The sequence below is a fragment of the Pseudomonas sp. PAMC 26793 genome, assembly GCF_000313235.1.
Taxonomy (GTDB): Bacteria; Pseudomonadota; Gammaproteobacteria; order Pseudomonadales; family Pseudomonadaceae; genus Aquipseudomonas; species Aquipseudomonas yamanorum.
The window spans coordinates 282,932-339,281 of sequence record NZ_AMXG01000054.1; the positions used below are offsets into that span (position 1 = coordinate 282,932).

General features: G+C 60.9%; 55 protein-coding genes and 1 pseudogene (2 of these 56 cut by a window edge). 33 read left to right on the top strand and 23 right to left on the bottom strand.

Annotated features, from left to right (window positions below; genetic code table 11):
• The 3 genes in view from moaC to moaE are tightly spaced (at most 2 nt apart) and all read left to right on the top strand, a layout consistent with a single transcriptional unit that may run on beyond the window.
• On the top strand, window positions 1–348 hold the 3' portion of the coding sequence (moaC, locus tag D109_RS0129130; RefSeq protein WP_017480021.1) for a cyclic pyranopterin monophosphate synthase MoaC. It extends 126 nt beyond the left edge of the window; 348 of the gene's 474 nt are visible here — the last part of the coding sequence; its start codon lies beyond the left edge, outside the window; it ends in the stop codon at window positions 346–348.
• Window positions 345–587, top strand: coding sequence for a molybdopterin converting factor subunit 1 (moaD, locus tag D109_RS0129135; RefSeq protein WP_017480022.1), 243 nt, complete (start codon window positions 345–347; stop codon window positions 585–587). The genes moaC and moaD overlap by 4 nt, the downstream gene beginning before the upstream one ends.
• A gap of 2 nt (window positions 588–589) precedes the next feature.
• Window positions 590–1,039, top strand: a complete 450-nt coding sequence (gene moaE / locus D109_RS0129140; RefSeq protein WP_017480023.1) for a molybdopterin synthase catalytic subunit MoaE — start codon at window positions 590–592, stop codon at window positions 1,037–1,039.
• Between the two features lie 123 nt (window positions 1,040–1,162).
• On the opposite strand, the gene D109_RS0129145 is transcribed toward moaE, so the two are convergent.
• From D109_RS0129145 to D109_RS0129155, 3 genes are all read right to left on the bottom strand, one after another.
• Entirely contained in the window at window positions 1,163–2,299 is a 1,137-nt protein-coding gene (locus D109_RS0129145; RefSeq protein ID WP_017480024.1) for an FAD-binding oxidoreductase, read from the bottom strand.
• 175 nt (window positions 2,300–2,474) lie between these two features.
• The gene (rhlB, locus tag D109_RS0129150) at window positions 2,475–3,962 is read right to left on the bottom strand and encodes an ATP-dependent RNA helicase RhlB (RefSeq protein WP_017480025.1); all 1,488 of its coding nucleotides are present in this window, start codon (window positions 3,960–3,962) and stop codon (window positions 2,475–2,477) included.
• Window positions 3,963–4,058: 96 nt separating this feature from the next.
• The gene (locus tag D109_RS0129155) at window positions 4,059–4,715 is read right to left on the bottom strand and encodes an alpha/beta hydrolase (RefSeq protein WP_017480026.1); all 657 of its coding nucleotides are present in this window, start codon (window positions 4,713–4,715) and stop codon (window positions 4,059–4,061) included.
• Window positions 4,716–5,062: 347 nt separating this feature from the next.
• Here D109_RS0129155 and D109_RS0129160 point away from each other — a divergent pair, with 347 nt between their 5' ends.
• From D109_RS0129160 to D109_RS0129175, 4 genes are all read left to right on the top strand, one after another.
• Entirely contained in the window at window positions 5,063–6,094 is a 1,032-nt protein-coding gene (locus D109_RS0129160) for an amino acid ABC transporter substrate-binding protein (protein ID WP_010170392.1), read from the top strand.
• A gap of 72 nt (window positions 6,095–6,166) precedes the next feature.
• Window positions 6,167–7,348 (top strand): amino acid ABC transporter permease, encoded by a 1,182-nt coding sequence (locus D109_RS0129165; protein ID WP_017480027.1) that lies wholly within the window; start codon window positions 6,167–6,169, stop codon window positions 7,346–7,348.
• Between the two features lie 10 nt (window positions 7,349–7,358).
• The gene (locus tag D109_RS0129170) at window positions 7,359–8,456 is read left to right on the top strand and encodes an amino acid ABC transporter permease (protein WP_017480028.1); all 1,098 of its coding nucleotides are present in this window, start codon (window positions 7,359–7,361) and stop codon (window positions 8,454–8,456) included.
• A gap of 10 nt (window positions 8,457–8,466) precedes the next feature.
• The gene (locus tag D109_RS0129175) at window positions 8,467–9,231 is read left to right on the top strand and encodes an amino acid ABC transporter ATP-binding protein (protein ID WP_003171943.1); all 765 of its coding nucleotides are present in this window, start codon (window positions 8,467–8,469) and stop codon (window positions 9,229–9,231) included.
• A gap of 54 nt (window positions 9,232–9,285) precedes the next feature.
• Here the strand turns inward: D109_RS0129175 and D109_RS0129180 are convergent, their stop codons facing one another.
• Together D109_RS0129180 and D109_RS0129185 are read right to left on the bottom strand one after the other, a co-directional pair.
• Window positions 9,286–9,768 carry a type II toxin-antitoxin system MqsA family antitoxin gene (locus tag D109_RS0129180; RefSeq protein ID WP_026078294.1) on the bottom strand — a complete coding sequence of 161 codons (483 nt, stop codon included), beginning with the start codon at window positions 9,766–9,768 and terminating at the stop codon, window positions 9,286–9,288.
• Window positions 9,765–10,076: a type II toxin-antitoxin system MqsR family toxin gene (locus tag D109_RS0129185; protein WP_017480030.1), complete on the bottom strand. Its 312-nt coding sequence runs from the start codon at window positions 10,074–10,076 to the stop codon at window positions 9,765–9,767. The genes D109_RS0129180 and D109_RS0129185 overlap by 4 nt, the downstream gene beginning before the upstream one ends.
• Before the next feature lie 159 nt (window positions 10,077–10,235).
• Here D109_RS0129185 and D109_RS0129190 point away from each other — a divergent pair, with 159 nt between their 5' ends.
• Together D109_RS0129190 and D109_RS0129195 are read left to right on the top strand one after the other, a co-directional pair.
• A complete protein-coding gene (locus tag D109_RS0129190) occupies window positions 10,236–10,895 on the top strand; it encodes a FadR/GntR family transcriptional regulator (RefSeq protein ID WP_017480031.1) in 660 nt (219 codons plus the stop codon).
• Complete coding sequence (locus D109_RS0129195; RefSeq protein WP_017480032.1) at window positions 10,885–12,165, top strand: CynX/NimT family MFS transporter; 1,281 nt, start codon at window positions 10,885–10,887, stop codon at window positions 12,163–12,165. The genes D109_RS0129190 and D109_RS0129195 overlap by 11 nt, the downstream gene beginning before the upstream one ends.
• Here the strand turns inward: D109_RS0129195 and D109_RS0129200 are convergent.
• The 8 genes from D109_RS0129200 to D109_RS0129235 all read right to left on the bottom strand — a co-directional run bounded on the left by D109_RS0129200 (window position 12,162) and on the right by D109_RS0129235 (window position 19,855).
• Window positions 12,162–12,812, bottom strand: a complete 651-nt coding sequence (locus D109_RS0129200; RefSeq protein ID WP_017480033.1) for a DUF1120 domain-containing protein — start codon at window positions 12,810–12,812, stop codon at window positions 12,162–12,164. The genes D109_RS0129195 and D109_RS0129200 overlap by 4 nt on opposite strands.
• Window positions 12,813–12,827: 15 nt before the next feature.
• Window positions 12,828–13,955, bottom strand: coding sequence for a DUF1120 domain-containing protein (locus D109_RS0129205; RefSeq protein WP_017480034.1), 1,128 nt, complete (start codon window positions 13,953–13,955; stop codon window positions 12,828–12,830).
• Between the two features lie 11 nt (window positions 13,956–13,966).
• Window positions 13,967–16,336, bottom strand: a complete 2,370-nt coding sequence (locus D109_RS0129210) for a fimbria/pilus outer membrane usher protein (protein ID WP_050555092.1) — start codon at window positions 16,334–16,336, stop codon at window positions 13,967–13,969.
• Between the two features lie 141 nt (window positions 16,337–16,477).
• Complete coding sequence (locus D109_RS0129215) at window positions 16,478–17,176, bottom strand: fimbria/pilus chaperone family protein (protein ID WP_017480036.1); 699 nt, start codon at window positions 17,174–17,176, stop codon at window positions 16,478–16,480.
• 28 nt (window positions 17,177–17,204) lie between these two features.
• Window positions 17,205–17,831, bottom strand: coding sequence for a DUF1120 domain-containing protein (locus tag D109_RS0129220; protein WP_256219624.1), 627 nt, complete (start codon window positions 17,829–17,831; stop codon window positions 17,205–17,207).
• A gap of 63 nt (window positions 17,832–17,894) precedes the next feature.
• Window positions 17,895–18,524 carry a DUF1120 domain-containing protein gene (locus D109_RS0129225; protein WP_017480038.1) on the bottom strand — a complete coding sequence of 210 codons (630 nt, stop codon included), beginning with the start codon at window positions 18,522–18,524 and terminating at the stop codon, window positions 17,895–17,897.
• A 43-nt stretch (window positions 18,525–18,567) separates the two neighbouring features.
• Complete coding sequence (locus tag D109_RS0129230; protein ID WP_017480039.1) at window positions 18,568–19,182, bottom strand: DUF1120 domain-containing protein; 615 nt, start codon at window positions 19,180–19,182, stop codon at window positions 18,568–18,570.
• A 43-nt stretch (window positions 19,183–19,225) separates the two neighbouring features.
• Window positions 19,226–19,855: a DUF1120 domain-containing protein gene (locus D109_RS0129235; RefSeq protein ID WP_017480040.1), complete on the bottom strand. Its 630-nt coding sequence runs from the start codon at window positions 19,853–19,855 to the stop codon at window positions 19,226–19,228.
• Window positions 19,856–20,358: 503 nt separating this feature from the next.
• Between D109_RS0129235 and D109_RS0129240 the strand changes: the two genes are divergently transcribed.
• From D109_RS0129240 to dacB, 7 genes are all read left to right on the top strand, one after another.
• The gene (locus D109_RS0129240) at window positions 20,359–21,093 is read left to right on the top strand and encodes a response regulator (RefSeq protein WP_026078296.1); all 735 of its coding nucleotides are present in this window, start codon (window positions 20,359–20,361) and stop codon (window positions 21,091–21,093) included.
• Between the two features lie 201 nt (window positions 21,094–21,294).
• Window positions 21,295–21,930 carry a response regulator transcription factor gene (locus D109_RS0129245; RefSeq protein WP_017480042.1) on the top strand — a complete coding sequence of 212 codons (636 nt, stop codon included), beginning with the start codon at window positions 21,295–21,297 and terminating at the stop codon, window positions 21,928–21,930.
• Between the two features lie 100 nt (window positions 21,931–22,030).
• Window positions 22,031–22,501: a nuclear transport factor 2 family protein gene (locus D109_RS0129250; protein ID WP_010170354.1), complete on the top strand. Its 471-nt coding sequence runs from the start codon at window positions 22,031–22,033 to the stop codon at window positions 22,499–22,501.
• A gap of 36 nt (window positions 22,502–22,537) precedes the next feature.
• On the top strand, window positions 22,538–22,813 hold the full coding sequence (locus D109_RS0129255) for a GIY-YIG nuclease family protein (protein ID WP_017480043.1): 276 nt from the start codon (window positions 22,538–22,540) through the stop codon (window positions 22,811–22,813).
• A 77-nt stretch (window positions 22,814–22,890) separates the two neighbouring features.
• Window positions 22,891–23,826 (top strand): glutathione S-transferase family protein, encoded by a 936-nt coding sequence (locus D109_RS0129260; RefSeq protein ID WP_017480044.1) that lies wholly within the window; start codon window positions 22,891–22,893, stop codon window positions 23,824–23,826.
• A 109-nt stretch (window positions 23,827–23,935) separates the two neighbouring features.
• Window positions 23,936–26,362 (top strand): TonB-dependent receptor, encoded by a 2,427-nt coding sequence (locus D109_RS0129265; protein ID WP_050555090.1) that lies wholly within the window; start codon window positions 23,936–23,938, stop codon window positions 26,360–26,362.
• A 101-nt stretch (window positions 26,363–26,463) separates the two neighbouring features.
• On the top strand, window positions 26,464–27,924 hold the full coding sequence (gene dacB / locus D109_RS0129270; protein WP_017480046.1) for a D-alanyl-D-alanine carboxypeptidase/D-alanyl-D-alanine-endopeptidase: 1,461 nt from the start codon (window positions 26,464–26,466) through the stop codon (window positions 27,922–27,924).
• 135 nt (window positions 27,925–28,059) lie between these two features.
• Here dacB and D109_RS0129275 read toward each other — a convergent pair whose 3' ends face one another.
• Window positions 28,060–28,935 (bottom strand): helix-turn-helix domain-containing protein, encoded by an 876-nt coding sequence (locus tag D109_RS0129275; RefSeq protein ID WP_017480047.1) that lies wholly within the window; start codon window positions 28,933–28,935, stop codon window positions 28,060–28,062.
• Between the two features lie 137 nt (window positions 28,936–29,072).
• Here D109_RS0129275 and D109_RS0129280 point away from each other — a divergent pair, with 137 nt between their 5' ends.
• Window positions 29,073–29,984 (top strand): DMT family transporter, encoded by a 912-nt coding sequence (locus D109_RS0129280; protein WP_017480048.1) that lies wholly within the window; start codon window positions 29,073–29,075, stop codon window positions 29,982–29,984.
• A gap of 139 nt (window positions 29,985–30,123) precedes the next feature.
• Here D109_RS0129280 and norR read toward each other — a convergent pair whose 3' ends face one another.
• Window positions 30,124–31,665: a nitric oxide reductase transcriptional regulator NorR gene (gene norR, locus D109_RS0129285; protein ID WP_017480049.1), complete on the bottom strand. Its 1,542-nt coding sequence runs from the start codon at window positions 31,663–31,665 to the stop codon at window positions 30,124–30,126.
• A gap of 147 nt (window positions 31,666–31,812) precedes the next feature.
• Here norR and hmpA point away from each other — a divergent pair, with 147 nt between their 5' ends.
• Entirely contained in the window at window positions 31,813–32,994 is a 1,182-nt protein-coding gene (gene hmpA / locus D109_RS0129290) for an NO-inducible flavohemoprotein (RefSeq protein WP_017480050.1), read from the top strand.
• 245 nt (window positions 32,995–33,239) lie between these two features.
• On the top strand, window positions 33,240–33,746 hold the full coding sequence (locus D109_RS0129295; RefSeq protein ID WP_017480051.1) for a disulfide bond formation protein B: 507 nt from the start codon (window positions 33,240–33,242) through the stop codon (window positions 33,744–33,746).
• 528 nt (window positions 33,747–34,274) lie between these two features.
• Here the strand turns inward: D109_RS0129295 and D109_RS1000000135395 are convergent.
• Window positions 34,275–34,519, bottom strand: a pseudogene (locus tag D109_RS1000000135395) (hypothetical protein).
• A gap of 27 nt (window positions 34,520–34,546) precedes the next feature.
• Between D109_RS1000000135395 and cyoA the strand changes: the two are divergent.
• From cyoA to queC, 6 genes are all read left to right on the top strand, one after another.
• The gene (cyoA, locus tag D109_RS0129300) at window positions 34,547–35,488 is read left to right on the top strand and encodes a ubiquinol oxidase subunit II (RefSeq protein ID WP_008435619.1); all 942 of its coding nucleotides are present in this window, start codon (window positions 34,547–34,549) and stop codon (window positions 35,486–35,488) included.
• A gap of 3 nt (window positions 35,489–35,491) precedes the next feature.
• The gene (gene cyoB, locus D109_RS0129305; protein ID WP_010170338.1) at window positions 35,492–37,510 is read left to right on the top strand and encodes a cytochrome o ubiquinol oxidase subunit I; all 2,019 of its coding nucleotides are present in this window, start codon (window positions 35,492–35,494) and stop codon (window positions 37,508–37,510) included.
• A 3-nt stretch (window positions 37,511–37,513) separates the two neighbouring features.
• Entirely contained in the window at window positions 37,514–38,140 is a 627-nt protein-coding gene (locus D109_RS0129310; protein ID WP_008435616.1) for a cytochrome o ubiquinol oxidase subunit III, read from the top strand.
• Window positions 38,140–38,475: a cytochrome o ubiquinol oxidase subunit IV gene (gene cyoD / locus D109_RS0129315; RefSeq protein WP_003216374.1), complete on the top strand. Its 336-nt coding sequence runs from the start codon at window positions 38,140–38,142 to the stop codon at window positions 38,473–38,475. The genes D109_RS0129310 and cyoD overlap by 1 nt, the downstream gene beginning before the upstream one ends.
• Window positions 38,476–38,486: 11 nt before the next feature.
• Window positions 38,487–39,374 carry a heme o synthase gene (gene cyoE, locus D109_RS0129320; protein WP_017480052.1) on the top strand — a complete coding sequence of 296 codons (888 nt, stop codon included), beginning with the start codon at window positions 38,487–38,489 and terminating at the stop codon, window positions 39,372–39,374.
• 102 nt (window positions 39,375–39,476) lie between these two features.
• A complete protein-coding gene (gene queC, locus D109_RS0129325) occupies window positions 39,477–40,169 on the top strand; it encodes a 7-cyano-7-deazaguanine synthase QueC (protein WP_017480053.1) in 693 nt (230 codons plus the stop codon).
• Between the two features lie 310 nt (window positions 40,170–40,479).
• Here queC and D109_RS0129330 read toward each other — a convergent pair whose 3' ends face one another.
• Both D109_RS0129330 and D109_RS0129335 read right to left on the bottom strand, forming a co-directional pair.
• Window positions 40,480–41,376: a queuosine precursor transporter gene (locus D109_RS0129330; RefSeq protein WP_017480054.1), complete on the bottom strand. Its 897-nt coding sequence runs from the start codon at window positions 41,374–41,376 to the stop codon at window positions 40,480–40,482.
• Complete coding sequence (locus D109_RS0129335) at window positions 41,363–41,968, bottom strand: helix-turn-helix transcriptional regulator (protein WP_017480055.1); 606 nt, start codon at window positions 41,966–41,968, stop codon at window positions 41,363–41,365. The genes D109_RS0129330 and D109_RS0129335 overlap by 14 nt, the downstream gene beginning before the upstream one ends.
• Window positions 41,969–42,245: 277 nt before the next feature.
• Here D109_RS0129335 and glyA point away from each other — a divergent pair, with 277 nt between their 5' ends.
• From glyA to D109_RS0129365, 6 genes are all read left to right on the top strand, one after another.
• Window positions 42,246–43,601 carry a serine hydroxymethyltransferase gene (glyA, locus tag D109_RS0129340; protein WP_017480056.1) on the top strand — a complete coding sequence of 452 codons (1,356 nt, stop codon included), beginning with the start codon at window positions 42,246–42,248 and terminating at the stop codon, window positions 43,599–43,601.
• Between the two features lie 256 nt (window positions 43,602–43,857).
• On the top strand, window positions 43,858–44,394 hold the full coding sequence (locus D109_RS0129345; RefSeq protein ID WP_177325547.1) for a sugar dehydrogenase complex small subunit: 537 nt from the start codon (window positions 43,858–43,860) through the stop codon (window positions 44,392–44,394).
• Between the two features lie 14 nt (window positions 44,395–44,408).
• Window positions 44,409–45,998 (top strand): GMC family oxidoreductase, encoded by a 1,590-nt coding sequence (locus D109_RS0129350; protein ID WP_017480058.1) that lies wholly within the window; start codon window positions 44,409–44,411, stop codon window positions 45,996–45,998.
• A 3-nt stretch (window positions 45,999–46,001) separates the two neighbouring features.
• The gene (locus D109_RS0129355; protein WP_017480059.1) at window positions 46,002–47,444 is read left to right on the top strand and encodes a cytochrome c; all 1,443 of its coding nucleotides are present in this window, start codon (window positions 46,002–46,004) and stop codon (window positions 47,442–47,444) included.
• A 141-nt stretch (window positions 47,445–47,585) separates the two neighbouring features.
• Window positions 47,586–47,930: a hypothetical protein gene (locus D109_RS1000000135100; protein ID WP_032869145.1), complete on the top strand. Its 345-nt coding sequence runs from the start codon at window positions 47,586–47,588 to the stop codon at window positions 47,928–47,930.
• Complete coding sequence (locus D109_RS0129365; protein WP_017480061.1) at window positions 47,927–48,241, top strand: DNA-binding transcriptional regulator; 315 nt, start codon at window positions 47,927–47,929, stop codon at window positions 48,239–48,241. Before D109_RS1000000135100 ends, D109_RS0129365 begins: the two co-directional genes overlap by 4 nt.
• A 172-nt stretch (window positions 48,242–48,413) precedes the next feature.
• On the opposite strand, the gene D109_RS0129370 is transcribed toward D109_RS0129365, so the two are convergent.
• From D109_RS0129370 to D109_RS0129385, 4 genes are all read right to left on the bottom strand, one after another.
• A complete protein-coding gene (locus D109_RS0129370; RefSeq protein ID WP_017480062.1) occupies window positions 48,414–49,112 on the bottom strand; it encodes a hypothetical protein in 699 nt (232 codons plus the stop codon).
• A 73-nt stretch (window positions 49,113–49,185) separates the two neighbouring features.
• Window positions 49,186–49,683, bottom strand: a complete 498-nt coding sequence (locus D109_RS0129375) for a hypothetical protein (RefSeq protein ID WP_017480063.1) — start codon at window positions 49,681–49,683, stop codon at window positions 49,186–49,188.
• Window positions 49,684–49,752: 69 nt separating this feature from the next.
• A complete protein-coding gene (locus tag D109_RS0129380) occupies window positions 49,753–50,238 on the bottom strand; it encodes an N-acetyltransferase (RefSeq protein ID WP_017480064.1) in 486 nt (161 codons plus the stop codon).
• A gap of 39 nt (window positions 50,239–50,277) precedes the next feature.
• Window positions 50,278–51,480, bottom strand: coding sequence for a pyridoxal phosphate-dependent aminotransferase (locus D109_RS0129385; protein ID WP_017480065.1), 1,203 nt, complete (start codon window positions 51,478–51,480; stop codon window positions 50,278–50,280).
• A gap of 223 nt (window positions 51,481–51,703) precedes the next feature.
• On the opposite strand from D109_RS0129385, the gene D109_RS0129390 reads away from it, so the two are divergent.
• The gene (locus tag D109_RS0129390) at window positions 51,704–53,728 is read left to right on the top strand and encodes a c-type cytochrome (protein ID WP_017480066.1); all 2,025 of its coding nucleotides are present in this window, start codon (window positions 51,704–51,706) and stop codon (window positions 53,726–53,728) included.
• 142 nt (window positions 53,729–53,870) lie between these two features.
• Here D109_RS0129390 and D109_RS0129395 read toward each other — a convergent pair whose 3' ends face one another.
• Window positions 53,871–55,889 (bottom strand): TonB-dependent receptor, encoded by a 2,019-nt coding sequence (locus D109_RS0129395; protein WP_017480067.1) that lies wholly within the window; start codon window positions 55,887–55,889, stop codon window positions 53,871–53,873.
• Window positions 55,890–56,285: 396 nt separating this feature from the next.
• On the opposite strand from D109_RS0129395, the gene D109_RS0129400 reads away from it, so the two are divergent.
• On the top strand, window positions 56,286–56,350 hold the beginning of the coding sequence (locus D109_RS0129400; RefSeq protein ID WP_003216406.1) for a VF530 family DNA-binding protein. The gene runs 172 nt beyond the window's last position; only the first 65 of its 237 coding nucleotides appear in the window; it begins with the start codon at window positions 56,286–56,288; its stop codon lies beyond the right edge, outside the window.

Here is a 56,350-nt window from a genome sequence, read left to right on the forward strand (position 1 = left end):
GTCGACGGCGCCCACCCCAAGGGCGACGTGTTTGCCGTGGCCCGCATCGCCGGGATCCAGGCAGCAAAGAAGACCAGTGACCTGATTCCCCTGTGCCACCCGCTGATGCTCACCGGGGTCAAGGTTGAACTCAGCGCCGATGGCCTGGACGCGGTGCACATCATCGCCCGCTGCAAACTCTCCGGCCAGACCGGCGTGGAGATGGAAGCGTTGACCGCGGCCAGCGTCGCCGCCCTGACGATCTACGACATGTGCAAGGCCGTGGACCGTGGCATGACTATCGAAACCATTCGTCTGCTGGAAAAACTCGGTGGCAAGAGCGGGCATTTCAAGGCGGACCAGGCATGAGCATCAACGTACTGTTTTTTGCGCGCTACCGTGAAGCCGTGGACCTGGACTCGCTGGAGGTTGAAGGCGAATTCGCCACGATCGACGCCGTGCGCCAGGCCTTGGCCGGCGACCCCGGCTTTGAAGTGCTCAACGAAACCGGCTTGATGTGCGCCCGTAACGAAGAGCTGTGTTCGCTGGATGAGCCGCTCGTTGATGGCGACGAAGTGGCATTCTTCCCGCCAGTGACCGGAGGCTGACCATGGCGATTCGGGTGCAGGCCGAGGCGTTTGATCCCGGTGCCGAGGTTAATGCGATGCATGCGGCCAATGCGGGCGTGGGGGCGGTGGTGAGTTTTGTCGGCTATGTGCGTGACTTCAATGATGGCCTGGATGTGGCGGGGATGTTCCTCGAACACTACCCGGGCATGACTGAAAAAGCCCTCGGCAAAATCGCCGTGGAGGCCGAGCAACGCTGGCCGCTGCTCAAGCTGGAAGTGCTGCATCGCATCGGCGCCCTGGAGCCGGGTGAACCGATCGTGTTCGTGGCGGCGGCCAGCGCCCATCGTCAGGCGGCGTTCGATGCCTGCGCGTTCGTGATGGACTACCTGAAGACGCGGGCGCCGTTCTGGAAGAAGGAAAACACCAGCGAAGGGCCGCGCTGGGTGGAAGGGCGCGACAGCGATCACGCTGCTGCCGACCGCTGGAAATAACGGCGCGTGTGGTGAGGGAGCTTGCGGTGGCGAGGGAGCTTGCTCCCGCTGGGCTGCGTAGCGGCCCCAAAAAAGCGGGAGCGCTACGCACTCCAGTGGGAGCAAGCTCCCTCGCCACTGGGGTCAGGTCGAGGCTTGCAGCCGGTGGGGCGACAGCATCGCTTCGGTCAATCCGAACGCCGCCAATGCATCCGGCAACGGCTTCCCGCGCACCAGCGCCGCACTGGCCTGGCCCATGGCCGGTGAGGTCTGAATCCCATAGCCGCCCTGGGCCGCAATCCAGAACAATCCCTCCACCTGTGGATCGAACCCGCAGACCAGATCACCATCGCTGACGAAACTGCGCAACCCGGCCCAGGTCCGCGCAGGCCGGCGGATGGTCAGGGTGGTGGCTTCTTCGATGTGATAGATGCCCGTGGCAATGTCCAGCTCTTCCGGCTGCACATCGTGGGGCTCTACCGGGTCGGCATTGGCCGGTGAGCCGAGGAACATGCCGGCGTCGGGTTTCATATAGAACGAGCCGTCGAGGGCGGCCAGTTCTGGCCATGCGTGGGTGTTCAATTCGGCAGGCGGGGCGAAGACGAACGCGCTGCGGCGCTTGGGTTGCAGGCCGATTTTCTGTGCACCGGCCAACTCACCGATGTGATCGGCCCAGGCGCCTGCGGCGTTGATGATCACTGGCGCGCTGAAGTGCTGTTGCGCGGTGCGCACCTGCCACAGTCCTTGAGCGTCACGGATCAGTTTCTGCACATCGTTGTCGGTATGGATTTCACCGCCATTGCGCCGAATGCCACGCAAGTAGCCCTGATAGAGCGCATCGGTATCGATGTCGCAGACGGTCGGGTCGTAGATCCCGCCATGGACTTTTTCCCGGCGCAGGATCGGCATCATGGCCATCGACTCCTCGACGTCGAGCAGTCGCGTTTCCGGCACCAGGGCTTTGGCGCTCAGGTAGTGGCGCTGCAACTCATCGGGATCGCCGATCAAGTCCACCAGCAATTCACCGCGAGGGGTGAGCAGCGGGTGCTCGGTAAAACCCGCTGGCGGGTTATCGAAGAAGGTGCGGCTGCCGAGGGTCAGTGCGCGAACCTGGGGCGTGCCGTAGGCGGCGATGTACAGGGCGGCGGAGCGGCCGGTGGAGTGGTAGCCCGGCATCGACTCGCGTTCCAGCACGATGACGCGGGCATGGTGTGACAGCCAGTAGCCGGCGGATGCGCCAGCGATGCCACCGCCGATGATGAGGTAGTCGGCCTGGTTCATGTATTCCTCCTGGAATTTGAAAGCGCAGAAACCAAATGTGGGAGCGGGCTTATGTGGGAGCCGGGCTTGCCCGCGATGCAGGCACCTCGGTATGTGAGTTACACCGAGGTGATGCTATCGCAGGCAAGCCAGCTCCCACACAGGCCAGCTCCCACATTTTTTACCGCATTCCGGCTTAAGGGCGTTTGCGCTCTACAGGGCGCAACAAATGCGTCGGCGGCGTTTCGCAGCTGATCTTGCGGCCCAGCAAGGTTTCGATCGACGGCAACTGGTACGAATCGTCTTCACCGGCAAAGCTGATGGACACGCCCGCAGCACCGGCACGGCCGGTACGGCCAATCCGGTGCACGTAGTCGTCCGGCACTTCCGGCAGGGTGAAGTTGATCACGTGGCTGATGCCATCGATGTGAATCCCGCGCCCGGCCACGTCGGTGGCCACCAGCACGCGAATCTTGCCTTCGCGGAAACCTTCCAGGGTCTTGATGCGCTTGTGCTGCGGCACGTCGCCGGACAGTTGCGCGGCATTCACCCCATCACGCACCAGGCGTTCTTCGATGCGTCGCACTTCGTCCTTGCGGTTGGCAAACACCATGACCCGCTCCCAACCGTTGTCGTTGACCAGGTTGTAGAGCAGCTTGTATTTGTCGGCACCGGCCACGGCATAGATGTGCTGTTCGACGTTCTCGCTGGCAACGTTGAGTGCCTCGATCTCGACGATGGACGGGTCGGTGGTCCACTGCTTGGCGAGGTTCATCACGTCTTCGGTGAAGGTCGCGGAGAACAGCAGGGTCTGGCGTTCGTTTTTCGGCGGGGTCTGGCGAATGATCTGACGCACTTGTGGGATGAAACCCATGTCGAGCATGCGGTCGGCTTCGTCCAGCACCATCACTTCGACCATGTCCAGGTGCACGTCGCCCCGCTGGTTGAAGTCCAGCAAGCGGCCCGGTGTGGCCACCAGGATGTCGCAGTGGCGCGCTTCCAGGTGCTTGAGCTGCTTGTCGAAGTCCATGCCACCGACAAACGTCATGACGTTCAGGCCGGTGTATTTGGTCAGGTCGGCGGCGTCCTTGGCGATCTGTACCACCAGCTCCCGGGTCGGGGCGATGATCAGGGCCCGTGGCTCACCCATATAGCGCTCTTTCGGCGGCGGGGTTTGCAGCAACTGGGTGATGATCGAGATCAGGAAGGCGGCGGTCTTGCCGGTGCCGGTCTGGGCGCGACCGATGGCGTCTTTGCCGGCGAGGGTGAAGCCCAGCACTTGCGCCTGGATCGGCGTGCAGTACGGGAAAGCCAGGTCCTGGATGGCGTGCATCAGTTCCGGGGCGAGCTTGAAATCATGAAAGCGGGTTTTGCCTTCCTGGGGTTCGACGGCGAAGTCTTCCAGTTTCCAGGGAATCACCACAGGTTTGGGCGCGCGTTCACGGCGCGGCTTTTCCTGGCGTGGCTCCTGGCGTGGTTGGTCGGCGAGTGGTTCTTCAGCGACGTTAACCGTGGCGGGTGTGGTCACCGGCTCTTTTTTTGGCGAGGCTACAGGTGCGGTCCGGCCAGGCTGCTGGCCGTCATTGCGGCTGCCTTGAACGTGGGCGGGGGCACTGGAACCTGGCGCGAGCTGCTCAGCCTCGCTTTTACCGAACATCTTCTTGAGTGCTTTGAGCACGGTCATCTCATCAATTGGTTAAGGAATGTACGCCGGCCAGTGTAATGCAAGAATCGGGCGCGGCGTAGTGCGTTGGTCATGCGGCTACACAATGGGTGGTTTTCAGCCCAGACGGGCGGCTAACCAATCACCGATATCCTGTATCTCCTGAGGTAACACTTCGTGGCCCATTGGGTATTCCTGCCATGTGGCGGTGACACCGCGCGACTTCAAATGCTCATAGGCGCTGCGACCCATGGCGTTCTGCACCACGTCATCGTATTGGCCGTGCAGGCACAGCACCGGAATCCGTTGCTGGCTGGCCGACAATTCCAGTTCATCACCAAAGGTGGGAGCGTAGGTGGAGAGGGCAATTACGCCACCCAATGCACCCTGCCATTTCAGGAAAGCGGTGTGGAACACCACGGCGCCACCCTGGGAAAAACCGGCAAGGAAAATCCGTGAGGCGTCTATCCCGCTGCTTTTTTGTTCCTTGATCAGGTCAGTGACCATTTTTGCCGAGGCTTCCAGTTCCTCAATGCTGATCGAGCGCGCCGGGCTCATGGCCTTGATGTCGTACCAACTCGGCATCTCATAGCCGCCGTTAATGGTCACCGGGCGCGTCGGCGCCTGGGGCAGGACAAAGCGCGTCGACAGGAGTTTTTCCTGCAGGGCTTCAGCCACCGGCAGGAAGTCGTAGCGATCGGCACCCAGACCATGCAACCAGATTACGCAGGCGTCTGCGGGCTTGGCGGGCTGAAGAATCAAGGGTTCGGTCATGTCTGCTCCATATATGTGCGTGCGCTCCGATTGAGTGCGTCGGAACGGTGCGCGACGGGTTGATCTGTTAAGAGAATGTCGCAAGGTTGAATCTTTTGCTCTTGACCATGGGCTGAAACGACTCAGCCACCAGTCTGGTACGGGGCTTGCTATGTGAAACCCGATGTCAAGGCTCACCCCAGGCGGTAACACTATCAGTGACTGACGCCCGGGGGATAGCAACTGGACTTAAAGCAAAAACCTCATGCTGTTTGACCCCAAAAAAAGCCAACACGGGTCGATGTCGCCTCATAAGGGTGCGGTGGGGTTCTAGCTCCGACACAACAAGAGCAAAACTGGAGGTTTGAATGAAGGTATTGAAATCCACCCTGGCTATCGTGACCGCGGCTGCCGTATTGGGTGTCAGTGGTTTCGCCCAGGCTGGCGCCACGCTGGATGCCGTGCAGAAGAAAGGCTTTGTGCAGTGTGGCGTGAGCGACGGTCTGCCAGGCTTCTCGGTGCCGGACGCCAGTGGCAAGATCCTCGGGATCGACGCTGACGTATGCCGTGCCGTTGCCGCTGCCGTATTCGGCGACGCAACCAAGGTCAAATTCAGCCAGTTGAATGCCAAGGAGCGTTTCACCGCGCTTCAGTCTGGCGAAGTCGACATCCTGTCGCGTAACACCACCATGACCAGCTCCCGCGATGCCGGCATGGGCCTGAAATTCCCGGGCTTCATCACCTACTACGACGGTGTTGGCTTCCTGGTGAACAACAAGCTGGGCGTTAAAAGTGCCAAGGAACTGGACGGTGCAACCATCTGCATCCAGGCCGGTACCACCACTGAGCTGAACGTTTCCGACTACTTCCGCGCCAACAACCTGAAGTACACCCCGATCACGTTCGACACCTCCGATGAAAGCGCCAAGTCGCTGGAATCCGGTCGTTGCGACGTACTGACCTCCGACAAGTCCCAGCTCTACGCACAGCGTAGCAAGCTGGCTTCGCCGAAGGACTACGTGGTCCTGCCGGAAACCATTTCCAAAGAACCACTGGGCCCTGTCGTGCGTAACGGCGACGACGAGTGGCTGGCCATCGTGCGCTGGGTTGGCTACGCCATGCTCAACGCTGAAGAAGCCGGTATCACCTCCAAAAACGTCGAAGCTGAAGCCAAGTCCACCAAGAACCCGGACGTTGCCCGTCTGCTGGGTGCTGACGGCGAATACGGCAAAGACCTGAAAGTGAAGAAAGACTGGGTCGTACAGATCGTCAAGCAGGTTGGTAACTACGGCGAAGTGTTCGAGAAAAACCTCGGCAAGAGCACTCCCCTGGAAATCGATCGTGGCTTGAACGCACTGTGGACCAACGGTGGCATTCAATACGCACCACCTGTGCGCTGATCGCTGATGGTTCTATCACCCGGTGGGCCAACCGCCGGGTGATGTTCTGTTCCATTATTCCTGGGGCACTTAATGCAAAATCAAATCGGCGCACCAAAACAGAAGCTCAGCTTCAGTGATCCAAAAGTGCGTGCGTGGCTATTCCAGATCATCACGATTGTGGCGGTGGTCTCGTTGGGCTGGTACCTGTTCAACAACACGCAAACCAACCTTCAACACCGGGGCATTACCTCGGGTTTCGACTTTCTTGAGCGCAGTGCCGGCTTCGGCATCGCTCAGCACCTGATCGACTACACCGAATCGGACAGCTATGCCCGGGTCTTTGTGATCGGTTTGCTCAACACCTTGCTGGTGACCGTGATCGGCGTGGTCCTGGCGACCATCCTCGGGTTCATCATCGGTGTGGCGCGCTTGTCGCCCAACTGGATGATCAACAAGCTGGCGACCGTGTATGTGGAAGTGTTCCGCAACATTCCGCCGCTGCTGCAAATCCTGTTCTGGTATTTCGCGGTATTCCTGACGATGCCGGGGCCGCGTAACAGCCACAACTTCGGCGACACCTTCTTCGTCAGCAGCCGTGGCCTGAACATGCCCGCCGCCTTGATGACGGACGGTTTCTGGGCGTTTGTGATCAGCGTCGTGGTAGCAATCATCGCCGTTGTGTTGATGGCCCGTTGGGCCAACAAACGCTTTGAAGCCACCGGGGTTCCGTTCCACAAGTTCTGGGCCGGCCTGGCCCTGTTGGTGGTGATCCCTACGCTGTGCGCACTGGTTTTCGGCGCGCCGCTGCACTGGGAAATGCCCAAGCTGCAAGGCTTCAACTTCGTCGGTGGCTGGGTGTTGATTCCCGAGTTGCTGGCGTTGACCCTTGCCTTGACCGTCTACACCGCGGCGTTTATCGCCGAGATCGTGCGTTCAGGCATCAAGTCCGTCAGCCACGGCCAGACTGAAGCGGCGCGTTCCCTCGGGCTGCGCAACGGTCCGACCCTGCGCAAGGTGATCATCCCGCAAGCCCTGCGCGTGATCATCCCGCCGCTGACCAGCCAATACCTGAACCTGGCGAAAAACTCGTCACTGGCCGCCGGTATCGGTTACCCGGAAATGGTTTCGCTGTTTGCCGGCACGGTGCTCAACCAGACCGGCCAGGCCATCGAGGTCATTGCCATCACCATGAGCGTGTACCTGGCGATCAGCATCAGCATTTCCCTGCTGATGAACTGGTACAACAAGCGCATTGCGCTGATCGAGCGGTGAGGAAACCAGCATGACTTCTCATACTTTCAAACCGGACATGCCACCTCCCAACAAGGTCTTCGGGCCGATGGCGTGGATGCGTGCCAACCTGTTTTCCAGCTGGCTCAACACCCTGCTGACGTTGCTGGCGTTCTACCTGATCTACCTGGTCGTGCCACCGATCCTGCACTGGGCGATCCTGGATGCAAACTGGGTGGGCACCACCCGCGCCGACTGCACCAAGGAAGGCGCCTGCTGGGTGTTTATCCAACAGCGTTTCGGGCAGTTCATGTACGGCTATTACCCCGGCGACCTGCGCTGGCGCGTGGACCTGACCGTCTGGCTGGCCATTGTCGGCGTGGCGCCGTTGTTCATCTCGCGCTTTAAGCGCAAGGCGGTCTATGGCCTGAGTTTCCTGGTGGTGTACCCGATCGTTGCCTACTTCCTGCTCCACGGCGGGATCTTCGGCATGACCAACGTGGCCACCAGCCAATGGGGCGGCTTGATGCTGACCCTGGTAATCGCCACCGTCGGCATTGCCGGGGCCTTGCCCCTGGGCATCGTGCTGGCGCTGGGGAGGCGGTCGAACATGCCGGCGATTCGTGTGGTCTGCGTGACCTTCATCGAATTCTGGCGCGGCGTGCCGTTGATCACGGTGTTGTTCATGTCGTCGGTGATGTTGCCGCTGTTCCTGCCGGAAGGCATGGGCATCGACAAACTGCTGCGGGCGTTGATCGGCGTGATCCTGTTCCAGTCGGCCTACGTGGCCGAAGTGGTGCGCGGTGGCTTGCAGGCGATTCCCAAGGGCCAATACGAGGCTGCGGCCGCTATGGGCCTGGGTTACTGGCGCAGCATGGGCCTGGTGATTTTGCCCCAGGCGCTGAAGATGGTGATTCCGGGCATCGTCAACACGTTTATCGCGTTGTTCAAGGACACCAGCCTTGTGATCATCATCGGCCTGTTCGACCTGCTCAACAGCGTCAAGCAAGCCGCCGCCGACCCGAAATGGTTGGGCATGGCCACTGAAGGCTACGTGTTCGCCGCCCTGGTGTTCTGGATTTTCTGTTTTGGTATGTCCCGCTATTCCATTCATTTGGAACACAAGCTGGACACAGGCCACAAGCGTTAGGAGTGTTGTGATGAGTGAAGCGATCAAACAGCCTGTGAGCCCTGAAGGCATTATTCAGATGCAGGGCGTCAACAAATGGTACGGCCAGTTCCACGTGTTGAAAGACATCAACCTGAACGTCAAGCAGGGCGAGCGTATCGTGCTGTGCGGCCCGTCGGGTTCCGGCAAGTCCACCACCATCCGCTGCCTCAACCGTCTGGAAGAGCACCAGCAGGGCCGCATCGTGGTCGATGGCGTGGAACTGACCAACGACCTCAAGCAGATCGAAGCGATCCGCCGGGAAGTCGGCATGGTGTTCCAGCACTTCAACCTGTTCCCGCACCTGACCATCCTGCAGAACTGCACGCTGGCACCGATGTGGGTGCGCAAGATGCCCAAGCGCAAGGCCGAAGAAATTGCCATGCACTACCTTGAGCGCGTGCGTATTCCGGAACAGGCCCACAAGTTCCCGGGGCAGCTGTCCGGCGGCCAGCAACAGCGCGTGGCGATTGCCCGTGCGCTGTGCATGAAGCCAAAAATCATGCTGTTCGATGAGCCGACGTCGGCGCTCGATCCGGAGATGGTGAAAGAGGTGCTGGACACCATGATCGGTCTGGCGGAAGACGGCATGACCATGCTCTGCGTCACCCACGAAATGGGCTTTGCGCGCACCGTAGCCAACCGCGTGATCTTCATGGACAAGGGCGAGATCGTTGAACAGGCGGCGCCGAATGACTTCTTCGACAACCCGCAGAATGATCGGACCAAGTTGTTCCTGAGCCAGATTCTGCATTGATGGGTGTTTGAATAAATAAACCCGGCCTGGTGCCGGGTTTATTTTTGCCATCAATCAAGTTGTCGTCAGGATCTCGTGCTCTTTATGTACCGTATGCACGGAATTGCGAAGATCTGCGCCTTCACTCAGGATTTTTGCTTCGACCAGCAAGTGCGGGTGACGCTCAAGCAAACGCATCAGGACTACCAGGGATTTGGGGGGCAATACCTCACCGCGCTCGTAACGAGATAAGGCGTTGTGGCCGCCACCCGATAGTAGTTGTACCGTTTCTTTTTGTGAAAGGTGCAGTTTGCGGCGTATGCGCTTCATCTCGGTGCCGACCATTTGCCTGAAACTGTGAACGATTTCATCGCAGTGATCTGAATAGCGCTCCGCGTCTTCGGGGTCCAGGATCACCTCTCCACATGCCTGGCACTCCCATCCAGACAGATCGTCTATACGGCGATGCAAACCTTTGACTTCCGATGTTTCGCTACGTCCTGAGAAGTGATGCATTCCGTCATGTCTGCCGCAGCTGAAGCATTGCTCTGTTTTCATGGGTTTTTCTCCTTGAAGGAGATCACCAGAGGTTTACCGTCCGTGCGGTAGGTCACCTTGATGTAGATCTCCAGATCATGTGAGTGAAGGTGATACACATCTTGCCAAACGCGATGGTCGTCATGAGTGGTCATCGACTTGTACAACATCGTGTTTTTCAACTCGAAAATGACCGCCTGCATTTGCTCGATGCTTAAATCAAGATCCTCGCCGCAACGGCGTGCGCTTTGAGTAAATGCTTGCTTTCCAAGCCGCCTGACATCCGCCTTTATCACCGCCAAATCGTAATAAGGTGTGTACTTTTCCATAAGACACCTGAGCCCAATAATTACCCTCTGAGGGTAATTTTACCAATCGAAAATTCTGCTCCTTTGCCTGCTCAAGAACCCTAGTGCGTTGCCTTTGTAGGCAACTCCGAATAGGCTGTGGGAAAATTCATCCTATGATTGGATGAAAGGACGAAACCCATGACAGATATCGCCCCTCTGATAAAACGCTCCCTTGTCGACCAGGCCCTGGACCAGTTGCGCCAGCGCATTACCCAAGGCGTATGGGCCATCGGCGAGCGCCTGCCCACCGAGCCCGAGTTGTCTGCCGAGCTGGGGATCAGCCGCAACACCGTGCGCGAAGCCATGCGCGTATTGGCGTTCTCCGGATTGATCGAGATCCGCCAGGGCGACGGCAGCTACCTGCGCTCCATGACCGACCCTCTGGGCGCCATGAAAGCCTTGTCCCACTGCACCCTGGCCCAGGCCCAGGAGACGCGGCAGATTCTCGAAGTCGAGGCAGTCGGCTTGGCCGCGTTGCGCCGCACCGATGAAGACCTGGTCGCTTTGCGCGCGGCGCTGAAAGCCAGCGGCGACCATTACCACGGTGATCTTGAGCACTACATCAGCTGCGACCTGGTGTTCCACAAACGCCTGGTGGACGCCGCCCACAACCCGGCCTTGAGCGAGCTGTACCACTACTTCTCCAGCATCGTCGGCGCGCAACTGCGCCAGACCCTGAACATCCAGCCGCGCCGGCAAGCGGTGTTCGACCTGCACGGCGCCTTGCTCGATGCCGTGGAACAACAGGACCCGGAGCGCGCCAAGGCCCTGTCCCGGCAGTTGATCAATGAACCTTGAACCCGAGACCACCATGCCCCGTTCAGACCATGCCCTTGAAGAACTGCTGATCGACGCCGAAGCCGATGACGATAAGGTCCAGCACAGCCCGCCGGTGGTGAGTCGCCTGTGGCTGTTGCTGCTGGGCCTGATCCTGGTGGCGCTGAACCTGCGCCCGGCGTTGTCGAGCATGGCGCCGCTGCTGGCTGAGGTCTCCCGTAGCCTGGGTCTCTCGGCGGCCAAGGCCGGGCTGCTGACGACGCTCCCCGTGTTGTGCCTGGGCCTGTTCGCACCGTTGGCTCCGATCCTGGCCCGGCGTTTTGGCGCAGAGCGGGTGGTGCTGGGCATTCTGCTGACCCTGGCCGGCGGTATCATCCTGCGCAGCTCATTGGGTGAGGCCGGGCTGTTCGCCGGCAGCCTGCTGGCCGGCGCGAGCATCGGCATCATCGGTGTGTTGCTGCCCGGGATCGTCAAGCGCGATTTCGCCAAGCAGGCCGGCACCATGACCGGCGTGTACACCATGGCACTGTGCCTGGGCGCGGCGTTGGCGGCGGGTTCTACCGTGCCGTTGAGTCATTACTTCGGCGACAGCTGGAACATCGGCCTGGGGTTCTGGATTCTTCCGGCGTTGGTCGCGGCGTTGTTCTGGTTGCCACAAGTTGGCCAGAAACACGGTGCGCACCAGGTGGCCTATCGCGTGAAGGGCTTGTTGCGTGACCCGCTGGCCTGGCAGGTAACCCTGTACATGGGCCTGCAATCGTCCCTGGCCTACATTGTGTTTGGCTGGTTGCCGTCGATCCTGATCGGCCGTGGCCTGACCGCCACCCAGGCGGGCCTGGTGCTTTCCGGTTCGGTGATTGTGCAGTTGGCCAGTTCCCTGGCCGCGCCCTGGTTGGCCACCCGCGGCAAGGACCAGCGCCTGGCCATCGTGGTGGTGATGGTGCTGACCCTGGGCGGTCTGTTCGGTTGCCTGTATGCACCGTTGGACGGCTTGTGGGGCTGGGCGATTCTGCTGGGCCTGGGCCAGGGCGGCACCTTCAGCCTGGCGCTGACCTTGATCGTGCTGCGTTCACGGGACGCCCATGTAGCCGCCAACCTGTCGAGCATGGCCCAGGGGATCGGCTACACCCTGGCGTCCATGGGGCCGTTCGCGGTCGGGCTGGTGCATGACTGGACCGGTGGCTGGAACGCCACCGGCTGGATTTTCGCGGTGATCGGCCTGGGCGCGATCATCGCGGGGTTGGGCGCCGGGCGTGCGCGGTATGTCGCCGTGACCAGCGAGAAGGTCTAGAGGTACAGCACCTCCAGGGTGCTGGAACCGTCGATATGCACGTCGCTGCTGAGGTCGAGATTGTTCTTGGCAGCGATCACCGTATCGACCCTGACCAGGCTGCTCAGCGTCTGGAAGGCGGTCGGTCCGCTGGTGCTGCCGACGGTGTCGGTAAAGCCGAGAAAGCTGCGCGAACCGATGTCGATCGGGTTGCTGTTGGCGGTGCGCCAGGCGATGCCACCGCTGGTGGACTCGGTGCCGTAAACCTCCGGCAGGCTGTCGATCACCGTCTGCCTGGGGTCGAAGGTCAGAGAGTACAGCCCTATCTTGTTGCCACTCGGGTCCAGCCCCAGCCCGTAATAGATTTCGCTGTTGACGTTGGCGGTGCCGTCGCGGTTGTCGCTCATGCGCAGGGCATAACGGGTCGCGGCCTCGCAGTTGATGGTCACGCTCAGGTAGCGCACCGGCAGGCGTTTGCCGCGATCAGTGTTCAGGTCCTGCTGGGAAATCTTGCCGTAGTCGATCAGCCCGTTGCTCGACAGTGCCGGTGTGCAGGCGCTGGGGGTGAGCAGGCCGGTGATGCCGAGTTCGACACTGGAGGCCGCGTTGGCGCCGGCGCTGAGGGTCAGCAGGGCAAGTGTTGCGAGAGAAAGCGGGCGTAGGTGCATGACCAGACTCCTTGATCAGAGGTAGATGATTTCAATCGTGCCCGAACCGTCGAGCAGTACTTCCGTACGCAGGTCCAGGCTGTTCATGGGCGACAGAACGGCGCGCACGCTGACCTGCCCGCTCAGGTTCTGGATCGCCGAGGGGCCGGCATTGCTGCCGGGTGTCGCGGTAAAACCAAGCAAACTGCTGCTGCCGATGGGAATGGGGTAGGCGTTGGAGCTGCTCCAGGCCACGCCACCTGTGGTGGAGTCGGTGCGGTACACCTGGGGCAGGGCATCGGCGCGCAGGTCGAAGGGGTCGAAGTAGAGAAAGTAGCGGCCGATTTTATTGCGGCTGTCGTCCACCCCCAGGCCGTAGGCGGTTTCATCCGTTCCGCCGGTGGCCGAGCCGTTGCGGTTGTCATGCATGCGCAAGGCAAAGTGGGTCGGGCCGTCGCAGCCGATGCTCAGCAGCAGGCTGCGGGAGGCCAGGCCGGTTTCCTTGTCGGCGTACAGGCTCTTGGCCCACATACGGCCAAAATCGATGATGCCGCCGTTGGACAGCGTGGCTTCACAGGCAGCAGGGGCGAAGCCGGCTTGCACCGACAGCTCCCGGGCGCGGCCGGTGGCGACGGCGTCGATCAACCCGGTGGCTTCCCAGGTCACCGCGTCACGCACTTGCGTGGCGTCGGCCTGTGCCCAGGCATCGACCTGCAACTGCGCCGAGAAGCTGCTGCCGGTGGTCGGCACGCCGTCGCGCAACGGCACGATGGCCTGGTCGGGCTGCCAGTCGAGCGACCTGCCCCTGGCGCTGGGCGCCTGGCCTTGCCCGCTGGTCAACCCCAGTTCAACAGCCTGGCCGTCGAGTACCGCATCGCTGATGTGCACGCGGTAGCTGCCACGCTCGGTAAAGCGGTAACGCTCGGCGGTCGCGGCCAGGGCCCGGTAGAACACGTGCATATCGGTGGGCGTCGGGCAGTTCAGGTTGAGGCTCAGGCGGCGTTCCCCCAGCAGGATTTCTGCGCCGGGGTTGCGCTGCACGGCGCGGTTCATCACGCCGAAATCCAGGCGTGACTGGCTCAGGGTCAGTTGGCATTCGTCGGCGTGCGCCCGGGCCTGGACGATGGCACCCAGGGCCACTCCCAGCAGTAACAATCGCTTCATCACAGTCTTCCTCATGGCGTCACACAGCGCGCCGGGGCGGTTTCGAAATACACCTGCGGGTCGGCTTTTTCCGCGAGTTCAACCTGCAGTTCACAGCGGCTCATGCCGGGTGCCTTGACCCACAGGCGACGTGGGTCCAGCACGTTCGGCAGGAACACTTGGCTGCCTTCCTGCACCAGGGTCACGAACTCGCCATCGGCGGTACTGACCGTGGCGCCACGGGGCAGCGGCGTGCCGTGGTCGGTGGTCACCGTGAGCAAGGCACGGCGGGTCAGGGCCACGCCGAATTCCACACGGTCTACCGCGCCGCGCCCGGCGCTGATGACGGCCAGGCCGTTGCTGATATCGGCATTGCGCGGCAGCGACTGGGTTTGCACTTCCACGGGGCTGCGCCCATAGGCGGACACTTGCGGCACCACGGCCTGGCCCTGGAAGTCGGTCCACACCGGACCACTGGGCGTGGTGAGCTTGACCCCGGCCATATCGCCGACAGACACCAGGGCAAAGGTGTCGCGCACCGGGTAAGGCGAGAAGGTCACGCCACCGCTGTGGGCCACCACCGCACCGCGTGCGCCGCCCTGGTAGCTGGAGCGTTCGGCGTCCGAGCGGCTGTAGTTCAGGTCCAGTTGTGCATAGCGCGGCAGATAGGACACGCCGAGGGTGGATTCCACTTGTTGGTCGCGGCTGTCGTGCTCGGCGCTGACCCGATAACTGAGTTGATCGTTGACCTGCTCGTTCACCCCCAGGCCGATGCGGTGCTCGCCACCGGAGTTGCGCACCCAGGAACGCCCGCGGCGGTTCTCGCCCAGGGGCACGCTCAGGTTCAGGTACACCGCGTTCTCGTTATTCTGCCGGCCGCTGACCTGCCATTCGGCACTGGCCGACAGCGACACGCCGCGCACGCTGGTGCCCCACGAGGCCAGGGCGCGGCTGCTGTTTTCGCCGTTGAACGTGGTGGTGCGCGACAGGCCGGCATTGAAGGCGCCCAGCCATGGATGGGCCCAGCCCAGGGCCAGGCTCTGCTGGTCGCGATAGCGGGTGAGGCGACCGTCGTCGTCCCGTGAATCGTAGTAGGCGGCGTCTTCCAGCTCCCGATAGCCCATGGTGCGGTGGGAGGCGCCGGCGGTGATCGACCATTGTCGGCCCAGGCGCTGGGACAGGCTCAAGTCGGTCTGTACGCCGCGTTCACCCAGGCGTTGGGCATCGGCTATCTGGGTCGACAGTTGTAGCTGGCCGTCTGTCCACGGCAACAGGCCAAGGCTGGCACCCGTGGCACGGTAGTCCTCGGCGGCAAGCGCGCCGGCCCCCAGGCTCAGGCGCGGGTTCAAGGCGCCGCTCCAGCCGCCGCTGATCACCCATGGATCGTCGCCCCGTGTATCGCCGATATTGCGCACCCGGCCTGCTCCCAGCGAGTAACCCGGTTCTGGCAGGCCGATGCCGAGCATCGCCGCCGGCACGGTGAAGCGCCGTTCTTCGCCGCTGCTTTCCTTGACCGTCACTTCAACGTCCGAGCGTGTGTTCAGGCGCCGAACATCGGTCAGCGAGAACGGCCCGGCCGGCACCACGGTGGAGTGAATCAGCGCGCCGTTCTGGCGCACTTCCACCTGGGCCGGGCTGTTGGCGATGCCGCTGATGGTCGAGCCCTGTTCCTGGTCCTGCAGGGCTTGTTCGGTAAACAGCTGCATGCCGGTGATCTGTGCGGATGACAGCACCGGGTTGTAGAGGTTGATCTGCCCGGCCTGCAGCACCGTCTGCTGCTCGGCGAAGGTGCGCTGGGCATAGGCTTCCAGGTGGGTACTGCGGGACCGGGAGTCTTGCCAGGTCTGTACCTGGCGGCTGCGCACGATCCAGTCGCCCGCGTTGAACCCCACTTCGGTATTGGCCGAGCCAAAGCGGCTGGCGTCGTCGCCATAGCGGTTGTACAAACCGGTGAGGTCGTAGTTGAGCAAGCCGGCGAACCCTCCGGTTTCATAACCGGACAACTCACGCTGGCGCGGGCGCAGGGCATCGGTGGGCACCATCAGGCTCACGCTCAGGCTGGCGGGATCTTGCTCCACCACGGTTTGCGGGTATTCGCCGAGGAAGTCATGGCAGGTGCTGTCGCCCAGCGGCGCCGGTATCACCAGGTCGGCGGCGTCCAGCAGCGGGCGGTCAAAGCACAGCGCGCCCTGGCTGTCGAACTGCACATCAAGGCGTCCACGGCGCTGGCCGTTCACCGTCAGGCTCACAGCGTGGCGGCCGCTGGTGTAGCGCGGTGCGTCCAGCAACAGGTAGGCCAGTTCCGGGTCGATACCGCGCTGGTGCAGGGTTTGCGCATCGAAGGCGTCGGCCCAGGCATCGGCCGACAGCAACGCCATGGTCAGTGGCAGCGCGGCCCGTATCCGGGCTGGGCGTAAAGGACAGTCGGGCACGGCTTCGCCAGCCGGGTCAGTGGTTACTGTGTTCACGTAAAGGCACTCAGGTTATGGAAACCGGCAACGGTTGGCGGGCTTCCCGGTGACAGTCACAGGGCTGTCACTTCGTTATTCAGCGTTTGCGGCGGTTATCGGTGCTTCATAGGCGGCGACGGCAAAGCCGTAGACGGTGGCCGGTTGCAGACGCACCGCCGTGGCGGTGTGGGGGGTACTGAGCCGCAGGGTTTCGCCGGGCAACACATACGTGCGCGGCAGCACCAGGCTTTGCTTGCCCGGCAGCAATTGCAGCTCCTGGGCCAGGCGCACCACGTAAGGCGTGGGGTTGGCGACCTGCAGGTGACCAGCGTTCAACGACCAGGTCAGCCCGGTCCAGGGGGTGCGGTTCGGCGCCAGGCCCTTGGGGTGAATGATCACCGGCAGGTTCTGGCGCACGGTCACGCCCACCCGAGCGTGACCTGCCTGGGCGGCATCACGGTCCTTGGGCATACCCTCGAAGATCACCCGTTTCAGGCGTTGGGTTGTCAGGGGCGTGGGGTTGCGCAGAATGAAGCGCACCAGCTGGCTTTTGTCGGCCTCGACCCGGGACAGGGGCGGGGTGACGAACAGCAACGATTCGGTGTCTTCCGGAATGTCTTCGAGGGTGACATGCAGCAGGGCCAGTTTGCCGTCGGTGTTGGTCACCGACACCGAGGCTTCGCCGTCGGCCTCGTTGACGATCACCACCGAGGTGTCGGGCACCATGCCGTCGGCAAACGCCTGGGTGCTCAGCAGCCAGCCCAGGGCCAGCAAGGTTGGATAGGTCTTCATGACGCAGTTCCTAAAATGATCACAGGGCTTAGAGGTAGCGCAGGTCCAGGACCAGTGAGCCATCGAGGGGAACGTCCTGCCTGAGGGTCAGACGGTTCGCCGGGTGGATGGTGGTCTGTGCGCGGATCCGGGTGGTCAGGGTGACGATGGGTTCCGGAAACGGTCGGCCGGGACGGGCAAAGCCCATCAGGGTCTTGGGGTGGATGGCCGGTTGGGGAGCCCAGAGGCCGCCCTCGGGGTTTGACACAAGTGACTGCATGACCTGGCCGTCCCCCAGCGCGGCTTCGAACGCCAGGCCGACGGTGCCCAAGTGTTCCGTGGGCGCGTTGGGGTTTTTCCCCAGGCCGTAGAAAGTGTCCGGTGCGGCAGACGAATCCTCGCGGCTGTCCATGCCGATCAGGGCAAACAACAAGGGGCCGCTGCAGTGGATCTCCACGTCCAGCCATTGGCTGGGCAATGGGGTGGGCGCCTCCTGGTTGAGGGTATGGGCAGGGATGGTGCCATGGTCGATAACCCCGCTGCCGGAGAGCGCGATCGTGCAGGAACTGGGGGTTACGAGGCCCGAAAGGGTCATCTCGGTGGCGGTGCTGGCAAACACGCTAGAGCCGGTGTTGAGCAATAACAGCGCCGCGTACAGGCGTAGGGTTCTGTTCATCATTCGGTCTTCAATGTGTTCGGTGCGCTAAGGCGCCTCGCCGCGAGCGGCGAGGCCGCGGGTTTACAGGTACTTCACTTCGAACGTGGCGGAGCCGTCGATGGGGTGTTCATCGCTCAGGTCCAGGCTGTCGGCCCGGGCAATATGGCCGTAGACGGTCAAGTCGCTGGTCACTTGCTCGATCGCAACGGGTAGCCAGATGCCGCTTGATCGGTCACCGAAGGCGGCCAGTGAGGAGGGCACTAGCGCGGTGTCGTCCAGGTCACTCCAGGTGGTGCCGTCATCCGATGAGAACAGGACTTTGGTGTTAACGCTGTCGGCCACCGCGTTTTGCAGGGTCAGGTCATAACCACCCAGTTTTTGCGTGCCGTTGATCAGGCCCAGGCCATACCCGTTGAGCGTGCTGCCGGAGCCTGCGCGGTTGTCAGTGCCCTTGATCGCAAACAGGGTGCTGCCCTCGCAGGTGATGGTCAGTTGCAGTGTGGTTCTTGGCAGTGGCGTCTGGGTCGTCAGGTTCAGGTCCTTGGCGGAAATCTTGCCGTAGTCGATCACGCCGGCACCGGACAGGCCGGGGGTGCAGGCACTGGGGGTAATCACCCCTTTGACAGTCAGGTCGACGGTTGACGCCGCCAGGGCTGAGGCGCTGGTGCTGACCAGCAGCGCGGTGGCCAGGGCATTGAGCGTAAGTTTCATGGGGCACACGTTTCCTTTCGAGTGGGGCCGCTTGAATAAAGGGTTACAGGTACTTCAGTTGTACGGTGGCATGGCCGTCCAGTGGCACTTCGTCGAGCACGGTCAGGCGGTCGGTGCCGTCGACCATGGTGTACACGCGCAGGTTGGCGTTGAAGCGCGTCACGGCGATCGGCGTCGCGTTGGTGGCAGCCGAGATGGACGTAATCACGTTATGGCCGAGGACCACTGACGGGCTCCAGGTGGCCCCGCCATCGTCGGAGGTAATGGTTCTAACCACGAGGCCGTCGGCCGTCGTGTTGTAGAGGCCGAAGGCGGCGCTGCCGAGTTTTTCGTCGTTGGCCGTCGTGCCCAGGCCATGCCAGTTCGGGTTGATCGCCGCAGTACCCGCACGGTTATCGATGGTGCTCAGCGCGATGAACGTTGGCGCGTCACACAGGATTTCCATCTGCATGGTTTGCGAAGGCAGTGAAGTGGGGCGATCCGCATTGAGCTCCTTGGCCGGCATCTTTCCGTAATCCACTACACCTCCGCTGGAGAGCATGGGTTCACAGGCATTGGGCGTGATGGTGCCCGTGACGGCGAAGTCGGTGCTGCTGGCGGCCAGCACGGTGGGGGCCAGCAGCAACGTGGCGAGAAAGACAGCGGGTGAGGAATTCATAGGCGAGCGGCACCTTTGGTTGCAGAGTCGATGGTGTAAGGGATTAGAGGTACATCACTTCGATGGTGGCCGAGCCGTCGATATTGACTTCGTTGCTCAGGTCCAGGCCGTCGGTGCGGTTGATGTAGCCGCTGTAGGCCACGGGCGTGACCAGTAGCTGGGTGGCGCGCGGGGTGCTGGCGTCTGCCAGGGTGGCGACCGAAACATAGACGCCGGTTTCGAAGCTGTTCCAACGCTCCCACGTGACGCCATTGTCGAAGGACCCGATGGCTTGCACGGTTTCGCCGTCGGCCTGGGGCGGGTTAGTGCTGGTGCCCAGGTTCAAGGTATAGGAGCCCAGCTTTTGCGTGCCGTTGATAAAGCCCAGCCCGAAGCCGCTGCTGGTGCCAGAGCCATCGCGGTTATCGGTCGCCTTGAGAGCGAAGATGACCGGCGCATCGCAGGTCACGGTCATTTGCAACTCGACTTTTGGCAGCATCGTGATCTGGGTGGCATTCAAGTCCTTGGCCGACATTTTGCCGTGGTCGATAACTCCGCCGCTGGACAGGCTTGGGGTGCAGGCGTTGGGGGTGATGATGCCCTTGACGGTCAGGTCCACGGTGCTGGCGGCGAAGGCAGGGGCGGTGCCGGTGATCAGCAGGGTGCTGGCAAGGGCGATCAGGTGCTTGTTCATGGTCTGTTGTCTCGGTCTCGGGTCGACTGACGGGTGCACGTCACCGCAGCGCAGAAGGAGGCGCAGTTGGGCGTCGAGTCAGTTCGGATGGTTGGCCGCCAGGTGAATTGGCGGGTTGCCCTCTTGGGCTGGGGCGCAATTTAGCGCCGGGGGGAAGGAGGGGAAATACAAGAATTACGACAATCCGCTATCGCTCAAGCTCGCCTGCGTCAAGTCGGAATAGGTGGGCTGTACTGTAGGAAAAACTGTCTTTTCGTAGTTCTTGTATCGCAAGAGTGGTATTCATGTGGATAGCTTGATTCGGTAATGGGTGCCAGAGGGATGGGTTAAGGATCACCGTCGAGCGCACCCTCACCTGACGATAAGCCAGGGCCGCCCGACGGCCCTGGCAGGTCGGCACCGATATCGAGGTGGCCATGACGCCAAGCGTGTTTGCTGACGACGCCCCCAAGCAGCAAACGGTGCCATGGCGCAGTCCTCCTGCTCACTGGAAGCACCTGAGCGTGCTGATCGTCGAGGACCATCAGGCCTATCGCGCCTTGATGGGCTGGTTCCTGCAAAAATTCGAAATCGATCACGAGTTGGTGCGTAACGGGCAGGCTGCGTTGACGGCCCTCGCCCTCCGGCATTTCGACCTGGTGATCAGTGATTGCCGCATGCCGGTGCTGGATGGCTACAGCATGGCCCGTGAGATCAGGCGGCGTGAGGCCGTACATAGCCGCCCGCGTGTGCCGATCATTGCCTTGACCGCCAAACTCTCACCGGATGATGCCCGCCGCTGCCTTGAGGCCGGCATGGACGCCTGGCTGCTCAAGCCGCTGACTCTGGAACAATTGCGTTCGGTGCTCGAGCAGTGGTTGCCACAGCCACCGGGCGCGAGTGCGCACCCACCGTCCACACCAGTGGCCAGGGCTAACTGGCCAAGCCGCGCCGAACTGATCAAGACCTTTGGTGATGAACAGGTGGTGAACCAGATGTTGCGCACCCTGGTTTTGGAGGCCGAGGCTGATTACGCAGACCTGGTAAAGGCTTGCCGCATCGTCGACCCGCATGCATTGGTCGACAGCTTGCATCGCCTGGCGGGAAGCCTGGCATTTTTTGGCGAGACTGAACTGGATCGCTGTGCGGGTGAGTTGATCGAGCAGGTGCGCAAGCACGGGATCCGGTGCAACAGGCGGGCGTTGCAGCAGTTCGACCAGGACCTGCTGGTGTATCTGCGCTATTTGACAGATTTATGACATTTTCAGTGATTCTTGTAGGGGGTATTACCTTTGTGTGTAGGGGTGGTTTGTAGGCGGTTTCCTTTTTTGCTGTAGGTAAAAAATCACCCACTTAAGAACACGGGACGCCATTGAAAAACGCTCCTGAGTGGGCGGTTGTTGCTCGGGTCGGACAGGGTTATTTTGCGCAAATCAATTTGCCATTACTCATGGATTTCTATGCTTCGCGTAATTATTGCTGATGATCATCCCATTGTTCGGATCGGGCAGAAGGTGGTGATCGAGGCCAACGGCAAGTGCAAGGTAGTCGGTGAGGCCAATGGCCCGGATGAGCTGCTGCGGGTACTGGGTACCACCCCTTGCGACGTGCTGGTGACGGACTTCGCCATGCCGGGCGGGCAGCAGGCTGACGGCTATGTGTTGTTGGGCTTGTTGCAACGGCAATACCCCGGGGTGCCGGTGATCCTGGTGACGATGTTCGCCAATATCGCCACCTTGCGTGCCTCGTTCGCCGAGGGCGCCCGAGGTATTGTCGCCAAGAGTGCATCGGCCAAGGAGTTGCCCACGGCGATCAAGGAGGTCTGCGAGGGCAAGACCTTCGTCAGCGAGTCCCTGCGGACCCAGTTGGTGCAGGCGGGCACGGGCGATCAATCACAACCCCCGCAGCTGTCCGGCAAGGAGCGCGAAGTGGTGCGCATGTTGGCCAGCGGCATGACCGTCAGCCAGATTGCCGCGCGGGTCAATCGCAGCATCTCCACCATCAGCAAACAGAAAAGCACCGCCATGAACCGGCTGTGTATCTCCACCGATGTGGATTTGTTCGCCTATGCTCGCAGCAGCGGAATGGTGCCCTGAAGGGCTGGGATGAGGTATTCCTGGCGTTGATGCCAGTAGTGTTCCCGGGCCTTGGGGATTATCGTACCGACCCTCCAAACCCCTTTTGCGGAAACTGCCCATGAGCGACGCCCATAACGCCCTGATCACCGAGTTCTACAGCGCCTTCCAGCGCCTGGATGCCGAGGCCATGAGCGCCTGCTACACCGACGACGTGGTGTTCAGCGACCCGGCGTTCGGTGAACTGCGTGGCCGTGATGCTGGCGACATGTGGCGCATGCTGACCACTCGGGCCAAGGATTTTTCCCTGACTTTCGACAGTGTGCGCAGCGATGAAATCACCGGCAGCGCCCATTGGGTGGCGACCTACCTGTTCAGCGCAACCGGCAACACCGTGGTCAACGATATCCGGGCGCGTTTTGTGTTTCGTGACGGCAAGATCTGCGAGCACCACGACCACTTTGACCTGTGGCGTTGGTCGCGCCAGGCGTTGGGCACCAAGGGCCTGTTGCTGGGCTGGACACCGCTGGTGAAAAACGCCGTGCGGGCCCAGGCGCTGAAAGGGTTGAAGGCGTTCCAGGCCAGTCGTTGATAAGATTGGCGCTCCTTTGGTTTGCCGAATTGATCCGTGACGACTCCTTCTGAAGCCAAACCGTGGTTTGTCTACCTGGTGCGCGCCGCCAATGGCTCGCTCTACTGCGGCATCAGCAATGACCCGGTGCGCCGTTTTGCCATGCACCAGAGCGGCAAAGGCGCGCGGTTTTTTCTCTCAAGCCCCGCCGTGGCGCTGGTGTACACCGAAGAGTGCACCAGCAAGGCCGAGGCGCTGCGCCAGGAACGGCTGATCAAGAAACTCAAGAAAAGCGCCAAGGAATGCCTGGCGGCCACGGGCCCATCACTCTGACTGATGGGTTCCCATCACGCCAATCAGCGGTTGGGCGCGCTAAGCTGAACATCCACTTGTTTTTAGCGGAGTCCAGCATGTCCGAGTTGATTCTTCACCATTACCCGACATCCCCGTTCGCGGAAAAAGCGCGCCTGCTGCTGGGCTTCAAAGGCTTGTCCTGGCGCTCGGTGCACATCTCGCCGGTGATGCCCAAGCCTGACCTGACCGCGCTCACCGGCGGCTATCGCAAGACACCCGTGCTGCAGGTCGGCGCTGACGTCTATTGCGACACCGCGTTGATTGCCCGGCGCCTTGAGCAGGAGAAATCAACGCCGGCACTGTTCCCACTGGGCCAGGAAGCGATCACCCGCACCTTCGCCGCCTGGGCCGATTCTGTAGTGTTTGCCCATGCCGTCAGCCTGGTGTTCCAGCCGGAGTCGGTGGCGGTGCGTTTTGCCAAGCTGCCGCCGGAAGCGATCAAGGCGTTTATCGCCGACCGTACCGCGCTGTTCAGTGGTGGTTCGGCGACCCGCATCCCGGCGGAACTCGCACGCCACCAATGGCCGGCGATCATGGCGCGGCTGGAGCAACAGTTGCAGCGCGAATCGGGAGATTTCCTGTTTGGCGAGCCGTCGATTGCCGACTTCTCCCTGGCCCATCCGCTCTGGTTCCTCAAGGCCACGCCGGTGACGGCGCCGTTGGTGGATGTTTATCCCGCCGTTTCGGCCTGGCTGGGCCGGGTGTTTGGTTTTGGTCATGGCACCTTCAGCGAAATGAGTTCGGAACAGGCGCTGGAGGTGGCCCGCAACGCTGCACCGGCTGCCTTGCCTGAAGAATTGTTCGTCGACCCGAACGGCTTCAAGGCTGGCCAGCAGGTGACCATCTCTGCGACCGATTACGGTGTTGATCCGGTGGCGGGGGAACTGCTGTTTACCGGGAGTGAAGAGCTGATTCTGCGGCGCACCGATGAACGCGGCGGCACCGTACACGTGCACTTTCCACGCTTCGGATTTCGGATCCAACCGGCGTGACTGAAATTATTTTCAAATCAGTGTGAGGTAAACCTGTCGGCGATCCGTGTAGTGCTTGAAACTGCGATTAATTCGCATTAACAGCGTTTTTACACACGGGTTCTCAAGCATGAAGTCCAGGGCAACGTCGGCGGGTTCGGTTAAACATTGGCTGGGAGCCTCGGTATTGGCAGTGTCGGGGCTGGCGCTGCTGCCCCTGGGCGTGGCGCAGGCGGCAGAGGCGCAGCAACAGAGCGCAGTGTTCAACTTTGCCCTGTCTGCCAAGCCGCTGCCCCAGGCGTTGAGCGACTTCACCCGGGTGACCGGCATCAGCGTGGTCTACACCGACGAAGCGCCTTACGCCATCAAGGCCCCGGCCATCACCGGGCAGATGAGCGCGGCCCAGGCCATGCAACGCCTGCTGGGCAACTCCGGCTTCACTTTCCGCCAGATCGATGCCCGCACCCTGGCCCTGGAACCGCTGCCCACCGACGGCGCGCTGAACCTCGGCGCCACGACCATCAGCGGTGCCGCCCTGGCCTCGGATACCACCAGCTATCAACCGCCGCCTACCAGTTCGGTGATGCGTTCCCACGGCCTGCTGCTGGAAACCCCACAAACCGTCAACGTCGTGCCGGCCCAGGTGATTCGCGATCAACAGCCGCGCAACCTCGACGATGCCCTGGCTAACGTCAGCGGCATTACCCAGGCCAACACCTTGGGCAGCACCCAGGACGCGGTGATGTTGCGTGGTTTTGGTGACAACCGAAACGGTTCGATCATGCAGGACGGCATGCCGCTGGTGCAGGGCCGCGCGATGAACTCCACCGCCGAGCGCGTCGAAGTGCTAAAGGGCCCGTCGTCGTTGCTGTATGGCATCCAGGATCCGGGTGGCGTGGTCAACATCGTCAGCAAGAAACCCGAGCTGACTCAATCCACGTCGCTGACGGTGCGTGGCTCGACTTTTGGTGACGGCAAGAATGGCAGCGGCGGCAACCTCGATACCACGGGGCCGATCGGTGATAGCGGGTTGGCGTATCGCTTGATCGTCGATCATGAAGACGAGGATTACTGGCGCAACTACGGCACGCACCGCGAGAGTCTGATCGCACCGTCGCTGGCCTGGTACGGCGACAACACCAAGCTGTTGTTTGCCTATGAGCACCGGGAGTTTCTCTCGCCGTTTGACCGAGGGACTGCCATCAGCCCTACGACCAACCATCCGCTGGATATTCCGGCTACCCGTCGGCTGGACGAACCGTTCAACAATATGGAAGGCCGTTCGGACCTGTACCGCTTCGAAGCCGACCATGACCTGAATGACGACTGGAAAGCCCACTTCGGCTACAGCTGGAACCGCGAGACCTACGACGCCAGCCAGGTGCGTGTGGTCAAGGTCAACACCAACGGCACCCTGACCCGTAGCATGGACGGCACCCAAGGCGCATTGACTACTGACCGCTTCGCCACCGCCAGCCTTGAAGGCAAGGTCAACGTCGCGGGCATGCAGCACGACCTGACCTTCGGCCTGGATGACGAGTACCGCAAGATCTACCGGGCCGACCTGATCCGCCAGGCGCCCCGTGGCACGTTCAACTACAACGACCCGGTCTATGGCAATGAAGTGGCGGGCACCACCGTCAGCGCGCCGGACAGCAACCAGATGGACCTGCTGCGCAGCGACTCGCTGTTCCTGCAGGATGCGATCCACCTCACCGACCAGTGGATCCTGGTGGGCGGCGCGCGTTATCAGATGTATGACCAATACGCCGGCAAGGGTGTCCCGTTCACCGCCAACACCGACGGCAATGGCCAGAAGTGGGTGCCACGCGCGGGCCTGGTGTACCGCTATACCGACGAGCTGTCGTTCTATGGCAGCTACACCGAGTCGTTCAAGCCCAACTCCACCATCGCGCCGCTGGCTAACAAAAGCGTGTTGGATGGCAGCCTTGAACCGGAGCAGTCGAAGTCCTGGGAGTTGGGGACCAAACTCGACATTCCGGGTCGCATCACTGCCAGCGCCGCCCTGTTCAACATCGAAAAACGCAACGTGCTGGTGCAGGTCGGCGATGGCCTGACCTCGGTCTACAGCGTCGCCGGCAAAGTGCGCTCCCGTGGTCTGGAACTGGATGCCAGCGGCCAACTGACGGACAAGTGGAGCGTGATCGGCAGCTATGCCTACACCGATGCAGAGGTTACCGAAGACCCGGAATACAAAGGTAATCGCCTGCAAAACGTGGCGAAGAACACCGGCTCGCTGTCGGCGGTGTATGACTTCGGCAGCATTCTCGGTGGCGACCAGCTGCGGGTCGGTGCCGGGGCACGTTATGTCGGCGAGCGCGCAGGGGACGCGGCCAACAGCTTCGAACTGCCGGGCTACACCGTGGCCGATGCGTTCGCCACCTATGACACTAAAATCGAGGGGCAGAAGGTCAAGTTCCAGCTCAACGTGAAGAACCTGTTTGACCGCACCTATTACACCTCCGCCGTGAACACCCAGTTCGTGTCCATCGGCGATGCGCGGCAGGTGTCGGTGTCCAGCACCCTGACGTTCTAAATTCGGCTGCACCGTATGGCGCGGTAGCCGGCTGCCTCGCCATACGGTTGTCGAGCTGCTAGCGTGGCCGCCATTAATGACTTTGCGGGAACACGATACCGATGCAGTTGGGACGATGGATACACACCGGCGGGCTGCTGCTGGGCTTGAGCTTGTTGCTGGGCGGTTGCGCCACGGCGCCGAAAACTTCCACCAGTGCCACCCTCGACCAGTTGCTGGCCGACCCGGCGCTGCACGGTGCCAGCGTGTCGCTGATGGTGCGCGACGCCCGCAGCGGCAACACCCTCTATCAACACAACCCACGCACACGGCTGACGCCGGCTTCCAGCCTCAAGTTGCTGACCACCGCGGCGGCGATGGATGTGCTGGGGCCGCAATACCGTTTTTCCACCCAACTGTTGAGCGACGGCACCCGCCAGGGCGCGGTGCTTAACGGCAATCTCTACCTGCGCGGCCTGGGCGACCCGACGATCCAGTGGGCGGATTACCAGGCACTGGCCGCCAGCCTGGCGCAGCAGGGCATCCAGCAAGTGCAGGGCGACCTGGTGTTCGACGACACGTTCTTCGACGCCGAGCGCCTGGGCACCGATTGGTCACAGGACGATGAAAGCACCTACTACGGCGCGCAGATTTCGGCGCTGACGGTCTCGCCCAATGACGACTTCGATGCAGGTTCCCTGCTGGTCACGGCCAAGGCGCCGGTTACGGCAGGGCGCCCGGTAACGGTGGATATCAGCCCGGCGACCGACTACGTGCAGATCGGCAACCGTGCCGTCAGCGGCCCGGGCAACAGCTATGGGATCAATCGCCAGCACGGCACCAACCTGTTGCGCCTCAGTGGCGCGTTGGCCCCGGGCAAGCAGAGTCGACAATTGATCAGTGTCTGGGAGCCGACGCAACTGGTGGCCAATCTGTTTGGGCAGGCGTTGGCGCAACAGGGGATTGTCGTACAGGGGCGTCGGATGATCGGGGGTGTGACGCCGACCACGGCGACAGTGCTCGCGATGCATGAGTCGGCGCCGCTGCAGGACTTGATCACGCCGTTGCTCAAGCTTTCCAACAACAACATGTCCGAGGCATTGCTCAAGAGCATGGGGCGCAAGACCGTGAATGCCGGTACGGCGCCTGCCGGTGTGGCGGCGGTGGCGGGGTTCCTGAAGCGTCAAGGGATTGATACGGCGACGTTGAATCAGGTGGACGGTTCGGGGTTGTCCCGACGTAACCTGGTGTCGTCGCAGAACCTGACGGACGTGCTGCTGGCCGCCAGCAAACAGCCCTGGTTCAACGCCTGGTACAACGCGTTGCCGGTTGCCGGTAACCCGGAACGCCTGGTAGGTGGGAGCCTGCGCTATCGCCTGCGGGGCACGGCGGCGGAAAACAACCTGCACGGCAAGACCGGCTCGATGAGCGGCGTGTCGTCGTTGACCGGGTATGTCACCGATGCCAAGGGGCGCAAGTTGGTGTTTTCTATGGTGACCAACAATTACGTGGTCGCAGGCGCGCGGGTCAAGGCGCTGGAAAACCGTCTGGCCACGGCATTGGCCAACAGCACGGACTATTGAGCACCGAGAAGCAAATGTGGGAGCGGGCTTGCTCGCGAAGGCGGTGGATCAGTCAGTACATGTGCTGACTGCCACACCGCTTTCGCGAGCAAGCCCGCTCCCACATTGGACCTGGGCAGGTAGGCAGATCGCATTTCAAGGCAGGAACGCTTGCCGGTATTCCCCGGGTGTCGCCCCCATCGCCTGGCGGAACCGGTTGGTAAAGTGGCTGGCGCTGGAAAACCCGCACGCCAGCGCAATCTCGCCCAGGGGCAATGCCCCGCCACGCAACAACTCCCGGGCGCGGGCCAGGCGCCGCGCCAGCAGGTACTGGTGGGGCGGCAGGCCAAAGCTCTCGCGAAACATCCGCGCGAAGTGGTACTCCGACAACGCACATAACCCTGCCAGTTGCCCCAGGCTGATGGGCTCGGCCAGTTGCTGGTCGATGTACTCCACCAATTGCCGACGCTGGTGGGCGGCCAGCCCGCCTTTCAAGCGCAAACCTTCACGCATTCCCACCTGGCTGAGCAAGGTATGGCTGAGCATTTCATGGGCCAGGCTGGTTGTCAGCAGGCGCTCGCCGGGCTCTTTCCAGTTCAGGCTGATCAACTGGTGAAAGCGCCGGGCCTGCTGTGCGTCGTCGAGGAAGGTGCTCTCACGCAACTGCAACTCGCGGGGCTCACGGTCCAGCAAGGTCACGCAGCCCAAGGCGAATTGCTCGGGGCTGAAATACACGTGGGCCAGGCGGATTTCGCCGTTGATCACCCAGGCCGACTCATGCTCGGCCGGCAGGATGCACAGCTTGTCCGGGCCGCCCTTGGTGCCGGGCTGGTCGCGGCGAAAGGTGCCGGTGCCGCCGCCGACGTAGCAGGACAAGGTGTGATGGTCGGGGGCTTCGTAATCCTGAGCGTCGTGATGGTTGCTCCACAAGGCTGCAGACAAGCCGTCACCGAGCTCGGCGCACAGCTCGAGGCGAGCGTTGGGCGAGCGGTTGAGGGATTGAAAGACTTGCAGGGTTTCCAGTGGCGGCATATTCGTACTCTCTGACAGCTTGCATCCTACGCCCAGCGGCGATGCCTGTGATCCCGGCAGCCGACAAAAGCGCAAGAATGTGCAAGAGGCTGGGTGCCGCCCGGGGCGAAACTGTGGCTCAACCCTCGGAGCCCGCCATGAACCTTTTCCTGTATTTACTCACCGTACTGATCTGGGGCACCACCTGGATTGCCCTCAAATGGCAACTGGGCGTGGTCGCGATTCCGGTGTCCATCGTTTATCGCTTTGGCTTGGCGGCGCTGGTGCTGTTCGTGATGCTGCTGCTCAGCCGCAAGCTGCAGGTGATGAACCGTCGCGGGCACTTGATCTGCCTGGCCCAGGGCTTGTGCCTGTTTTGCGTCAACTTCATGTGCTTCCTGACGGCCAGCCAGTGGATTCCCAGCGGGCTGGTGGCGGTGGTGTTCTCCACCGCGACCTTGTGGAACGCGCTGAACGCTAGGGTGTTCTTTGGCCAGAAAGTCGCACGCAATGTGTTGATGGGCGGCGGCCTCGGGTTGCTGGGCCTGGGGCTGTTGTTCTGGCCGGAACTGGTGGGGCACACCGCCAGCCCGCAAACCTTGCTCGGCTTGGGTTTGGCGCTGCTCGGCACGATGTGTTTCTCGGCGGGCAACATGCTGTCGAGCCTGCAACAGAAGGCCGGCCTCAAGCCGCTGACCACCAATGCCTGGGGCATGGCCTATGGTGCGTCGATGCTGGCGATGTACTGCGCGGTGCAGGGCATTCCGTTCGACATGGAATGGAACAGCCGCTACATCGGTTCGTTGTTGTACCTGGTGATCCCGGGTTCGGTGATTGGGTTTACCGCCTACCTGACTCTGGTCGGGCGCATGGGCCCGGAGCGGGCGGCGTATTGCACCGTGCTGTTCCCGGTGGTGGCGTTGAACGTCTCGGCGTTTGCCGAAGGCTATCAGTGGACCGCGCCGGCGTTGGCGGGGCTGGTGCTGGTGATGGCAGGTAATGTGTTGGTGTTTCGTAAGCCCAAGGCCAGCGCGCCAATCAATCCAATCTACAAGGCGAAGCAGGTCTAGTGTGGGCGCTGTCGAGACCGAGCGAGGCGGCGATTCAGGCGCTGCGGTCTTGCAGGTACACCGCGGTGATGCCATCGCAGCCTCGCTAAAGCTCGACAGCTCCCACATTTAATCTCCTTTACCTGAGAATCACCGTTCGCTACTTCAGGCCCAGGCGCTTGGCCATCCGTCCCAGGTTGGCCCGGTCCAGGCCCAGTTCGCGGGCGGCGCTGGCCCAGTTGTGCTGGTGGCGTTCCAGGCAGGCACTGATGACCTGGCGCTGGTAGTTCTCGGTGGCCAGGCGCAGGTCGCCGGTGACGTTCGGCACTTCGGGCGGCGCTTCGATCTGCGGCGCGCTGGCGTTCGGCAAGTCCAGGTCCGCTGCACTGAGGCTGAGAATCTTCGGCCGTTCCCGGCAGTTGCCCAGGGCTTTCAGGGCGCTGCGGCCGATCAGGTGTTCCAGTTCGCGCACATTGCCGGGCCACGTATAAGCCAGCAGTGCCGCCTGGGCATCGCTGGTCAGGCGCAGGCTGCCCAGGCCCATGCGTGAGCGGTTCTGTTCAAGGAAAAAGCCCGCCAGCAACAGCCCATCGCGACCCCGCTCGCGCAAGGCCGGCACTTGCAGGGGATACACGCTTAAACGGTGATAGAAGTCGGCACGATAGCGGCCGCTGCGCACTTCTTCGGCCAGATCCCGGTTAGTGGCAGCGATCAGGCGCACATCCACCTGATGCTCCTTGTCGGATCCCAGCCGCTGCAACTGGCCGCTCTGCAACACCCGCAGCAGCTTGGCCTGCACGGTGAGGGACAACTCGCCCACCTCATCCAGGAACAGCGTGCCGCCATTCGCCAACTCGAACTTGCCCCGGCGTTCGTTCAGCGCGCCGGTAAACGCCCCGCGTACATGGCCGAACAGCTCGCTTTCCACCAGGGTTTCCGGCAGGGCGGCGCAGTTGAGGCTGATTAGCGGTTTTTCGGCGCGGGATGAGGCGGCGTGGATCGCCTGGGCCACCAGCTCCTTGCCGACACCGGTCTCGCCGGTGATCAACACCGTCAGGTCGCTGCCGCCCACCAGGTTGATTTCTTCCACCAGGCGTTTGTGGGTCTTGCTCTGGCCGATCATTTCCTTGTGCTGCTGGCCGCTGGCCTGGCGGTAGATTTCGGCGCGCTGGTGTTCGTCTTCGGCCCGCAGGGCCAGGCGTTCGATGCGTTCGGCAACATTCACCGTCGCGGCGGCGAGGCTGGCGAAGGCTTGCAAGGCATCCAGTTCCACCCGTTCGAAACGCTCGGTGTCCAGGGCGTCGAGGGTCAGCAGGCCCCAGGGCTGGTCGTCGACAAACAGCGGGCAGCCCATGCAGTCATGGACTTCCAGGTGCCCGTGCAGGCCGTCTACCAAACCGTCATAGGGGTCGGGCAGTTCGCTGTCGCTGTCAAAACGGGTAGGGCCGGGGCTGCTCAGCAGCACGGCAAAGCGCGGGTGTTCGCTGACCTTGAAGCGCCGGCCGAGGGTGTCAGTGCTCAAGCCGTCCACCGCCAGCGGTACCAGCCATTCGCCGTCGAGGCGCAGCAGGGCGGCGGCGTCGCAGGGCAGCAGGGCGCGCATGGCCTGGAGCAGGCGTCGATAGCGCTCGCCTTCGGGCAGCTCGCGGGACAGGTCGGCAACCAGGGGCAGCAGGGTGGTGAGCAGCGGCTTCGCAGTCATAATGACTCCTTGTAGTCATAGTGACTATAAGGTGTAGGAAGTCATACTGACTACATTAAATTCAAGCTACTGATTTATAGGGTTTTATTAGTTGGCATGAATACTGAGTAACAAAGGGTAATCAGTAAGAAGACTCAGGAGTCTGCCATGCTTAGCGCCCAAGACCGTGCCATCGTCAAATCCACCGTGCCCCTGCTTGAAAGTGGCGGCGAAGCCCTGATCACCCATTTCTACCGCATGATGCTGTCCGAGTACCCGCAAGTGCGCCCGCTGTTCAACCAGGCCCACCAGGCCAGTGGCGACCAGCCCCGGGCGCTGGCCAACGGCGTGCTGATGTACGCCCGCCACATCGACCAACTGGACCAGTTGGGCGACCTGGTGGCAAAGATCATCAACAAGCACGTTGCTTTGCAGATCCTGCCGGAGCACTACCCGATTGTGGGGACCTGCCTGCTGCGGGCGATTTCCGAAGTGCTGGGCAGTGAAATCGCCACCCCTGAAGTGATGAGCGCCTGGGGCGCTGCCTATGGCCAACTGGCCGACATCCTGATCGGTGCCGAAGCGGCTATCTATAAAGAGAAGGAAGAAGCGCCGGGCGGCTGGCGTGGCGCGCGGCCGTTCACGCTGGTCAAGCGAGTGGAAGAGAGTGCGGAAATTATCTCGTTCTACTTCGCGCCTGTGGATAACGGCCCGATCCTGGCCGCCGAGCCTGGGCAATACATTGGCATGAAGCTGGTGCTGGAGGGCGAGGAGGTGCGCCGCAACTATTCCCTGTCGGCGCGTGGCGACTTGGGCCAGTACCGCATCAGCGTCAAGCGCGAAGCCGGTGGCCGGGTGTCGAACTACCTGCATGACCAGTTCCAAGTGGGCGCAACCATCGATCTGTTCCCGCCATCGGGGGAGTTCACGTTGGCGGCCAGCGATAAGCCCTTGGTACTGATCAGTGGCGGTGTGGGCATCACGCCAACCCTGCCGATGCTGGAAGCGGCCCTGGCCACCGAGCGCCCGATCCACTTTATCCACTGCGCACGTAATGGCGGCGTGCATGCGTTCCGCGAGTGGGTGGATGGCCTGGCGGCGCAGCATCCGCAGCTCAAGCGTTTTTATTGCTACGCCGAAGATGATGGCGTGAGCCCGGCGGCGGACAAGGTCGGCATGCTGAGCCAGGAGCAACTGGCGGCGTGGTTGCCGCAAGAGCGTGATGTGGATGCGTACTTCCTGGGGCCTAAAGGCTTCATGGCGGCGATCAAGCGTCACTTGAAGGCCTTGGGTGTGCCGGAGAAGCAGAGCCGGTATGAGTTCTTTGGGCCGGCGTCGGCCTTGGAATAACTTACTCGGTCAAAAATGTGGGAGCGGGCTTGCTCGCGAAGGCGATGTATCAGAAGCACATTCAGTGACTGACACTCCACCTTCGCGAGCAAGCCCGCTCCCACATTTTGATCTCCATTTTCCCTGATTAATCTCCTGTTAATGCCTCCTGTTTAAACCTCCTCACGCCAACAGCTCAACTTTCACCGTCCACGTGTAAACTTGCGGCCATTGGCACAACCAACATTGGCTAAAGGGAAACGGGGATGATCGACGAATTGCGTTTGGGCAGGGAGCGACGCTTTCTGGTACTGCTGGGCATCATCTGCCTGGCGCTGATCGGCGGGGCGCTGTACATGCAGGTGGTGCTGGGCGAGGCGCCGTGCCCGCTGTGCATCCTGCAACGTTATGCCTTGCTGCTGATCGCGATCTTCGCCTTCATCGGTGCCGCCATGCGCACCACCCGCAGCGTCACGCTGTTTGAAGCATTGGTGACACTCAGCGCCCTCGGGGGTGTCGCCGCCGCCGGCTATCACGTGTACATCCAGTTCTTTCCGAAGGTCAGCTGCGGCATCGATGTGCTGCAACCGATTGTCGATGGCTTGCCGCTGGCATCGGTGTTTCCCCTCGGCTTCCAGGTCGACGGTTTCTGCGAGACGCCTTACCCGCCCGTTCTCGGCCTGTCCCTGGCCCAATGGGCGCTGGTGGCCTTTGTGCTGACGGTGATCCTGGTGCCACTGGGCATTTACCGTAATCGCCAGAGCAAAGCCTGATCCGTAGACGATCAAACGCCCCGGCCTTCCTATAAGAAGGCCGGGGCGTTTTTGTTTGTAGGCATTTTGTGAAGGGACCGTGACGCGGGGCAAGTTTGGGTGCGCGCAGCATGCGACATGTTGTCACACGGAAGCTGTCGCAGGACGTTTCTCACGCCCGTAAACGCGGCATAAATTTGCATGAAACGGCGTTTTGTGGCTGTCAGTTCGTCGTCTGGCCAGTGCCGCGAGCGGCTTGAGCTCCGTGACATTGCCTGATGTCCGAATGCCTTGTTTTTAGGGCACTTGGATGCGTTTTCGATGCCCCTACAGCTTGTGGGGGAAGTGGCGAAATGCCCAATAACACGGCATTTTTTGTGGTTTTTGTCGAGAATCAAACGCGATACGATCGCGGACCTTTGCAATAATGGTGAAGGATTATTGCTGGAAACGATAAAAATTATTTCTGGATAAGACATGGTTTATACATCGCTAGCTAACTACAATCGCCCGCATTGAATGTCCGGTGCTGCTCACCCCTGAGCAAAACTAGGGCGGTCGAGAAGCGGATATAACGTTTCGTGCGATCCCAGGTGCCGGCAGCCTTTCAACTATCCGCACCAAATGGAATTGGTCTGTAACAAGGCCTTTGACCAACGAATTCGAATAAGAACTCACCGCTAGCCCGGGACGTGTCGATTCGCGCAAGGCGCGACGGGCAGGCCCTTATTCAATCGAAGAGAAATGCCAACCCTTGGCAGGGTGAAGTGTTGGCGATCAAAACCCAACTGCATTGCGCAAGCTGCTTTAGAGGTCGTGAGATGAGTAAAAACAGGTACCCCCGATTACTAGGCTTTTTGCCGCTGCTTGGCATGATGTTAATGCTGGGAGGCTGCAAGTGGACCTTGCTCGACCCTAAAGGTCAGGTCGGTCTGGATCAACGCAACCTGATCATCACCGCCACCCTGCTGATGCTGTTGGTCGTGGTGCCCGTGATCATCATGACGTTCGCGTTCGCCTGGAAATACCGCGCGTCGAACACCAGCGCCACCTACGCGCCGAAGTGGTCGCACTCCACCAAGATTGAAATCGCGGTGTGGCTGGTGCCGATCCTCATCATCATCGCCCTGGGTTACATCACCTATAAGTCGACCCATGAGCTGGACCCGTACCGTCCGCTGGACTCCGACGTCAAGCCGATCAACATCGAAGTGGTCGCGCTGGACTGGAAGTGGCTGTTCATCTACCCGGACCTGGGTATCGCCACGGTGAACCAGATCCGGTTCCCGGAGAACACCCCGCTTAATTTCCGGATCACCTCCGACGCCGTGATGAACTCGTTCTTCATCCCTGCACTGGGTGGCCAGATCTACGCGATGGCAGGCATGCAGACCCGTCTGCACCTGATCGCGAACGAGAAAGCTGAAATGGAAGGCATTTCCGCTAACTACAGCGGCGCTGGCTTCACCGGCATGAAATTCAAAGCGATCTCGACGAGCCAGGAAGATTTCAACGCCTGGGTAGCCGAAGTCAAGGCCGCACCTAAACAGCTTGATCAAGCTGAATACGACGCCCTTGCCAAACCAAGCCAGAACAACCCAGTCGCCCTGTACTCCACGTACGAGCCGGACCTGTTTCAGAAAATCGTCGACAAGTACGAAGGTATGAAGCCAGGCAAGCCGATCGAGCACGAGAAGAAAGAAGTGGCCGCGGTTGAAGGTTCTGACACGGGCTCGCATTCAACTGCTGGGGCAGAGGAGTAAACGATGTTTGGTAAATTAAGTTGGGATGCGGTCCCGTTCCACGAGCCGATCGTGATGGTGACCATCGCCATGATCGCGCTGGGTGGTCTGGCACTGTTTGCAGGTATCACTTACTTCAAGAAGTGGACCTACCTGTGGACCGAGTGGCTGACTTCGGTCGACCACAAGAAAATCGGCGTCATGTACGTCATCGTTGCCATGGTCATGCTGCTGCGTGGTTTTGCCGACGCCATCATGATGCGTACCCAGTTGGCCATGGCCACCGAGGGTTCGCCTGGCTACCTGCCTCCTGAACACTATGACCAGATCTTCACCGCCCACGGTGTGATCATGATCATCTTCATGGCGATGCCTTTCTTCACCGGCCTGATGAACCTTGCCTTGCCGCTGCAGATCGGTGCGCGTGACGTTGCGTTCCCGTTCCTGAACTCCCTGAGCTTCTGGCTGCTGGTGTCCGGCGTAGTGCTGATCAACCTGTCCCTGGGCGTCGGCGAATTCGCCAAGACCGGTTGGGTTGCGTATCCGCCATTGTCGGGCCTGGCCTACAGTCCGGGCGTGGGTGTGGATTACTACATCTGGGCGCTACAGTTATCAGGACTCGGGACGACACTGACGGGGGTCAACTTCCTGGCCACCGTCTTGAAAATGCGCGCCCCGGGCATGAAGCTGATGGACATGCCGATCTTCACCTGGACCTGCACCTGGGCCAACGTTCTGATCGTTGCATCGTTCCCGATCCTGGCTGCAACCATGGCGTTGCTGTCGCTTGACCGTTACCTGGATTTCCACATTTTCACCAATGAACTTGGTGGCAATCCAATGATGTACGTGAACCTGTTCTGGGCATGGGGTCACCCTGAGGTGTACATCCTGATCCTGCCAGCGTTCGGTATTTTCTCTGAAGTGATCTCGACCTTCTCGGGCAAGCGCCTGTTCGGTCACCACTCGATGATCTACGCCTCGGGCGCGATCTCGGTACTGGGCTTCATGGTGTGGCTGCACCACTTCTTCACCATGGGTTCGGGGGCCAGCGTCAACGCGTTCTTCGGACTGGCGACGATGCTGATTTCCATCCCGACGGGGGTGAAGCTATTTAACTGGCTATTCACCATCTATCACGGTCGTCTGCGTATCACCAGCCAGGTTCTGTGGACCCTGGGCTTCATGGTGACCTTCGCAATCGGCGGCATGACCGGCGTACTGCTGGCCATCCCGGGTGCTGACTTCGTACTGCACAACAGCCTGTTCGTGATTGCTCACTTCCATAACGTGATCATCGGCGGCGCAGTATTCGGCTACATCGCAGGCTTCAGCTTCTACTTCCCGAAAGCGTTCGGCTTCAAGCTGCACGAAGGCTGGGGCAAGGCTGCATTCTGGTTCTGGATCTCGGGCTTCTTCGTCGCGTTCATGCCGCTCTATGCACTGGGCTTCATGGGCATGACCCGTCGTCTGAACGCCACCACCAACCCTGAGTGGGTACCGTACCTGTACGTTGCCATGGTCGGTGCACTGATGATTGCTGTCGGTATCGCCTGCCAGCTGATCCAGTTGTATGTCAGCGTGCGTGATCGCAAGCAGAACCTGTGCGAATCCGGCGACCCATGGAATGCACACACCCTGGAATGGTCGACTTCGTCGCCACCTCCGTTCTACAACTTTGCGGTACTGCCGAAGGCTGACAGCATCGATCCGTTCACCGAAGCCAAGGAAGACGGTACTGCGTACCAGAAGCCAGCACGTTACGAACCGATCCACATGCCTAACAACACCGCTACCGGCGTTGTGATGGGTGCGCTGTTGACCGTCTTCGGTTTCGCGATGATCTGGCACATCTGGTGGCTGGCCATCGTGAGCCTGGTGGGCACCATCGGCTACTTCATCGTTCACGCTGCCCGTGATGACCAAGGCTACATGGTGCCGGTCGACGTGATCGAACGCATCGAAGCCGAGCAACACGCTCGCCTGGTTGCCGAGAAGAAGATCCCGGCCAACCGTGTTGAAACCTCGTTGGAACAGGCTTAAACCATGTCGAACTTAGTGACCAATGCTGGACACGCCCATGTCGATGACCATGGGCACGATGACCATCACCACGACTCGGGGCCAATGACCGTATTCGGTTTCTGGCTCTACCTGATGACCGACTGCATCTTGTTTGCGTCGATCTTCGCGGTGTACGCGGTACTGGTAAACAACGTAGCGGGTGGCCCGTCGGGCCACGACATCTTCGAACTGCCTTACGTGCTCGGCGAAACCGCCTTGCTGTTGTTCAGCTCGATCACCTACGGCTTCGCCATGCTGGCCTTCTACAAGGGCAGCAAGAAAGGCGTCCTGAGCTGGTTGGCACTGACCTTCCTGTTCGGCCTGGGCTTCATCGGCATGGAGGTCAACGAGTTCCACCTGCTGATCTCCGAAGGTTACGGCCCGCACCGTAGCGGCTTCCTGTCGGCGTTCTTCACGCTGGTAGGGACCCACGGTCTGCACGTGACTGCCGGTCTGATCTGGATGGCGACCATGATGTATCAGGTCAACAAGCATGGCCTGACCAACACCAACAAGACGCGCCTGAGCTGCCTGAGCCTGTTCTGGCACTTCCTGGACGTGGTCTGGATCTGCGTCTTCACCGTTGTCTACCTGATGGGGACTCTGTAATGGCTAATGCACATTCCCATGACAGCCACGATGACAGCCACGGCAGCGTCAAGTCGTACGCCATTGGCTTCATCCTGTCGGTCATCCTGACGCTCATCCCGTTCGGCCTGGTGATGTACCCGACCTTGCCGAAGTCGATCACCTTGATGATCGTCCTGGCGTTCGCGGTGATTCAGGTTCTGGTTCACCTGGTGTACTTCCTGCACCTGGACCGCTCGAAGGCTCAGCGCGATAACGTGATTGCGTTCGTGTTCGCAGGCTTGGTGATCCTCCTGCTGGTTGGCCTGTCGGTATGGATCATGTTCAGCATCCATACGTTCATGATGGCGAAGTGAGGTAAGACCCGATGTCGCTTAAGCACTTTATCCAAATCACCAAACCGGGGATCATTTTCGGTAACGTGCTTTCTGTGGCAGGCGGTTTCTTCCTGGCCTCCAAGGGGCATGTCGATCTGGCCATTTTCCTGGCAGCGATGATCGGCACGTCCCTGGTGGTAGCTTCCGGTTGTGTATTCAACAACTGCATCGACCGCGATATCGACATCAAGATGGAACGCACCAAGAATCGTGTGCTGGTCCAGGGCCTTATCTCCCTGAAGCTGGCACTGATCTTCGCGACCGTTTTGGGTATCGCCGGCGTGGTGTTGTTGTACAAGGTGGCCAACCCGCTGGCGGCGCTGTTTGCCGTGATCGGCTTTGTCATCTACGTCGGCTTCTACAGCCTGTACCTCAAGCGCAAGTCGGTTCACGGCACGCTGGTGGGCAGTCTGTCGGGGGCGATGCCGCCGGTGATTGGTTATGTGGCTGTGACCAATAGCTTCGACATGGCCGCGCTGGTGCTGCTGGTGATGTTCAGCCTGTGGCAGATGCCGCACTCCTATGCCATCGCGATCTTCCGCTTCAACGACTACCTGGCTGCCTCGATTCCGGTTCTGCCGGTCAAGCGTGGCATCAAGGTCGCCAAGAAACACATCCTGCTCTACATCCTGGCCTTCCTCGTGGCGACCTTGATGTTGACCTTCAGTGGCTACGCCGGCATGAGCTACCTCGCCGTTGCCGCCGCCATGGGCATGTACTGGTTGTACATGGCCTGGACCGGCTACAAGGCGGTGGATGACACCGTCTGGGCACGCAAGCTGTTCGTCTTCTCGATCTTCACCATCACCGCCTTGAGCGTGATGATGTCCCTGGATTTCCAGGTGCCGAAAGAGTTACTGCTGACGTACGCTCACTGAGTGATCAAGCAGTAAAAAACCCCGCCTTCGAAAGAAGCGCGGGGTTTTTTATTGAGGGGCCTTTAAACTATGCCAAATCTTACAAATGCAGGAAGCAGCGTGATGAGTAAAAAAGCCGTTATCGTATTCAGTGGTGGGCAGGACTCGACAACCTGCCTGATCCAGGCACTGCCGCTGTATGACGAAGTGCACTGCATAACCTTTGATTATGGCCAGCGTCATGTGGCGGAAATCGAAGTCGCACAGAAGCTCGCAAAACAGCTGGGTGCCACCGTTCACAAGGTGATGGACGTGTCCCTGTTGAACGAGCTGGCCATCAGCAGCCTGACCCGTGACAACATTCCGGTACCCACGGTGAACAGCTCAGGCGAGAGTTTGCCGAGCACCTTTGTGCCGGGCAGGAACATTCTGTTTTTGACCCTGGCGGCGATCTACGCCTATCAGGTCAAGGCGGAAACGGTGATCACCGGCGTGTGTGAAACCGACTTCTCCGGCTATCCCGATTGCCGGGACGAGTTCGTCAAGGCGCTGAATAAAGCGCTTCAGTTGGGCATGGAATACGACGTGCGCCTTGAAACGCCGCTGATGTGGCTGAACAAGGCCGAGACCTGGGCCCTGGCGGACTATCACCACCAGCTGGACTTGATCCGCAACCAGACCCTGACCTGCTACAACGGCATTATCGGCACGGGCTGCGGCAACTGTGATGCGTGCAACCTTCGCGCGCGGGGCCTGAACGACTACCTGGAAAACAAGGCCGCCGTCATGCAGAGCCTGAAAAGCAAACTGGCGTGATGTAGATCGTTCCCACGCTCCGCGTGGGAATGCATCCCGTGACGCTCCGCGTCACAAAGGCGGACGCGGAGCGTCCAACGCGGCATTCCCACGCAGAGCGTGGGAACGATCATCAGCTGGCGTGCGGTTGGGTCTGGTTATCGCCCGTGATGTAGCGCTTGAACAGCGAGCGGGCGCCATAGGAAGGCAAAGCAGACCTGTCGATCGTTCCCACGCTCCGCGTGGGAATGCATCCCGTGACGCTCCGCGTCACAAAGGCGGGCGCGGAGCGTCCAACGCGGCATTCCCACGCAGAGCGTGGGAACGATCATCAGTTGGCGTGCGGTTGGGCCTGGTTATCGCCCGTGATGTAGCGCTTGAACAGCGAGCGGGCGCCATAGGCGGGCAGGATATTGAAGAAGGCAAAGCAGACTTTGATCGCGATCTGCACGTAGATCATGTTCAGGATGTCGCTGGTCTGCATCGCGCCGTAGAACGCGATGAAGCAGAACAGGAAGCTGTCGATAATCACCGCGAAGAACGTACTCAGGAAAATCCGCAGGAACAGGTACCTGGAATTGGTCAGCTCCTTGATCTTGCACAGCAGGTACGAGTTGATGTTCTCCGACACCAGGAACGAGACCGAGGACGCGATCAACACCGACGACACCTGGATGATCACGTCGTTATACGGCCCGTCGAGCTTCCAGCCGGGCAAGCCGGGGAGGAAGGTCGAGCCGTAGAGCAGGATGATGATCATCGCGTTACTGGCAAACGCAAACAGGATGGCCCGTCTCGCCAGCCGCAGGCCGAACTGCTCGTTGAGCAAGTCCACGATCAAAAACGTCAGCGGGTAGAGAAACGTGCCCGGTGTGACGATGATGCCCAGTGACTCCAGGTAGATAGGTTTGGTCGCGGCAATGCTGGTGAAGATATAGAACGTAAAGAGCAGCAGGTTCAGGATGATATAAATCATCCATGAGTTCTCGTTACGGTCGTTGATGTCGTAGGCGGTGAGCGCGCCGCCCTGTGAATAGAACTTCTTGTACATGTTCTTGACTTCCATTTTGTTTAAATTGTCCATGATTTCGCTGTTCAGCACTTCGCTCAGCTTGATCCGAATGATCTTGCCCGTGGCGATCACCATGATCACCGCCAGGCTTTTATCATTTTCAAAACCCAGCAATTTATATTTGCTGTTCTCGACTTCGTGCTCATACGTTGTCATTGAAGCGCTCCTCGATGATATCTCCCACCACACAGATACGATCCGAGCTGACACACGCTTCATCCGTGATAAATAGTTTTTTGCCGAGCCTGTCGTACACCAACTTTTCCTTGTCGTCGCTCGACGTGCCTTTCTGCACGATCAACAAATCCCCCGGCTCGTTGACGCCGGCAATGGCATGCTCCAGCAACACCGCAATCAAGTTGTAGGAAGTGCCGAAGTAGTAGGTCAGCGGGTACAGCGTGGCGAGTTCGCCAATGCGCTTGTCCATGCACGCGATCACCAGACTTTCCTTGATGATCGGCAGGGCGGCAGGGTTCATATTGCCCTGGGGGGAAATACTGCTGTCGATGATCTCTTTTTCTTCAAAGTTGAGGGTCTCGATTTCTTCATAGGACACGCCAAAGAAATCCGAGATCTTGCGGATGGTGGACTGCTGTACGTTGACGACCTTGCCTTCCAGAATGTTGTAGATCGTGGTTCTGGTCAGGCCTGCCGCGCTGCACAACGACAGCTGCGTCTCTCCGCGGCTTTTGATCAGGTATTTGATATTGCTCTTCAAATACTCGGTGCGTTCTTTTCTATGAATCAAATGCCCACCACTTCCTTATGTTTTACACAGAGCGTCCATGTTTCGCTGGGGTGCGTGCTTCGCCGCGGCGCGAAGTGTTGCATGCGCCCGCCGCAAGAATAAAGACCGTGATCAGTTTTTTGGCGACTGGGCAGCATTCAGGCTTGGCAGAGCGGGTGCTGTCCCCTGTGCTCGGCCAAAAAGAATCATTTAATTTGGAAAATGTTCATTTTTCTGCTTAATTGCCCTGCGCCCAACGGAAAGGCGAACGGGATTTTCAGGGAAGGAACACACGACTATGACAGTCAACACGCAACCACTTACCCACCAAGCCGGCCTGCTGCAACGAGGGCTGGCGGATCTACGTGCAGAAGACGCAGAGCTGGCGGGGCTACTGGATGCGGAAGTCACGCGCCAACACCAGACCCTCTCACTGGCCGCTTCGTCCTGTGCCGTGAAACCGCACATCCTGGCGGCGTCCGCCTCGCTGCTGGTCAATGTGACCGCCGAGGGCGCCCTTGGCTGGCGTCATCATGCCGGGTGCGAGAACGCCGACCGGGTTGAAGCCCTGGCTATCCGCCGAGCGCGCGAGCTGTTCGGTGCGCACTACGCCGGCGTGCAATCACACTCGGGGTCGACCGCCAACTACCAGGTGCTGGCGGCCTTGCTGGAGCCGGGAGATACCGTGCTCGGCATGGCCACCGATCACGGCGGGCACTTCAGCCATGGCAGCCCTGTGGCGTTTACCGGGGCGTACTACAAGGCGCTCAGGTACGGCACCACCTCCAAGGGCCTGATCGACTACGAACAGGTGCGCACACTGGCGCTGGCCCATCGCCCGCGTGTGATTATCTGCGGCGCGACGGCCTACTCGCACGTCATCGATTTCGAACGGTTCCGCGGGATTGCCGACGAAGCCGGGTCGATCCTGCTGGCGGACATTTCGAGCATCGCCGGCCTGATCGCCACTGGGCGTCATCCGAGCCCGATCGATGCGGCCCACGTCACCACGCTGTGCACTCACAAGCAACTGGGTGGCCCGCGTGGCGGCCTGATCCTTTCCGGTCGCGATGCTGAAACCAAGGTGCCTGGCCTTAAGACCACCTTCAGTCGACTCCTCGATCAAGCCGTGTTCCCACGGATGCAGGGCGCGCCGGCCTTCAACATGATCGCGGCAAAAGCGGCGGCGTTCGGCTACGCCATGTCAGCAGATTTCGACGCCTGGATGGCGCGGGTTCGCATGACGGCCGACGAACTGGCCAACGCGTTTCAGGCCTGCGACTACGAGGTGGTGGGCGGACGCAGTGAAAACCACTCGGTGCTGATCCGCTTGCGTGGCGGCATCACCGGCTCCATCGCCCAGGCGGCGCTGGAGCAGTGCGGCATCATCGTGGATAAGCACCGTGCACCGGGAGAGACTCGACCGTCATTCGTCGCTGGCGGGTTGTGTATCGGCACCGGCTCCCTGGCGCAACGCCACCTGGACGCCCACGGATGCCGCCAGGTGGTTGATCTGGTGTGCCGAATCCTCGACGCGGTCACGCCCCTCAACGAGCATAAGTTCACCCTGGATCCCGATGCCCGGGAATCCCTGCGTTTGCAGGCCCAAACCTTGTGCGCGAGGTATCCACTTGCGGATTACCTGCACGACTGAGCAAACATCCAAATGGATGTTTCATGTTAGTGCGGGATGAATTGCTGTACGGTGTTTAACCGGCTGTTATAGATGGTCGCGTTATTGCTCATCTCCATAATTAACAAGCTGCATGACAGCTTGGCGTTCTCCTGGCAGTTATAAAAAGGGCTCTTAAAGTCCGTTCAACCTCCGTGAACGAAGTACTCAGCCTTTTGCAGTGAAGTCGAACTTGGCCCGTGCGCCGATAGTGGTTCGACTCATGAGGAGATATCCCGTGATAACCCGAAGAAAACTCCTGTATTCAGGCGCAGCCTTGACCGGTGCCGGCCTGTTTGCCCCGCTGTGGGCCGGTGTTGCGTTGGCGCAGGAAGTCAGCAGTGCCGCCAGCGACGACATCGAATCCTTCCGCCAATTGTCGATGTTCCTCCTCGAACGCCCGAGCGTGGATGCCACCTTGTCCTTGCGCATCCTGGCCCAGTGCACCCAGAACGACCCCGAGTTCCCGCAGAAGATGAAAGCCTTGTGGAGCAAGGTTGGCCAACATCACTTGCGTAGCGTCGGCCAGTTGTCCGGCAGCCCGTTCTATCGCGACCCGGTGGTCAAGGATACGACGCAGAAAATCGTCTCCGCCTGGTACCTGGGCTACACCGGCACGCCGGTGTCCCTGCGCGCCACCGACGGCACGCGGCTGGTGACCTTCACCGGCGCGCTGGCCTACCAGCCGACCGCGGACGCCACGGTGATCCCGACGTACTCCCGGGGAAAAACCAATTATTGGGTTAATCCTCCGGCCACGCTGGCCAACGACTAAGACAAGGCACTTTTATGAATCAGGATTTTGACGCCGATGTCATCGTGGTTGGCTCCGGCGCATTAGGCAGTAACGCAGCCTTTGAATTGGCCAAACTCGGCAAGTCAGTGATTATTCTGGAAGCGGGTGAACATATTCCCCGCTGGAAGATAGTCGAGAACTTCCGTAATTCGTCGAACAAGGGCAATTACAACTCACCCTATCCCAATGAGCCGTGGGCCCATCATTCTTATGATGAGCAATACATCGAGAACACCGGTTCTTTAGAGTTCCGCCCCGGTATGTTGAAACTGGTGGGCGGTACCACCTGGCACTGGGCGGCGGCGTGCTGGCGTTATTTGCCCAACGATATGAAGCTCAAGACGCTCTACGGAGTAGGTCGCGACTGGCCCCTGGAATACAGCGAGCTGGAACCCTATTACGTACGTGCGGAAATTGCCCTGGGCGTGTGCGGCAGTGACACCCAGGACCAGAGCGGGCAGGGCGGCGGCGCTTTCCCACCGCGCTCAAGCCCCTATCCGATGGCGCCTGAAGGCGATACCTACCTGTTCCAGCGCCTGCGTGAACGCATGGCCCCGGCCGGTTATCACTTTATCCATGAGCCCAATGGTCGCGCCACCGAACCCTACGACGGGCGGCCGGCGTGCAGCGGCAACAACAACTGCATGCCGGTCTGCCCCATCGGTGCGATGTACAGCGGCGATGTGCACGCCCGTCACGCGGAACAGGCCGGCGCCAAGCTGATCACCGACGCCACCGCCTACAAGCTGGAAAAAGGCGCGGACAACAAGATCGTCGCCATCCATTACCGCAGCTCCACCGGCGCCGATGTGCGGCTCACCGCCAAGTACTTCATCGTTGCTGCCCACGGCCTGGAAACCCCCAAGCTGCTGTTGATTTCCGAGGCGGCCAACTCCTCCGACCAGGTCGGTCGCAACCTGATGGACCACACTGGCCAAGGCCTGCAATTTATCGCCGACGAGCCGTTGTGGCCGGGACGCGGGGCAGTGCAGCAGGGCGGGATATTCAATCGCCGCGACGGCGAATTCCGCAAGGAACGGGCGTCGGTCAAACACTCGATCTCCAACAACGTGCCGAACATCGCCGTGGCCAAGCGGCTGATCGCCCAGGGCGTGTACGGCAAGGAGCTGGACGAACGCATCCGCCACGACGCGGCGCGTTGGGTCGACGTCTCTACCGTGTATGAAACCCTGCCGCTTTCGACCAACACCGTGCGCCCGAGCCGCACCCGCAAGGACGCCCTGGGCATTCCGATGCTGGTGGTCAACTACGAGGTGGGCGACTACGTGAAGGCGGCCAAGGCCGGCGTTACCGAGGACTATGCGCACTTCGTGCAGCTGATGGGCGGCACGGTGGTGGAAGACAACACCGGCTACCAGAACCGCGACCACCTGATGGGCACCGTGATCATGGGCGCCAACCCCAAGGACTCGGTGGTCAACCACGAGTGCCGCACCCACGACCACGCCAACCTGTTTCTCGCCACCACCGGGGTGATCCCGGCCTCCGGCACCATCAACCCGACCCTGGCCGGCGTGGCGCTGAGTATCCGTATGGCCGACATCATTGCGCGGGAGGTCTAGGTCATGGGATTGCTTAAGTTTCCGCTGCTGGCCTTGCTGCTCACCGCGTTGCCGGTGTTTGCCGCTGAAGACACCGATGCGCTGATCGAGAAGGGTGCCTATGTCGCCCGTGCCGGCGATTGCGAAGCCTGTCACCGCACCGCCGAAAACGGTGGCGCGCCGCTGGCCGGCGGGTATGTGATCGACTCGCCCATGGGCAAGATCATCTCCAGCAACATCACCCCGTCCAAGGCCTACGGCATCGGCGACTACACCGAGCAACAACTGGCGGACGCCTTGCGCAAAGGCATCAACGCCAAGGGCCAGCACCTGTACCCGGCGATGCCTTACACCTCGTACCAAGGCATGAGTGATGACGACATCCACGCCTTGTACGTGTACCTGCAACAGGGCGTCAAAGCCGTGGACCAGCCGGTACCGCAAACGCACCTGGCGTTCCCGTTCAACATCCGCCAACTGATGTTCGGCTGGAACCTGGTGTTCCTCGACAGCCAGGGTTTTGTGCCCAAGCCCGGCGCCACCGAACAGGTCAGCCGTGGCCAATACCTGGTGGACAACCTCGCCCACTGCGGCGCCTGCCACACCCCACGTAATGCCTTGATGTCCGAGGACAACGGCCAGTACCTGGCCGGCGCCAAACTGGGTGGCTGGGTCGCACCCAACATCACCTCCGACAAGGTCAGTGGCCTGGGGGACTGGAGCGAGGACGACCTGGTCAACTTCCTGAAAAACGGTCACCTCGCCGACAAGGCCCAAGCGGCGGGCGGTATGGCCGAAGCCGTGGAAAACAGCTTCCGCTTCCTCAGCGACAGCGACCTGCACGCCATGGCCGCCTACCTGCACAGCGTGCCGCCGATCCGCGATCCCGGGCAGACCGAGCGGATTGTGCGCGACGTCAAGCCGGTGGACATGAGCGCCCTGGAAACCGGCCAGGGCGATCAATCCTCACTGGCCGATGCCACTGGCCTGGATGGCGCACGCCTCTACAACTCGGCCTGCTCCAGCTGCCACGGCCGCGATGGACAGGGCTCGGCGGACAAGTTCTACCCGTCCCTGAGCCTCAACACCGCGCTCAACGGCAACCAGGCCAACAACCTGGTGATGGCGATCATTGCGGGCATCGACCGTAAAGGTGCCGACGGCGCAGTGAACATGCCGGCTTTGGGTGGCGACCTGAACGACGCGCAAATCGCCGCCATCGCCAACTACAGCCTGCAAACCTTCGGCAACCCGGCGCTGAGCGTCAGTTTCGAAGAAGTGACGAGCCTGCGTCGCGGTGGGGACGCGCCATTGTTGATCACGGCGATGCCGTATCTGCTGTGGGGCGGTGGCCTGGTGTTGCTGGTGCTGATCATCGTGCTGGTGCTGTGGCGGCGTCACCACAAACACTTGCGGGAAGTGGAGGCCAAGCGGATCGCGTTGAACCGGCGTTTTCATTCCAACTAGCCAGAAACGAAAAAGCCCCGCCTTCGGTATGAAGTACGGGGCTTTTACTTCGATAGGCCTCCGCGAGGCCGCCGGTGCAGTTCATCAGAAAGATAATTTCCGGTTTCTAAAAGTATAGGCAAGTTGCCTACACTTTGCCGCGTGAGATCTATTTTCTTCGAAACCTCGTCCTTTACTGCCACCGTAGGCAATTACCTAACGGACGATGAGTATCGAGCTCTCCAAAACGAGATGCCGTTGAACCCATCTGCGGGCGATGTAATGCCCCGTACAGGTGGGTTTCGAAAAATGAGATGGTCTGATGGAAAGCGAGGAAAAGGTAAGCGAGGTGGCCTACGTGTCATCTCCTATTGGCTTACCCATGATGGCCATTTTTGGATGTTTGCAATATACAACAAGGACGAACTTGAAAATTTGACTGCCGACCAGGAGAAGGCACTTAAGAAGGCCATAGAGGCCGAGTTGAAAGCACGAGGTACCCCATGAAAAAGCGCGATCTGTTTGCAGAGTTGATGCAGGGCGTTAGCGAAATGGCCGCACAGCGCGAAGGCAAGATTACCCTTCGGCAAAGCACTATCGAAGATAAGCCCGCCCCTGAGGTCTCCGCCCAGGAAATTGTGGCATTGCGGGATAAGCTGCATATGTCACAGTCTGTATTCGCCAGAAGCATACGGACTAGCCCCGGTACGTTGAAGAACTGGGAACAAGACAAGTCAAAGCCCAATGCCCAGGCAGCACTCCTGATCAGACTGGTGGAAAAATTCCCGGATATGGTTGATCGTCTTTCTGCTGTGTGATGGTTACCAGAAAAAGCCCCGCCTTCTAATGAAGGCGGGGCTTTTTCATGCCTCAAATCTTATGTAGCAGCTGTCGAGCTTAAGCGAGGCTGCGTCAGGCGCGACGCGATGCCTGTGTCTGGCGCGATTGCTATGTTGCTGCCATCGCAGCCTCGCTGGCGCTCGACAGCTCCTACGCGATGCTGTAGCCATCAAATGCGGTTTGCTGCTGCAATGCAGTAATGATGCTTTTACGCGTCAGTGGCTGCTCGGCGCCCGAGTTATCCACAAAGGTTTCAACCTCAAGTTCCGCCTCATCACCTTCACCGACAAAGGTAAAGCCGAGGAATTCAAACGCCTCACGGTCCACGTTCGGCTTGGAGCGCGGCGAACGCATCGGCAGGGTGACGCTGATGCCGTCCTTGCTGATGGCGAACACTTCCATTTCCTTCTTCGGGCGGGAAGCCTTGCCTTTGCCGGTGCTCGGGTTGCTGATGGCCTGGTGGGTCTGGTTCAGCACCTTGAGGGCCAGGCCGTAGACCAGTTCCTGGAACTCCGGGTCGTCCTTGAAGCTGGACAGGATGCGGCTGATGGAGAACTTGGTGTTCAGGTCTTCCAGGGCGGCGTTGTCGGCGGCTTCGGCGTCCTTGAGCTGCTTGAGCTCGCCCATCAGGTCGTAGGCCTTGTCGTCGTCGAAGGCATCGTGGGCCTGGCGGATGGCCACGCGCAGCTCGCGGATCTGGTCGCTTTCCTTGGAGGTGTGGAACGCGTCCAGCACCATTTCACTGATGGTCTTGGCCGCCGGCACGTGCTGTGAAAGATTGATGGCGTTTTCGTATTCAGCTTTGGACTGCAAGGCGACTACGGATTCTTCGGTGCGGGAATCAGACATTGAAATTTCACTACTTCAGTAAACGGGGAGACGGGAAAAGCGTCGCGCATTTTCAGCGGGGAGGGGGATCAGGTCAAGGCAGCACAATGCCCTCATCGCGGTTGAATGACGCCAACGCCCGCTGCAGCTTGATCGCCCGTCCGCAAAACAGCCCAACAGTAAAACCCGAAGCCCCGCCTGCCAGGGCCAGCATTGGCGCGGTGCTCGACAGCAACGGGTGCACGGCGTGCTGGTATCCGAGGTAATACTTCACGGCGAAGAACAGTTGGGAGATCAGCAGGATTTTCCAGGTGCCGGGCAGCACCAGCGTGTTGCCATCGAGGCGTGCACCTTTGGCCGCGAACATCGCCATCGCCAATAGGCTGCCCACCGCCGCACCGCCCAGCCAGCAGCCGATCGACAGCGTTGAATGCTCAATGGACAGCAGCGACCAGATCACCAGCACCACCGGCAGGAACATCAGTGACCGGTGGTTTTCGCGGCTGCCGCGGGTGGCTTTGATCCCGTACCAGCAGATCCATAGATAAACGGCGTACACCCAAAGGGGCGTGCCCTGAAGAATGTCGAGCATGGTCAGCGTCCGTGCCTGATGAAGTTGGGCGTCGATATTCGCCGGGCTGCGCGTGGTCTGTCCATCGATTTAACCGAGGCGCTTGCCCATTTCGAAGGCGCGTTTTTCGTAGCCCAATTCCTCGTACAGCCGTTGCGCCGGTTCGTTGAAGGCCCAGACGGTCAGGCGCAAATCCCCGGCGCCCTGGCGGATGGCCCAGCATTCGGCGAGCGCCATCAGTTCACGGCCAATGCCCTGGCCACGCTGGGCCTCCAGCACGCAGATCGAGCCGATCCGCGCGACGCGCAGCGGTTGCAGCAAGGGGCTTGCGGTCTCGATGATTTGCGCGGTGATAAACCCCACGCCCGCGCCCTGCAGCTCGGCAAGAAACACCGCCTGAACCCGGCTGGTGAGGCAGGGCCGCCAATGGGACTGGTCGCGCTCCACCTGATCGGTGGCGTCACGGTAGATATCGGGCCGTTCCTGGTGGTGCAGGCGGTTCAGCGGCTGGCCCAGCACGCAGAGGGTGTGCAGGTCATCCAGGTGCGCCTGGCGATAGGTCAATCCTTGAGACATGGCAGTCCTTCGAACGGGGCAAAGGGCGTGTTATGCCCGTTATCGGCGATCACGTAAAGGCGCGGCGTTGGCCCCAAGCCCTTCGACGAAACCGGCAATGCGTCGGCAAGCCTCCCTGAGGATGTCATCGGCGACAGTAAACGAAACCCGCACAAACCCTTCGGCGCTGGGGCCAAAGGCTTGGGCGTCAAGCACCGATACGCCGGTCTGGCGATACAGTTGCCAGGCGAACTCCCGGCCCGTGAGTCCGGTGCGGCGTACGTCCACCAGCATGAACATGCCCGCCTGGGGGACTCGGCAGTCCAACTCGCGGATCGCGCTCAACTCGCTCACCACCAGGTCACGCCGGCGCCGATACACCGCGCGGGCATCGCTGACCACGGCCTCATCCAGCTCCAGTGCCTTGATCGCCGCCGCCTGGATAAACCCTGGAAGGCCGTAAATCATGCACAGCAGCAAGTTCTCCAGATGGCTGATCAACGTGGGCGGACCGGCCACCCAGCCTACCCGCCAGCCAGTCATGGCGTGGCTTTTCGACAGGCTGTTGAGCACCACCGTCCGCTCGGCCATGCCAGGTAGCGCGCTGATGCTCAGGTGTTGATCGTCATAGATGAGCTGCCCATACACTTCATCGCAAATCACCCACAGGTCATGTGTGCGTGCCACTTCGGCGACGGCTTCCAGCTCTTCGCGGCAGTAGACGTTGCCGGTGGGGTTGCACGGTGTAGCGAGGGCGATGCCTCGGGTCTTGTCGGTAATGGCCGCTTGCAGCGCGCTACGGGTCAGGCGAAAGCCATTGGCGGCTGGTTGCTCGACGGTTGTAATACGAGCCCCCGAGGCATGGACGCAGGCTTCGTAGGTCAGGTACATCGGCTCTGGCACCAGCACTTCATCGCCGTGGCTGAACAGGCACAAGCAGGCCGCGAACAGACCATTCTGCGCGCCGGCGACCAGGGCGATATTGTCGGCGTGCACCGCAATCCCTTGCAGCAGGCTCTGCCGTGCGGCGATGGCCTCCCGCAGTTTCGGGCGGCCGAGCACATGGGTGTAGTGGGTGTCGCCGGCGCGCAGGGCGTCGACGGCGGTTTCACAGATCGCGCTGTGTGTGGCGAAGTCCGGGTCGCCGACACTGAGCACAATCACGTCTTCGCCACGCAGTTGAGCTTCGGCGGCGGCGTAGTGAATATCCCAGGCACTGACGGATTCGCCGCCAATGCGCCCCACAAAGGGTGAATAACGCATCCTTGCTCTCCTCGCCGACATCGATGCCCGCGTCAATTAGTCGATTTCAGTTCCACTGTAGAACATGGCGCCTGATCCACATCAAGGGCCGTGCGCAAAAAATCCGCTACAACGAAGCTGGGGCTGACCATGCCCCGGTTATCTGCCTGATGACCCAATAAAAACGATTGCAGACCTGCGCCGAGGGGACCGCCCCACGCCGGGTTATTAAAGGAATAGTGCGATGATTTTTCCCCTGTCACGTCTGGGCCTTGTGGGGGTGGTGCTGTGCCTTTCCCTTCCCCTGCACGCCAACGAAGCCGACCCCTCGCTGATCGAACAGGGCAAATACGTTGCCCAACTGGGCGACTGCATCGCCTGCCACACCGCCAAGCAAGGCGCGCACATGGCCGGCGGGCTTGAACTGAGCACGCCAATGGGCACGATCTATTCGAGCAACATCACCCCCGACCGCGACACCGGCATCGGCCAGTACACCTTCGAGCAGTTCGACCGGGTGATGCGTGAAGGCGTGACGCCGGCCGGGCAGAACCTGTACCCGGCGATGCCGTACCCGTCCTACGCGAAGATGAGCGAAGGCGATATGCGCGCCCTGTTCGCCTACCTGATGCAGGGCGTGGAAGCGGTGAACAAACCCAACCTGGACGCGGAGATGGGCTTCCCGTTCAACCAGCGCTGGGGCCTGGCGTTGTGGAACTTTGCGTTCCTCGACAAGCAACCGTTCGTGCCTGACCTGGCGAAGGATGAAGTGCTTAACCGGGGCGCCTACCTGGTTCAGGGCCTGGGCCATTGCGGCTCTTGCCACACCCCGCGTGGCATCGCCTTCCAGGAGAAAGCCATGAGCGATGCCGGTCGTAGCGGCCGGCATTACCTGGCCGGTGAGACTGTCGAACACTGGCGCGCCTTGAGCCTGCGCAACCTGTGGACGGTGGACGACACCGTGCAATTGCTCAAGACCGGGCAGAACCGCTTTGCCACGGTCTCGGGGAACATGGCTGATGTGATTCATCACAGTACCCAGCATTTCACTGACGCTGACTTGACGGCCATCGCGACCTATTTGAAATCCTTGCCACCGGGCAAGGATGACCTGCCGATGCCCGCCGTGGCCCAAGAACCTGCTGCACCGCCCAAGGACCTGTTCACCAGCCGTGGCGGCCTGGGTTACATGCAGTTTTGCAGTGATTGCCACCGCAGCGACGGCGGCGGGGTGAAAGGGCTGTTTCCGCAGTTGGCCGGCAACCCGGGTGTTGCCTCGAACAACCCGACTTCATTGCTGCATATCACGCTGACGGGGTGGGAAACGGCTGAGACCGCAACCCATCCACGGGTCTACACCATGCCTGGGTTTGCCCGGTTGGCGGATCAGGAAATCGCTGAAATCCTCAGTTTTGTACGCAGCAGTTGGGGTAACGAGGGCACGCCTATCAGTGCTGCCCAAGTGAAGAAAATGCGTGGTCAGCTCAACCCGGTCACCACCGATTCGTCAGCGTTCGAAACCCCGCGCCTGGCTGAGCTGTTGGCGGCGCCGAATGCTGATCAGGTGGTGCGTGGAATGCGCCTGCACCTGCAGACCAAGGAGCTGCTGCCGAACAACGTGGGCAATGCCTTGAACTGCACCAGTTGCCATCTCAACGCCGGCACCGTGGCGGACGGTTCGCCGTTTGTGGGTGTCTCGGCGTTCTTCCCGAGCTATGCGCCGCGTGCGGGCAAGGTGGTGAGCCTGGAGGAGCGGATCAACGGCTGCTTCCGGCGTTCGATGAATGGCAAGCCACTGCCGCCGGAATCGGCGGATATGCAGGCGATGGTGGCGTACTTCGACTGGATGAAAAACAACACCCAGCCCGAAGATAAAGTCGCCGGGCGTGGGGTGGGCAAGGTCGACCCTGCGATCAAGCCGGACCTGGAGAATGGCAAGCAGGTCTACGTCAAGCAGTGCGCGGTGTGCCATGGCGACAATGGCCAGGGGTTGACGCGGGCGGATGGCGAACGGGTGTACCCGCCGTTGTGGGGCGAGCAATCGTTCAATATCGGGGCGGGGATGGCGCGGCTGTACACGGCGGCGGCGTTCGTGAAACGCAACATGCCGATTGGCTTCCACGAGAAATTCCCGTTGGGGCAGGGTGGTTTGTCGGATCAGGAGGCGGTGGATGTGGCGGCGTACTTCTCCCAACAACCTCGTCCGGATTTCCCGGACAAGGTGAAGGACTGGCCGAAGGGGGGGAAGCCCGTGGATGCGCGGTACTAACCCCACAACCTGTTCGAAGTGGGCATAGTCAAGGTGGGAGCGGGCTTGCTCGCGAAGACGGTGGGTCAGTCACACCTGTATTGACTGACACTGCGCTTTCGCGAGCAAGCCCGCTCCCACAGTTTTAACCGAGTGCAGTCCGTTAGAAGGTGGTGCGCAAGCCCACCTGCACACTTCGCCCCGGCGCCGGGGCGATGTCTCGCAGGATCGAGCTGGCATAGCGCATGGTCTGGTTCGTCAGGTTCTCGCCGTTGACGAACGCCAGCCACTGGCTGCCGCCCACATTGAAGCGGTAGCCAGCGCTGGCGCCCAGGGTGGTGTAGCCATCGGTGCCGCTTTCGTTGTCCGGCACCCGGCCTTGGCCCGCCGCGTGTTCAACGTCAATCCGCGCCTGCCAGCGATCCAGTTCCCACAACAGGCCGCTGTTCAAACGCAACGGCGCAATCCGTGGCAACGCTTCACCCGTGTCCATGTTGGTAGCGCGGGTGTAGTCGCCGGACAGTTCCAACGCGAACTTGCCGTAGGCACCTTCCCCCAGCTTGATGTGATCCTGGGCTTCAAATCCTGCGAAACGCGCACGCACGCCGGAGTATTTGTACTCAGGAATGCCGCCGGCATCTTCCTCGCCTTCGTCATTCAAGGTGCGACCGCTGCCCAGCAGGCCGATGTAGTTGGAGAAGTGGCTGTAGAACACGCCGAAGCTGCCCTTGTGGGTGCCGTTGTCGAAGCGCAGTGCCAGGTCGCTGGACACGGCCTTTTCTTTCGACAGGTTGGCGTCGCCCAGTTCGTAGGTACCGGTGGCGACGTGGGCGCCGTTGGCATACAGCTCGTAGAACGTCGGGGCGCGTTCGGTGTAGCCGAGGGTGGCGGCCAGGGACCAGATTGGCGTGAGGGTGTACACCGCGCCAGACGACAGGCTGCCGGCGGTGAAGTCGGCAGACTTGTTGGCATTGGCGAAGCGCGCGTTGCCTTTGCCGTCGGGGTCGACGTTGGTGTGTTCCAGGCGTCCACCGAGGCTCAGCTTGAGGCGCTCGGTGGCCTGCATTTCTTCGAGGATAAACAGCGCGCCGGCGTTGGTGTCGGTCTGCGGCACGAAGGCTTCTTCACCCAGGGCGGAGAATTCGTTGCGGCTGACCTGAGCGCCCACCACGCCGTTGAAGGGGCCGATCGGCAGGTGCCGCGCTTCAACCCGGGCTTCGTAGCCCTTGTTCTTGAAGGTGGTGCCGGTCTCGCCGCCTTCAATCTCCATATGCTTGTAGTCGGTGTAGCCGGCGTCGAGTTTGACCGAGGTGAACGGGCCTTGCAGGTTGCGGATCTCGGACGCAAAGGCGTAGTGATCCTGCTTCATGCGGATGCGCACGTCCTGCTCGGCCGGGGAGCCGTAGTTGCTTTCGTAGTTGCTGTAGGACAGCCCGGCGTAACCGTCGTCCCAGGTGTAGGAACCGCCGACCGAGCCGCCATCCTGGCGCCCGCTGCTGTTGCCCAGGCGGCCGTTCTTGCCTTCACCGTCTTCGCTTTCCGGCGCGTGGCGGCTGCGGGCGAAGCCGGGGATTTTCAGGTCGTTGAATTCCCGGGCACTGGCGTCCAGGTGCAAGGCGAAGGTGCCGTTGCCGGCTTCCAGTTTGCCGGCGCTGCTGCGGGTGGTGTCGGCGCCGCCGTAGCGCAATTCACCGGCGCCATGGATGCCTTCGATGGCTTCGGTGGGGATGCGGTTGTCGAAGGTATTCACCACGCCGCCGATGGCACTGCCGCCATAGAGCAGGGCGGCCGGGCCGCGTACGATCTCGATGCGGTCGACGTTGACCGGGTCCAGCGGCACGGCGTGGTCATAGGACAGCGACGAGGCATCCAGCGCGCCCACACCATTGCGCAGGACGCGAATGCGGTCGCCATCCTGGCCACGAATGATCGGCCGGCTGGCCCCCGGGCCGAAGTACGACGACGACACGCCGGGCTGCTTGTTCAGGGTTTCACCCAGGCTGCCTTTTTGTTGCAGGGTCAGGTCATCGCCTTCCAGCACGGTGGTGGGCGAGGCGAGGGTTTCGCTGCCCAGCGGGTTGCCGGTGATGACTTGGGGTTGCAGCTCCAGGGCGTTGGCCTGGGAGGTGATCAACAGGGCGGCGGCCAGCGGGGTGAGGCGCCAGAGAGAAGAGAGGGACATCGGTCGTTCCTTGGCAAACGGCAAAAAAAGAGAAGGCTGAAAACGGTAAGGGATTCGATACCCTTTGATAGTTGTTGTTACAATATAACATCACTTTTTTCCCTGCCAAGGGGAACTTTCCCAAACCCCGCTCCATCACTCCCACGTTGATCGTTCCCACGCTCTGCGTGGAAATGCATCCCGTGACGCTCTGCGTCACCCTTGCGCAGGGCTAAAATTTGCGTCGACCGCGGGACGCAAAGCGTCCAATTCGGCATTCCCACGCAGAGCGTGGGAACGATCGACGAGGGCGGGAACGATCGAACAGTGGCCTATAGTGAAGGCAACGCTTCCACCGGCACGGCCCGTCCGCTAAGGTGCGCGGCTTCGTTTTCTTCTTTTCGCAAAAGGCCCGGCATGACCGCGACAAACAAAGACCCACTGCACGGCGTCACTCTGGAACAGGTTCTCACCGCGCTGGT

Bases quoted from the DNA above. Each gene is read 5' to 3' on its own strand.
- moaD (WP_017480022.1), top strand. From the start codon at position 345: ATGAGCATCAACGTACTGTTTTTTGCGCGCTACCGTGAAGCCGTGGAC.
- moaE (WP_017480023.1), top strand. From the start codon at position 590: ATGGCGATTCGGGTGCAGGCCGAGGCGTTTGATCCCGGTGCCGAGGTT.
- D109_RS0129145 (WP_017480024.1), bottom strand. From the start codon at position 2,299: ATGAACCAGGCCGACTACCTCATCATCGGCGGTGGCATCGCTGGCGCA.
- rhlB (WP_017480025.1), bottom strand. From the start codon at position 3,962: ATGACCGTGCTCAAAGCACTCAAGAAGATGTTCGGTAAAAGCGAGGCT.
- D109_RS0129155 (WP_017480026.1), bottom strand. From the start codon at position 4,715: ATGACCGAACCCTTGATTCTTCAGCCCGCCAAGCCCGCAGACGCCTGC.
- D109_RS0129160 (WP_010170392.1), top strand. From the start codon at position 5,063: ATGAAGGTATTGAAATCCACCCTGGCTATCGTGACCGCGGCTGCCGTA.
- D109_RS0129165 (WP_017480027.1), top strand. From the start codon at position 6,167: ATGCAAAATCAAATCGGCGCACCAAAACAGAAGCTCAGCTTCAGTGAT.
- D109_RS0129170 (WP_017480028.1), top strand. From the start codon at position 7,359: ATGACTTCTCATACTTTCAAACCGGACATGCCACCTCCCAACAAGGTC.
- D109_RS0129175 (WP_003171943.1), top strand. From the start codon at position 8,467: ATGAGTGAAGCGATCAAACAGCCTGTGAGCCCTGAAGGCATTATTCAG.
- D109_RS0129180 (WP_026078294.1), bottom strand. From the start codon at position 9,768: ATGAAAACAGAGCAATGCTTCAGCTGCGGCAGACATGACGGAATGCAT.
- D109_RS0129185 (WP_017480030.1), bottom strand. From the start codon at position 10,076: ATGGAAAAGTACACACCTTATTACGATTTGGCGGTGATAAAGGCGGAT.
- D109_RS0129190 (WP_017480031.1), top strand. From the start codon at position 10,236: ATGACAGATATCGCCCCTCTGATAAAACGCTCCCTTGTCGACCAGGCC.
- D109_RS0129195 (WP_017480032.1), top strand. From the start codon at position 10,885: ATGAACCTTGAACCCGAGACCACCATGCCCCGTTCAGACCATGCCCTT.
- D109_RS0129200 (WP_017480033.1), bottom strand. From the start codon at position 12,812: ATGCACCTACGCCCGCTTTCTCTCGCAACACTTGCCCTGCTGACCCTC.
- D109_RS0129205 (WP_017480034.1), bottom strand. From the start codon at position 13,955: ATGAAGCGATTGTTACTGCTGGGAGTGGCCCTGGGTGCCATCGTCCAG.
- D109_RS0129215 (WP_017480036.1), bottom strand. From the start codon at position 17,176: ATGAAGACCTATCCAACCTTGCTGGCCCTGGGCTGGCTGCTGAGCACC.
- D109_RS0129220 (WP_256219624.1), bottom strand. From the start codon at position 17,831: ATGAACAGAACCCTACGCCTGTACGCGGCGCTGTTATTGCTCAACACC.
- D109_RS0129225 (WP_017480038.1), bottom strand. From the start codon at position 18,524: ATGAAACTTACGCTCAATGCCCTGGCCACCGCGCTGCTGGTCAGCACC.
- D109_RS0129230 (WP_017480039.1), bottom strand. From the start codon at position 19,182: ATGAATTCCTCACCCGCTGTCTTTCTCGCCACGTTGCTGCTGGCCCCC.
- D109_RS0129235 (WP_017480040.1), bottom strand. From the start codon at position 19,855: ATGAACAAGCACCTGATCGCCCTTGCCAGCACCCTGCTGATCACCGGC.
- D109_RS0129245 (WP_017480042.1), top strand. From the start codon at position 21,295: ATGCTTCGCGTAATTATTGCTGATGATCATCCCATTGTTCGGATCGGG.
- D109_RS0129250 (WP_010170354.1), top strand. From the start codon at position 22,031: ATGAGCGACGCCCATAACGCCCTGATCACCGAGTTCTACAGCGCCTTC.
- D109_RS0129260 (WP_017480044.1), top strand. From the start codon at position 22,891: ATGTCCGAGTTGATTCTTCACCATTACCCGACATCCCCGTTCGCGGAA.
- D109_RS0129265 (WP_050555090.1), top strand. From the start codon at position 23,936: ATGAAGTCCAGGGCAACGTCGGCGGGTTCGGTTAAACATTGGCTGGGA.
- dacB (WP_017480046.1), top strand. From the start codon at position 26,464: ATGCAGTTGGGACGATGGATACACACCGGCGGGCTGCTGCTGGGCTTG.
- D109_RS0129275 (WP_017480047.1), bottom strand. From the start codon at position 28,935: ATGCCGCCACTGGAAACCCTGCAAGTCTTTCAATCCCTCAACCGCTCG.
- D109_RS0129280 (WP_017480048.1), top strand. From the start codon at position 29,073: ATGAACCTTTTCCTGTATTTACTCACCGTACTGATCTGGGGCACCACC.
- norR (WP_017480049.1), bottom strand. From the start codon at position 31,665: ATGACTGCGAAGCCGCTGCTCACCACCCTGCTGCCCCTGGTTGCCGAC.
- hmpA (WP_017480050.1), top strand. From the start codon at position 31,813: ATGCTTAGCGCCCAAGACCGTGCCATCGTCAAATCCACCGTGCCCCTG.
- D109_RS0129295 (WP_017480051.1), top strand. From the start codon at position 33,240: ATGATCGACGAATTGCGTTTGGGCAGGGAGCGACGCTTTCTGGTACTG.
- cyoA (WP_008435619.1), top strand. From the start codon at position 34,547: ATGAGTAAAAACAGGTACCCCCGATTACTAGGCTTTTTGCCGCTGCTT.
- cyoB (WP_010170338.1), top strand. From the start codon at position 35,492: ATGTTTGGTAAATTAAGTTGGGATGCGGTCCCGTTCCACGAGCCGATC.
- D109_RS0129310 (WP_008435616.1), top strand. From the start codon at position 37,514: ATGTCGAACTTAGTGACCAATGCTGGACACGCCCATGTCGATGACCAT.
- cyoD (WP_003216374.1), top strand. From the start codon at position 38,140: ATGGCTAATGCACATTCCCATGACAGCCACGATGACAGCCACGGCAGC.
- cyoE (WP_017480052.1), top strand. From the start codon at position 38,487: ATGTCGCTTAAGCACTTTATCCAAATCACCAAACCGGGGATCATTTTC.
- queC (WP_017480053.1), top strand. From the start codon at position 39,477: ATGAGTAAAAAAGCCGTTATCGTATTCAGTGGTGGGCAGGACTCGACA.
- D109_RS0129330 (WP_017480054.1), bottom strand. From the start codon at position 41,376: ATGACAACGTATGAGCACGAAGTCGAGAACAGCAAATATAAATTGCTG.
- glyA (WP_017480056.1), top strand. From the start codon at position 42,246: ATGACAGTCAACACGCAACCACTTACCCACCAAGCCGGCCTGCTGCAA.
- D109_RS0129350 (WP_017480058.1), top strand. From the start codon at position 44,409: ATGAATCAGGATTTTGACGCCGATGTCATCGTGGTTGGCTCCGGCGCA.
- D109_RS0129355 (WP_017480059.1), top strand. From the start codon at position 46,002: ATGGGATTGCTTAAGTTTCCGCTGCTGGCCTTGCTGCTCACCGCGTTG.
- D109_RS0129365 (WP_017480061.1), top strand. From the start codon at position 47,927: ATGAAAAAGCGCGATCTGTTTGCAGAGTTGATGCAGGGCGTTAGCGAA.
- D109_RS0129370 (WP_017480062.1), bottom strand. From the start codon at position 49,112: ATGTCTGATTCCCGCACCGAAGAATCCGTAGTCGCCTTGCAGTCCAAA.
- D109_RS0129375 (WP_017480063.1), bottom strand. From the start codon at position 49,683: ATGCTCGACATTCTTCAGGGCACGCCCCTTTGGGTGTACGCCGTTTAT.
- D109_RS0129380 (WP_017480064.1), bottom strand. From the start codon at position 50,238: ATGTCTCAAGGATTGACCTATCGCCAGGCGCACCTGGATGACCTGCAC.
- D109_RS0129385 (WP_017480065.1), bottom strand. From the start codon at position 51,480: ATGCGTTATTCACCCTTTGTGGGGCGCATTGGCGGCGAATCCGTCAGT.
- D109_RS0129390 (WP_017480066.1), top strand. From the start codon at position 51,704: ATGATTTTTCCCCTGTCACGTCTGGGCCTTGTGGGGGTGGTGCTGTGC.
- D109_RS0129395 (WP_017480067.1), bottom strand. From the start codon at position 55,889: ATGTCCCTCTCTTCTCTCTGGCGCCTCACCCCGCTGGCCGCCGCCCTG.